The sequence below is a fragment of the Pseudomonas sp. PA1(2017) genome (assembly GCF_001945375.1).
Taxonomy (GTDB): Bacteria; Pseudomonadota; Gammaproteobacteria; order Pseudomonadales; family Pseudomonadaceae; genus Aquipseudomonas.
Window position 1 is genome coordinate 146,531 of record NZ_MSXU01000014.1, and the last position, 57,671, is coordinate 204,201.

At 63.1% G+C, this 57,671-nt stretch carries 49 protein-coding genes and 4 pseudogenes (1 of these 53 cut by a window edge); 23 read left to right on the forward strand and 30 right to left on the reverse strand.

Going from position 1 to position 57,671, the window contains the following annotated elements; all coding sequences use genetic code 11:
* From BVH01_RS25035 to BVH01_RS20045, 4 genes are all read left to right on the forward strand, one after another.
* On the forward strand, nt 1-535 hold a 535-nt coding region (locus BVH01_RS25035; RefSeq protein ID WP_256562808.1), incomplete at its 5' end, for a methyl-accepting chemotaxis protein.
* 416 nt (nt 536-951) lie between these two features.
* Nucleotides 952-2,091, forward strand: a complete 1,140-nt coding sequence (locus BVH01_RS20035) for a tyramine oxidase subunit B (RefSeq protein ID WP_075931990.1) — start codon at nt 952-954, stop codon at nt 2,089-2,091.
* A gap of 29 nt (nt 2,092-2,120) precedes the next feature.
* Entirely contained in the window at nt 2,121-2,543 is a 423-nt protein-coding gene (locus BVH01_RS20040) for a RidA family protein (protein WP_075931991.1), read from the forward strand.
* Nucleotides 2,544-2,589: 46 nt separating this feature from the next.
* Nucleotides 2,590-3,882, forward strand: coding sequence for an FAD-binding oxidoreductase (locus BVH01_RS20045; protein WP_075931992.1), 1,293 nt, complete (start codon nt 2,590-2,592; stop codon nt 3,880-3,882).
* A 64-nt stretch (nt 3,883-3,946) separates the two neighbouring features.
* On the opposite strand, the gene BVH01_RS20050 is transcribed toward BVH01_RS20045, so the two are convergent.
* Nucleotides 3,947-4,324, reverse strand: coding sequence for a DUF1090 domain-containing protein (locus tag BVH01_RS20050; RefSeq protein WP_075931993.1), 378 nt, complete (start codon nt 4,322-4,324; stop codon nt 3,947-3,949).
* Nucleotides 4,325-4,528: 204 nt separating this feature from the next.
* Between BVH01_RS20050 and BVH01_RS20055 the strand changes: the two genes are divergently transcribed.
* On the forward strand, nt 4,529-5,635 hold the full coding sequence (locus BVH01_RS20055; protein WP_075931994.1) for a Gfo/Idh/MocA family protein: 1,107 nt from the start codon (nt 4,529-4,531) through the stop codon (nt 5,633-5,635).
* Nucleotides 5,636-5,704: 69 nt separating this feature from the next.
* Here BVH01_RS20055 and fabV read toward each other — a convergent pair whose 3' ends face one another.
* Entirely contained in the window at nt 5,705-6,913 is a 1,209-nt protein-coding gene (gene fabV / locus BVH01_RS20060) for an enoyl-ACP reductase FabV (protein WP_075931996.1), read from the reverse strand.
* A 366-nt stretch (nt 6,914-7,279) separates the two neighbouring features.
* Here fabV and BVH01_RS20065 point away from each other — a divergent pair, with 366 nt between their 5' ends.
* Nucleotides 7,280-8,725: a SulP family inorganic anion transporter gene (locus tag BVH01_RS20065; protein WP_075931997.1), complete on the forward strand. Its 1,446-nt coding sequence runs from the start codon at nt 7,280-7,282 to the stop codon at nt 8,723-8,725.
* A 15-nt stretch (nt 8,726-8,740) separates the two neighbouring features.
* Here BVH01_RS20065 and BVH01_RS20070 read toward each other — a convergent pair whose 3' ends face one another.
* Nucleotides 8,741-9,283 carry a cysteine hydrolase family protein gene (locus tag BVH01_RS20070; protein WP_256562809.1) on the reverse strand — a complete coding sequence of 181 codons (543 nt, stop codon included), beginning with the start codon at nt 9,281-9,283 and terminating at the stop codon, nt 8,741-8,743.
* A gap of 175 nt (nt 9,284-9,458) precedes the next feature.
* Nucleotides 9,459-9,839 (reverse strand): helix-turn-helix domain-containing protein, encoded by a 381-nt coding sequence (locus BVH01_RS20075; protein ID WP_075931999.1) that lies wholly within the window; start codon nt 9,837-9,839, stop codon nt 9,459-9,461.
* Nucleotides 9,840-9,926: 87 nt separating this feature from the next.
* Here BVH01_RS20075 and BVH01_RS20080 point away from each other — a divergent pair, with 87 nt between their 5' ends.
* Together BVH01_RS20080 and BVH01_RS20085 are read left to right on the forward strand one after the other, a co-directional pair.
* A complete protein-coding gene (locus tag BVH01_RS20080; protein ID WP_075932001.1) occupies nt 9,927-10,988 on the forward strand; it encodes an SDR family oxidoreductase in 1,062 nt (353 codons plus the stop codon).
* A 260-nt stretch (nt 10,989-11,248) separates the two neighbouring features.
* Nucleotides 11,249-12,715, forward strand: coding sequence for a sodium:alanine symporter family protein (locus BVH01_RS20085; RefSeq protein WP_075932002.1), 1,467 nt, complete (start codon nt 11,249-11,251; stop codon nt 12,713-12,715).
* Nucleotides 12,716-12,797: 82 nt separating this feature from the next.
* Here the strand turns inward: BVH01_RS20085 and BVH01_RS20090 are convergent, their stop codons facing one another.
* The gene (locus BVH01_RS20090; protein WP_075932003.1) at nt 12,798-13,430 is read right to left on the reverse strand and encodes a LysE family translocator; all 633 of its coding nucleotides are present in this window, start codon (nt 13,428-13,430) and stop codon (nt 12,798-12,800) included.
* Nucleotides 13,431-13,512: 82 nt separating this feature from the next.
* A complete protein-coding gene (locus BVH01_RS20095; protein WP_075932004.1) occupies nt 13,513-15,315 on the reverse strand; it encodes a GGDEF domain-containing phosphodiesterase in 1,803 nt (600 codons plus the stop codon).
* Between the two features lie 238 nt (nt 15,316-15,553).
* Here BVH01_RS20095 and BVH01_RS20100 point away from each other — a divergent pair, with 238 nt between their 5' ends.
* On the forward strand, nt 15,554-16,339 hold the full coding sequence (locus tag BVH01_RS20100; protein WP_168177302.1) for an ABC transporter substrate-binding protein: 786 nt from the start codon (nt 15,554-15,556) through the stop codon (nt 16,337-16,339).
* A gap of 122 nt (nt 16,340-16,461) precedes the next feature.
* Nucleotides 16,462-18,969, forward strand: a complete 2,508-nt coding sequence (locus BVH01_RS20105; RefSeq protein WP_075932008.1) for a PAS domain-containing protein — start codon at nt 16,462-16,464, stop codon at nt 18,967-18,969.
* Between the two features lie 15 nt (nt 18,970-18,984).
* On the opposite strand, the gene BVH01_RS20110 is transcribed toward BVH01_RS20105, so the two are convergent.
* Nucleotides 18,985-19,266, reverse strand: coding sequence for a DUF1652 domain-containing protein (locus tag BVH01_RS20110; RefSeq protein ID WP_075932009.1), 282 nt, complete (start codon nt 19,264-19,266; stop codon nt 18,985-18,987).
* A 349-nt stretch (nt 19,267-19,615) separates the two neighbouring features.
* Here BVH01_RS20110 and BVH01_RS20115 point away from each other — a divergent pair.
* The 3 genes and pseudogenes from BVH01_RS20115 to BVH01_RS20125 all read left to right on the forward strand — a co-directional run.
* Nucleotides 19,616-19,777: pseudogene (locus BVH01_RS20115) on the forward strand (general stress protein); the annotation flags it as partial.
* 450 nt (nt 19,778-20,227) lie between these two features.
* Nucleotides 20,228-20,635, forward strand: a complete 408-nt coding sequence (locus tag BVH01_RS20120) for a DoxX family protein (protein WP_075932012.1) — start codon at nt 20,228-20,230, stop codon at nt 20,633-20,635.
* Between the two features lie 254 nt (nt 20,636-20,889).
* Nucleotides 20,890-21,276, forward strand: coding sequence for an NUDIX hydrolase (locus BVH01_RS20125; protein WP_075932013.1), 387 nt, complete (start codon nt 20,890-20,892; stop codon nt 21,274-21,276).
* An 18-nt stretch (nt 21,277-21,294) separates the two neighbouring features.
* Here BVH01_RS20125 and BVH01_RS20130 read toward each other — a convergent pair whose 3' ends face one another.
* The 9 genes and pseudogenes from BVH01_RS20130 to BVH01_RS20165 all read right to left on the reverse strand — a co-directional run bounded on the left by BVH01_RS20130 (nt 21,295) and on the right by BVH01_RS20165 (nt 31,668).
* Nucleotides 21,295-23,757, reverse strand: coding sequence for a PAS domain-containing protein (locus tag BVH01_RS20130; RefSeq protein ID WP_075932014.1), 2,463 nt, complete (start codon nt 23,755-23,757; stop codon nt 21,295-21,297).
* Between the two features lie 169 nt (nt 23,758-23,926).
* The gene (locus BVH01_RS25305) at nt 23,927-24,811 is read right to left on the reverse strand and encodes a methyl-accepting chemotaxis protein (RefSeq protein ID WP_371915304.1); all 885 of its coding nucleotides are present in this window, start codon (nt 24,809-24,811) and stop codon (nt 23,927-23,929) included.
* Nucleotides 24,785-26,002: pseudogene (locus tag BVH01_RS25310) on the reverse strand (HAMP domain-containing protein); the annotation flags it as partial. The gene BVH01_RS25305 and the pseudogene BVH01_RS25310, both read right to left, overlap by 27 nt.
* A 247-nt stretch (nt 26,003-26,249) precedes the next feature.
* Nucleotides 26,250-28,184, reverse strand: a complete 1,935-nt coding sequence (locus BVH01_RS20140) for a response regulator (RefSeq protein ID WP_075932017.1) — start codon at nt 28,182-28,184, stop codon at nt 26,250-26,252.
* Nucleotides 28,174-29,049 (reverse strand): sensor histidine kinase KdpD, encoded by an 876-nt coding sequence (locus BVH01_RS20145; protein WP_075932019.1) that lies wholly within the window; start codon nt 29,047-29,049, stop codon nt 28,174-28,176. The genes BVH01_RS20140 and BVH01_RS20145 overlap by 11 nt, the downstream gene beginning before the upstream one ends.
* Nucleotides 29,042-30,052 carry an ATP-binding protein gene (locus BVH01_RS20150; RefSeq protein ID WP_075932123.1) on the reverse strand — a complete coding sequence of 337 codons (1,011 nt, stop codon included), beginning with the start codon at nt 30,050-30,052 and terminating at the stop codon, nt 29,042-29,044. Before BVH01_RS20150 ends, BVH01_RS20145 begins: the two co-directional genes overlap by 8 nt.
* Entirely contained in the window at nt 30,049-30,453 is a 405-nt protein-coding gene (locus BVH01_RS20155) for an anti-sigma regulatory factor (protein WP_013790738.1), read from the reverse strand. The genes BVH01_RS20150 and BVH01_RS20155 overlap by 4 nt, the downstream gene beginning before the upstream one ends.
* On the reverse strand, nt 30,450-30,812 hold the full coding sequence (locus BVH01_RS20160; protein WP_013790737.1) for an STAS domain-containing protein: 363 nt from the start codon (nt 30,810-30,812) through the stop codon (nt 30,450-30,452). Before BVH01_RS20160 ends, BVH01_RS20155 begins: the two co-directional genes overlap by 4 nt.
* Before the next feature lie 4 nt (nt 30,813-30,816).
* Nucleotides 30,817-31,668, reverse strand: a complete 852-nt coding sequence (locus BVH01_RS20165) for an STAS domain-containing protein (RefSeq protein ID WP_075932020.1) — start codon at nt 31,666-31,668, stop codon at nt 30,817-30,819.
* A gap of 340 nt (nt 31,669-32,008) precedes the next feature.
* On the opposite strand from BVH01_RS20165, the pseudogene BVH01_RS25315 reads away from it, so the two are divergent.
* Nucleotides 32,009-32,797, forward strand: a pseudogene (locus BVH01_RS25315) (MCP four helix bundle domain-containing protein); the annotation flags it as partial.
* 57 nt (nt 32,798-32,854) lie between these two features.
* Entirely contained in the window at nt 32,855-33,655 is an 801-nt protein-coding gene (locus BVH01_RS25320) for a methyl-accepting chemotaxis protein (RefSeq protein WP_371915305.1), read from the forward strand.
* Nucleotides 33,656-33,697: 42 nt separating this feature from the next.
* Here BVH01_RS25320 and BVH01_RS20175 read toward each other — a convergent pair whose 3' ends face one another.
* The 6 genes from BVH01_RS20175 to BVH01_RS20200 form a co-directional block, all read right to left on the reverse strand.
* Nucleotides 33,698-34,348 (reverse strand): cytochrome c oxidase assembly protein, encoded by a 651-nt coding sequence (locus BVH01_RS20175; RefSeq protein ID WP_075932024.1) that lies wholly within the window; start codon nt 34,346-34,348, stop codon nt 33,698-33,700.
* Nucleotides 34,341-34,949 carry an SCO family protein gene (locus tag BVH01_RS20180; protein WP_075932025.1) on the reverse strand — a complete coding sequence of 203 codons (609 nt, stop codon included), beginning with the start codon at nt 34,947-34,949 and terminating at the stop codon, nt 34,341-34,343. Before BVH01_RS20180 ends, BVH01_RS20175 begins: the two co-directional genes overlap by 8 nt.
* Before the next feature lie 117 nt (nt 34,950-35,066).
* On the reverse strand, nt 35,067-35,615 hold the full coding sequence (locus BVH01_RS20185; RefSeq protein ID WP_075932027.1) for a hypothetical protein: 549 nt from the start codon (nt 35,613-35,615) through the stop codon (nt 35,067-35,069).
* A gap of 73 nt (nt 35,616-35,688) precedes the next feature.
* Nucleotides 35,689-36,198, reverse strand: a complete 510-nt coding sequence (locus tag BVH01_RS20190) for a ferritin-like domain-containing protein (protein WP_075932028.1) — start codon at nt 36,196-36,198, stop codon at nt 35,689-35,691.
* Nucleotides 36,199-36,463: 265 nt separating this feature from the next.
* Complete coding sequence (locus BVH01_RS20195) at nt 36,464-36,817, reverse strand: DUF3509 domain-containing protein (RefSeq protein ID WP_075932029.1); 354 nt, start codon at nt 36,815-36,817, stop codon at nt 36,464-36,466.
* 334 nt (nt 36,818-37,151) lie between these two features.
* Nucleotides 37,152-38,318 carry a zinc-dependent alcohol dehydrogenase gene (locus BVH01_RS20200; protein ID WP_075932030.1) on the reverse strand — a complete coding sequence of 389 codons (1,167 nt, stop codon included), beginning with the start codon at nt 38,316-38,318 and terminating at the stop codon, nt 37,152-37,154.
* Nucleotides 38,319-38,593: 275 nt separating this feature from the next.
* Between BVH01_RS20200 and BVH01_RS20205 the strand changes: the two genes are divergently transcribed.
* The 3 genes from BVH01_RS20205 (at nt 38,594) to BVH01_RS20215 (ending at nt 43,157) form a co-directional block, all read left to right on the forward strand.
* Nucleotides 38,594-39,631, forward strand: a complete 1,038-nt coding sequence (locus BVH01_RS20205; RefSeq protein ID WP_075932031.1) for a LacI family DNA-binding transcriptional regulator — start codon at nt 38,594-38,596, stop codon at nt 39,629-39,631.
* A gap of 311 nt (nt 39,632-39,942) precedes the next feature.
* Nucleotides 39,943-41,103 carry a mandelate racemase/muconate lactonizing enzyme family protein gene (locus BVH01_RS20210; protein ID WP_075932032.1) on the forward strand — a complete coding sequence of 387 codons (1,161 nt, stop codon included), beginning with the start codon at nt 39,943-39,945 and terminating at the stop codon, nt 41,101-41,103.
* Nucleotides 41,104-41,357: 254 nt separating this feature from the next.
* Nucleotides 41,358-43,157 carry a methyl-accepting chemotaxis protein gene (locus tag BVH01_RS20215; RefSeq protein ID WP_075932033.1) on the forward strand — a complete coding sequence of 600 codons (1,800 nt, stop codon included), beginning with the start codon at nt 41,358-41,360 and terminating at the stop codon, nt 43,155-43,157.
* Nucleotides 43,158-43,237: 80 nt separating this feature from the next.
* Here the strand turns inward: BVH01_RS20215 and BVH01_RS20220 are convergent, their stop codons facing one another.
* A complete protein-coding gene (locus BVH01_RS20220; protein WP_075932035.1) occupies nt 43,238-43,579 on the reverse strand; it encodes a hypothetical protein in 342 nt (113 codons plus the stop codon).
* 417 nt (nt 43,580-43,996) lie between these two features.
* Here BVH01_RS20220 and BVH01_RS20225 point away from each other — a divergent pair, with 417 nt between their 5' ends.
* Both BVH01_RS20225 and BVH01_RS20230 read left to right on the forward strand, forming a co-directional pair.
* Complete coding sequence (locus BVH01_RS20225) at nt 43,997-44,221, forward strand: PLD nuclease N-terminal domain-containing protein (RefSeq protein ID WP_075932036.1); 225 nt, start codon at nt 43,997-43,999, stop codon at nt 44,219-44,221.
* 79 nt (nt 44,222-44,300) lie between these two features.
* Nucleotides 44,301-44,567 carry a DUF1652 domain-containing protein gene (locus tag BVH01_RS20230; RefSeq protein ID WP_168177303.1) on the forward strand — a complete coding sequence of 89 codons (267 nt, stop codon included), beginning with the start codon at nt 44,301-44,303 and terminating at the stop codon, nt 44,565-44,567.
* A gap of 3 nt (nt 44,568-44,570) precedes the next feature.
* On the opposite strand, the gene BVH01_RS20235 is transcribed toward BVH01_RS20230, so the two are convergent.
* On the reverse strand, nt 44,571-45,008 hold the full coding sequence (locus BVH01_RS20235) for a hypothetical protein (protein ID WP_075932038.1): 438 nt from the start codon (nt 45,006-45,008) through the stop codon (nt 44,571-44,573).
* 217 nt (nt 45,009-45,225) lie between these two features.
* Here BVH01_RS20235 and BVH01_RS20240 point away from each other — a divergent pair, with 217 nt between their 5' ends.
* Nucleotides 45,226-45,444 (forward strand): hypothetical protein, encoded by a 219-nt coding sequence (locus BVH01_RS20240; RefSeq protein WP_075932039.1) that lies wholly within the window; start codon nt 45,226-45,228, stop codon nt 45,442-45,444.
* Nucleotides 45,445-45,788: 344 nt separating this feature from the next.
* Here BVH01_RS20240 and BVH01_RS20245 read toward each other — a convergent pair whose 3' ends face one another.
* The 3 genes and pseudogenes from BVH01_RS20245 to BVH01_RS20255 form a co-directional block, all read right to left on the reverse strand.
* A complete protein-coding gene (locus BVH01_RS20245) occupies nt 45,789-46,694 on the reverse strand; it encodes an SDR family oxidoreductase (protein WP_075932040.1) in 906 nt (301 codons plus the stop codon).
* Between the two features lie 191 nt (nt 46,695-46,885).
* Entirely contained in the window at nt 46,886-49,234 is a 2,349-nt protein-coding gene (locus BVH01_RS20250; RefSeq protein ID WP_075932041.1) for an FdhF/YdeP family oxidoreductase, read from the reverse strand.
* Nucleotides 49,235-49,493: 259 nt separating this feature from the next.
* Nucleotides 49,494-49,616, reverse strand: a pseudogene (locus BVH01_RS20255) (hydrolase); the annotation flags it as partial.
* Between the two features lie 121 nt (nt 49,617-49,737).
* Here BVH01_RS20255 and BVH01_RS20260 point away from each other — a divergent pair.
* Nucleotides 49,738-50,292, forward strand: a complete 555-nt coding sequence (locus tag BVH01_RS20260) for a nucleotidyltransferase family protein (protein ID WP_075932042.1) — start codon at nt 49,738-49,740, stop codon at nt 50,290-50,292.
* A gap of 135 nt (nt 50,293-50,427) precedes the next feature.
* Here the strand turns inward: BVH01_RS20260 and BVH01_RS20265 are convergent, their stop codons facing one another.
* Nucleotides 50,428-51,336: a serine hydrolase gene (locus BVH01_RS20265; RefSeq protein WP_075932043.1), complete on the reverse strand. Its 909-nt coding sequence runs from the start codon at nt 51,334-51,336 to the stop codon at nt 50,428-50,430.
* A gap of 274 nt (nt 51,337-51,610) precedes the next feature.
* Nucleotides 51,611-55,654 carry an ATP-dependent RNA helicase HrpA gene (gene hrpA, locus BVH01_RS20270; protein WP_075932044.1) on the reverse strand — a complete coding sequence of 1,348 codons (4,044 nt, stop codon included), beginning with the start codon at nt 55,652-55,654 and terminating at the stop codon, nt 51,611-51,613.
* 287 nt (nt 55,655-55,941) lie between these two features.
* Here hrpA and BVH01_RS20275 point away from each other — a divergent pair, with 287 nt between their 5' ends.
* Nucleotides 55,942-56,394, forward strand: coding sequence for a hypothetical protein (locus BVH01_RS20275; RefSeq protein WP_075932045.1), 453 nt, complete (start codon nt 55,942-55,944; stop codon nt 56,392-56,394).
* A gap of 78 nt (nt 56,395-56,472) precedes the next feature.
* Here BVH01_RS20275 and BVH01_RS20280 read toward each other — a convergent pair whose 3' ends face one another.
* A protein-coding gene (locus BVH01_RS20280) for an APC family permease (protein WP_256562810.1) crosses the window boundary here: on the reverse strand, nt 56,473-57,671 show its 3' portion. 148 nt of this gene lie beyond the right edge of the window; only the last 1,199 of its 1,347 coding nucleotides appear in the window; its start codon lies beyond the right edge, outside the window; it ends in the stop codon at nt 56,473-56,475.

Consider the following 57,671-nt stretch of genomic DNA (forward strand, 5'->3'; position numbering starts at 1 on the left):
CGAGCAGGACAGCAAGAACATCAACGCCATCCTCGACACCATTCGCTCGATCGCCGAGCAGACCAACCTGCTGGCCCTCAATGCGGCCATCGAGGCCGCCCGGGCCGGTGAGCAGGGGCGCGGCTTCGCGGTGGTCGCCGACGAAGTTCGCGCATTGGCCAAACGCACCGCGGATTCAACGGGAGAAATCGACGGCCTGCTCGGCGGCCTGGCCAAACGTACCCAGGACGTGACCAAGCAGATGCAGAGCAGCCTGAGCATGTCGCAGCAGAGCGTGGAGCGCATCCAGCAGGCGCGCGACAGCTTCGAGCAGATCCGCGCCTCGGTGGACGAGATCCGCGACCAGAACAACCAGATCGCCACCGCCGCCGAGGAGCAGCATCACGTGGCCGAGGACATCAACCGGCACATCGCACAGATCCACACCGACGCTCAACTGGTCGAAGAGTTGGCCCACTCGGCGCGCAGCGACTCGCAGCGCCTGGAGTCGCTTTCCGGCGAACTCAACGGCCTGGTGGGGCGTTTCAGAACCTGAACCTGCCGAGGCGCAAGCACCCTGCTTGCGCCTCGCGGCCAGCGCATCCACCCCGCTACGGCGCTCCGTAGGCAAGCCGCGCCGTTGCGCACCTCACCCAAGCTCCGCTTGCGGCGCTGGCCTCCCAGGCACTGGGGCTCGCGCCTTCATAATGGCCCTAGCCCCCGCGCCCCAAAAGTGTGCATCGCGAAACTGAGCACCTTCGCAACAGTGGCCGATTTGGGCTAACTGCGCCCCTTGCCACTTACCTACCATCGACTCGGCCCAACTGGTTCTGACCGCGACATTCGGATGCGAATGCCGTGACCGGCAACCGACTGCTGCCGCGCACGGCACGCCAAAGGCGCTCAGAAAAGCCAAGCGCCGCAGCGTATGCCCAACTGCGCCAGACCTGCACTTCCGACTCGAGAAATGCCATGACAATCAATACAAGAATCGATTTCCTCTACCTCTCCGAGCAGGACATGATCCGCGCCGGCGTGACCGACATGCTCGCTTGCGTCAATACCATGGAGGAGGTGTTCGACCTGCTCTACAAGGGCGACTATCGAATGGCCGGCGCCAACAACGATTCGCACGGCGCGCTGGTCTGTTTTCCAGAAGACTCACCGTTTCCCGACATGCCTCGCCATGCTGCCGACCGTCGCATGATGGCGATGCCCGCCTACCTGGGCGGCAGCTTCCGCACCGCTGGCGTGAAATGGTACGGCTCCAACGTCGAGAACCGCGAGAAGGGCCTGCCCCGCTCGATCCTGATGTTCACCCTCACTGACGTCGACACTGGCGCTCCGCTGGCGCACATGTCGGCCAACCTGCTGTCGGCCTATCGCACCGGCGCGATTCCAGGCGTGGGCGCACGTCACCTGGCCCGCAAGGATTCCAAGGTCGTCGGCCTGCTCGGCCCGGGCGTGATGGGCAAGACTACGCTGGCTGCCTTCATCGCCGTTTGCCCGCTGATCGACACCCTCAAACTCAAGGGTCGCAGCCAGAAGAGCCTCGAGGACTTCATCGACTGGGTGACGCAAACCTATCCGCAAATCACCACCATCGAAGTCGTCGACAGCAGCGAAGAGGTGGTGCGCGGCTCGGACCTGGTCACTTACTGCACCTCCGGCAGGACCGGCAACCCCAGCGAGTACCCGCTGGTCAAGCGCGAGTGGGTCAAGCCCGGCGCCTTCATGGCGATGCCAGCCGGCTGCAACATCGATGAAGGCATGGAGCAGCATGACGTACGCAAGGTGCTCGATAACATCGGCCTGTACCAGGCCTGGTACGAAGAGCTGCCCAAACCTGCCCACAACCATGTGCCGGTGATCGGCGTACGTTTCATGGACATGCTCGAGGAAGGAAAGCTGACCCTCGACCATCTCGAGGACATCGGCAAGATCATCGCCGGCGAAGCCCCGGGCCGACGCAGCGATGACGAAATCATCATCATGTCGGTTGGTGGCATGCCGGTCGAGGACGTGGCCTGGGGCACCGTGGTGTACCGCAAGGCGCTCGAACTGGGCATCGGCGTGAAGCTGAACCTCTGGGAAACCCCAGCCCTCCGCTAACCCTCTCACTCCTTCAAGGACGCTACGCCATGACCACCATCAGCAAAGTCAAAACCGGTTCCAAGTACGAAGAAATGGGCAGCTACTCCCGCGTGGTCGCGGTGGGCGACTGGATCTTCGTCTCCAACACCGCTGGTCGCAATCCACAGACCAAGGAAATCTCCGAGGACCTGGCCGAGCAGACCCATCAGGTGTTCGCCAACATCGAATCGGCACTCGCCGCCGTGGACGCCAGCCTGGCCGACGTCGTGTGTTCGCGCGTGTTCATCCAGAACCCGCAGGACGTGCCAGCGGTGATGACCATCGTCGGCGAGAAATTCCGCGGCATCGATCCGGCCTCGACGGTCACCTGCCCCCCCCTGGGATCGACCGTCTACAAGGTCGAGCTGGAGCTGACCGCCTTCCGTGGTGCCTCGCGCGCCGACGTGAAGAAGATCAACCTGGCTCAGTGAGCCAGGCTCGCGGCCACGTCATCCCCATTATTGTTGAGTGCTCTTTATGTCGCCTCGAATAGAGCCCGTACAAACCTCGACCGAGTTTCCCTCGAACAGCGCGGTGGTCATCATCGGTGGAGGCATCATAGGCCTCACCGCGGCCCTGACCCTGGCCGAGCGGAATATTCCGGTGGTGGTATTGGAAAAAGGTCGCATCGCGGCCGAGCAGTCTTCGCGCAACCTCGGTTGGGTGCGCAAGACCAACCGCCATATGCACGACATTCCCCTGGCCCTGGCCGCCGAACGGTTGTGGCAGCAGATGCCGGAACGGGTCGGCCAGGATGTCGGCTTTCGTCAGGCTGGAATCCTGTTCGTTGCCCGTAACGACGCTCAGATGGCCATGCACGACGGCTGGCTCAAATCCGTAGCCTCGCTGAACCTGGACTCGCGGCTGGTCAGCGCGGCGGAAATCGACAAGATGGCGCCTGGTGGGCAAGGCAAATGGGCCGGCGGCATCTACACGCCGTCCGACGCCCGCGCCGAGCCGACCCTGGCCTCCAGCGCCATCGCCAAGGCGGCAATGGCCAAGGGCGCGGTGATCATCGAGAACTGTGCCGTGCGCACCCTGGTCAACAGCGGCGGGCGCATCAGTGGCGTGCTCACCGAGCGCGGAGAAATTCGCTGCGAGCAGGTGCTGCTGGCCGGTGGCATGTGGTCGCGGCGTTTTCTCGGCAACCATGGCATCAACCTGCCGACCCTGCCGCTCACCTGCTCGGTGATGCGCACCAAACCCATGGGCGGGCCGACCGAGATCGCCCTGGGCGCGCCGGACTTCTCGTTCCGTCGCCACAAGGATGGCGGTTTCATCGTCACCCAGCGTGGCGCCCTGGATGCGCACCTGACCCTCGACCACCTGTTGATCGGTATGCGCTATCTGCCGCAGCTCAAGGCCCAGCGTGATTTCCTGCGGGTGTCCTTTGGCAAGGAGTTCTTCAAGGATCTGACCCTGGCGCGCAGCTGGAGCGGCAGCTCGGTCACCCCGTTCGAAAAGGTGCGTACCCTAGATCCGGCCGCCAACCCGTCACTCAATGACGAGGCGATGCGTAACCTGATCGCGGCCTGGCCGACGTTCGCGAACGCGCAGATCGAGCAGAGCTGGGCCGGTGTCATCGATATCACCCCGGACTCCAACCCGGTGATAGGCCCGGTCGCCAAGCTGCCCGGTCTGACCCTGGCCACCGGTTTCTCCGGTCATGGCTTCGGCACATCCCCGGCCGCCGGGCAACTGGCTGCCGACCTGTTGTGCGGCACTACCCCCCTGGTCGATCCGACACCCTATCGCTTCGAACGCCTCTGATAACAGCCGCGCGCAAGCAAAAAAGCCCTTCTATTTTGAAGGGCTTTTCATTGACGCAATCGCCTCAGCGATTGAACTCGGACTCGGCGGCCTTCAGCTCCTCCATCGCCTCATCGAGCTTGGCCTGGCGCTTGGCGATCTTTTGCGGGTCGCCCGCCAGCTCGGCTTCACGCAGGTCGGCCTCACGCTCGCGGATCTCCTCGCGGGCCTCGTTGACCTTGGCTTCGAATTCGCGCGCCAGCTTCTGGTCCGAGCAATTGTCGCGCACGCCTTCCAGGGCCGCACTGAGCCCCTTGGCTTTTTCGGTATGGCCCTCGGCCCAGGCCGCCTGGAGCTGCTTCTCGATGTTCGCCGCCTTCGCTTCGCACCGTGGGTTGGCAGCCGAGTCGGCCAATGCCGGCAGGGCGGCAGCGAGCAACAGGGTGGAAATCAGGGCTTTCATCACAACACTCCATTAACCGCGGAACAGCAACGCCGGACGGCGCGCCGGCATACAGACCACGGATTATCCCGATGATTTCATGGGCCAGGCAAACGTCGCGGCTAGGCAGACCGACAGGCGCTTAGCATGAACTTCACGCCACCCCGCCTGCCGATTGAATACAGGCCGGACAATGCGGTTCGGCGTTGCAGAGGAGTTGATGAAATGCCCGATGCTCAAGGCAAGATTCGTTACGCGGTCGTCGGCGGCGGCTGGATCTCCCAGGGTGCGTTCATGCCCGGCGTAGGCCAGACCGACAATTCGGTGATCACCGCACTGGTCACCGGCGACCCGATCAAGGCCGACAAGCTGGCTGAGCTCTATAACATCAAGAGCTACCGCTACGAGGAATTCCCCGCCCTACTCGCCTCGGGCGAGATCGACGCCATCTACCTGGCCACGCCCAACTTTCGCCACCGTGAATTCGCCGAGCCGGCCCTGGACGCCGGCATCCACGTGCTGCTGGAAAAGCCCATGGCCACCAGCGTGGAAGACTGCAAGGCCATCACCGCGGCGGCGGAACGCTCGGGCGCCAAGTTGATGATCGCCTATCGCCTGCATTTCGAGCCGGGCACCGTGGAGATGATCCACCGCATCCGCGCCGGCGATATCGGCGATCCGCGCTTGTTTACCGCCACCTTCACACAGACCGTCGACCCGGCCAACCACCGCATGCAGAGCGGCTACTGGGCCGGCCCGGTGACCGACATGGGCCCCTACCCGATCAACGCGGTGCGTAACCTGTTCGATGACGAGCCGCTGGAAGTGCGCGCCGTGGCCGTGCAGACCCCGGGCCGAGAGATCAACACCCCCGATACCGTGACCGTGACCATGCGCTTCGCCGAAGAACGCATGGCGGTGTTCACCGTGAGCTACAGCCTGCCGAGCACCGAGCGCCTGCAGGTGATCGGCAGCAAGGGTGAATTCGAGGCGTCACCCTGCTTCGGCTTCGGCGAGGGCACGGCGATCAGCTACCGCGCCACCATCGACGACGATACAACCGAGCACGCGCATCCGGTGGTCGACCAGTTCGCCGGGGAAACCCAGTACTTCTCTGACTGCATCCTGCAGAACCGCGAGCCGGAGCCCGATGGCGACGAGGGCTGGCGCGACGTGCGGGTACTGGAGGCCATCGAGCGCGCCTTGGAAAGCGGCCAGCCGCAGCGCCTCGATGCACTTCCCAAGCGCCCTGGCGTCAGCGTCGAGCAGGCACGCCGCCTGCCACTGGCCGAGGTGCCCGAGTACGTCAACACAAGCGAGCCGGTAAGCTGAGGTTCATCAGGCTGAAAACAAGAAGGGACGCCGAAGCGTCCCTTTTTGCATGCCGTTACTGGGCGCGAATTACAGCTGCACCACGTCGAACTGGACGTCGGTAGCCACGTCGGCGTCGTAGTCCACGTCGCTGCGTTCGAAGCCGAACAGGTTGAGGAACTGCTTCTTGTAACCGGCATAGTCAGTCATTTCGAACAGATTCTCGGTGGTCACCTGTGGCCACATGGCCTTGCAGGCATCCTGTACGTCGTCGCGAAGTTCCCAGTCGTCGAGGCGCAGGCGGGATTTTTCGTCGACTTCGGCAGGAGCGCCGTCGGCGCGGTACAAGCGGTCACGGAACATGCGGTCGAGCTGGTCCTGGGTGCCTTCGTGAACCCCCTTCTCCTGCATGATCTTGAAGACCATCGACAGGTACAGCGGCATCACCGGAATGGCCGAACTTGCCTGGGTTACCACCGACTTGAGCACTGCCACGTTGGCACCGCCTTTGACTTCACCGGCCAGTTTCTTGTCCAGGCGCAGGGCAGTTTCGTCCAAGTCCTGCTTGGCCTTACCCAGCGCGCCGTGCCAGTAGATCGGCCAGGTGATTTCCGTGCCGATGTAGCTGAACGCCACGGTACGTGCGCCTTCGGCCAGCACGTCGGCGCCAGCCAGGGCATCGATCCACAGCTGCCAGTCCTGGCCGCCCATGACGGTCACGGTGTCGGCAATTTCCTGCTCGCTGGCAGGTTCGATGGACGCTTCGATGATCACGTCCTTGTTGGTATCGATGGCAGTCGACTTGTAGGGCTGGCCGATGGGCTTGAGCGCCGAACGGATCACTTCACCGGTCTGCGGCAGCTTGCGCACCGGCGAGGCCAGGGAGTAGACGATCAGGTCGACCTTGCCGCCCATCTCGTTCTTGATCAGTTCGATGACCTTGGCTCGGGCTTCATCGGAAAACGCGTCGCCGTTGATCGACTTGCTGTAAAGGCCCTCGGCCTTGGCGAACTTGTCGAACGCTGCCGAGTTGTACCAGCCAGCGGTGCCGGCCTTGGTTTCGGTGCCCGGCTTCTCGAAGAACACGCCCAGGGTATCGGCGCCAAAGCCGAAGGCGGCAGTGATGCGCGCCGCCAGGCCGTAGCCACTGGAAGCACCGATCACCAGCACCTTTTTCGGACCGTCATTACGCACGCCCAGTTTGCGTGTCGCCTCGATCTGCTCGGCCACGTTGCGCTCGCAACCCAGCGGGTGGGTGGTGGTACAGATGAAGCCACGAACTTTAGGGTGAATAATCAACGCGTTTACCTCGTCATCGTTTTTTGGGCAGGCAACAGTTTACTGCCGATTTTGCGCCTGAGAAAAAGGCTAATTAGACCTATTGGTCGCTCCAAAAGCCAGCCAGGCCACATTTTGCCGGGCAGTTGTTTTGTCGCAGGGCTCTGACCACGCGCTGAGCAGGCGTCTGGCCAGCGGTACATCGCCTCGGCCAGTAGCCCGGGCAGAGCGCAGCGAAACCCTGTAGGCCAACGCCGGTCATATCCACGGCACTGGCCTTCGCGACGGCGATTCCTTACCATCGCAAGCCTTCCAACGCCAAGGCCGCACAGGCCGTATCGCGCCCCGCCTCCTGCCGGGCGTCCGTCTTGCTCGATCAGGTAACCCATGAAAATCGCTCGTCTGCGCGCCGATGTCCTGGCCGGTCTCACGTCCTCGTTCGCGCTGGTGCCCGAGTGCATCGCCTTCGCCCTGGTGGCCCAGGTCAACCCGCTGATGGGCCTGTACGGCGCGTTCTTCATCTGCCTGATCACCGCATTGTTCGGCGGTCGCCCCGGCATGATCTCCGGCGCGGCAGGCTCCATGGCGGTGGTGATCGTCGCGCTGGTGGTGCAGCACGGCGTCGAGTACCTGCTGGCTACCGTGCTGCTCGGCGGCCTGATCATGATGGCCTTCGGCTTGCTGAGGCTCGGCAAGCTGGTGCGTATGGTGCCGTATCCGGTGATGCTCGGTTTCGTCAATGGCCTGGCCATCGTCATCGCCACGGCGCAGTTGGAGCACTTCCAGCGCGATGGCCGCTGGATCGAAGGCAACGAGCTGTACCTGATGCTCGGCCTGGTGGCACTGACCATGGCCATCGTCTACATCCTACCGCGCCTGACCAAGGTGATCCCGCCGGCCCTCGCCGCGATCCTTACCGTCGGCCTGCTCACCTACTTCCTGCACCTGCCCACCCACACCCTGGGCGACATGGCGAAGATCGCCGGCAACCTGCCGGTGCCGGCACTGCCGCAGATTCCCTGGAGCCTGGAAACCCTGAAGATCATCCTGCCCTACGCGGTGCTGATGGCCATGGTCGGCCTGCTGGAAACCCTGCTGACCCTCAACCTCACCGACGAGATCACCGAGAGCCGCGGCCACCCGGACCGCGAATGCGTAGCCCTGGGCGCGGCCAACATCGCCTCGGGCATGTGCGGCGGCATGGGCGGTTGCGCGATGATCGGCCAGACCATGATCAACCTCAGCTCCGGCGGCCGCGGTCGGCTGTCCGGCATCGTCGCCGGGGTGATGATCCTGCTCTATATCCTGTTCCTGTCGCCGCTGATCGAGCTGATCCCGCTCGCCGCCCTGGTCGGCGTGATGTTCGTGGTCGCCCAGCAGACCTTTGCCTGGGCCTCGCTGCGGGTGCTCGGCAAGGTGCCGCTCAACGACGTACTGGTGATCATCGCGGTGACCATCATCACCGTGCTCACCGACCTCGCGGTGGCGGTGTCCTGCGGCATCGTCATCGCCGCGCTGAACTTCGCCTGGCAGCACGCCCGTGAGCTGCACGCCGAAAGCCGCCTGGAAGCCGACGGCAGCAAGCTCTACCTGCCCCGCGGCACGCTGTTCTTCGCCTCCACCACGCAGTTTCTCAACCAGTTCGACACCGCCAACGACCCCGAGCAGGTCACCGTGGATTGCCGCCTCCTGAGCTTCGTCGACTACTCGGCCATCGCTGCCCTGATGACCCTGCGCGAGCGCTACACCAAGGCGGGCAAGCACCTGCGCGTGGTACACCTGTCCGAACGCTGCAAGCAGTTGCTCAAGCGCGCGGGTATGCAGCCGGTTTGATGCGCTAGACGACAGTTAGAAAACCACTGCAGCGCTTTCCTGCGCCGAGATCTGCACACCAAAGCTTCTGATGTTAGCCAACGTGGCGGTGTGGTGGGTGATGATCTCGGCTGCACGCGCGTGTGGCTTGTCGTGGGTCGTGTGGGCGTCACTCACCATGATCACGTCGTAGCCCAGGCCAGCTGCGCTACGTACCGTGGTATCGACGCAGAACTCGGTGGCATAGCCGCAGACTACGATCTGCGAAACACCGGCCTGTTTCAGCAGCGCATCCAGATCCGTTCGCAGAAATGAATCGGGCGTGGTTTTACGCACAAAACTGTCGCGCTCATCCGTCACGAGACCAGAAGCGAGCTGCCACGCCGCACTCCCGTAGGTGAAGTACTCCCCGGTCGTGGCCTCGTGCTGAACCAAAATCACCGGAACGTCGTGCAGCCGGGCGCGCTGGGTCAGCTTATTGATCCGCGCGATGACGTCGCTGGAAAAGGCGGGCTTGGGTTCAGGGCCAAAGAGCCCCTCTTGTACGTCAATAACGATTAGCGCCTTCAAGCATTGCACTCCTGAGTTGGGCGCCGCTGGCGGCAGATGATGGGTTCGCAGAGCTATCGAAGCGGCAGTCCAGCGAATGTATCCAGCACGCGGATCATGCCAGCGCAGCCTTACCAATTAATACCCGTTAATCGCTATTGCGAGCCTCTTTCATCAGGCAGCGAGCGCCGTCTGCTAGGCGGTCTCAACGCCTACGCGAAGTCTGCCGCGGCTGCAATGCATCGAGCGCCGGTGCATTGTCGCGGGCCCAGCCGTAGATCATCTCGATAGGCTCGACCAACCGCTGGCCAAGCTCGGTCAGCGAGTAGTCGACCGTGGGCGGTACGCTGTCATGTACCTGGCGGTCGATCAGGCCGCTGGTTTCCAGTTCGCGCAGGGTTTGCACCAGCATTTTCTTGGAGATACCGGGCAGGCTGCGGTGCAGCACGCCGGTGCGGGCGATGCCGCCGTGGCGGGCATGCAGGGTGTGCAGGATCATGCTCGTCCACTTGGTGGCGAACAGTTCGAGTACGCGTCGCGGCGCGCAGTCTTCGCGCCATTGTTCATCGGGAGTGCCAGGTTGCATCGGGGTGGTTACCTTTTGGTGCCGTCTTGGTTTGAGTCTGCAGCGTCGCTATGGTGCCAATACTCGTTCTTGTGGAGGAATAGATTCATGGCACATCACGCACTGGTCGTCGGCGCCAGCGGTATCGTCGGCAGCGCCACATCGCGCCTGTTGGCCGAACAGGGCTGGCAGGTCACCGGCCTGGCTCGCAACCCGAACACCGCCGAAAACGTCACCCCGCTGGCCGCCGACCTGCTCGACCCGGCCTCGCTGGCAAGCGCGCTCGAAGGCATCGGGCCGACTCATGTGTTCCTGACCACCTGGGCGCGCCAGGCCACGGAGGCAGAGAATATCCGCGTCAATTCGGCGATGATCCGCAACCTGCTCGATGCCCTGCGCCCAGCCGGTAGCGTCAAGCACGTCGCCCTGGTCACCGGCCTCAAGCACTACCTCGGCCCGTTCGAGGCCTATGGCAAGGGCGTGCTGCCACAAACGCCGTTCCGTGAGGAACAGGGCCGCCTGGATGTGGAGAATTTCTATTACGCCCAGGAAGACGAAGTATTCGCTGCTGCCAAACGCGATGGCTTCACCTGGAGCGTACATCGCCCGCACACCGTTACCGGCGTGGCGGTTGGCAATGCCATGAACATGGCGACCACCCTCGCCGTCTACGCCTCGATCTGCCGGGAAACCGGCCGCCCGTTCCGCTTCCCCGGCTCGGCCGTACAGTGGAACAGCCTCACCGACATGACCGACGCCCGCCAACTGGCCAAGCAACTGCACTGGGCCGCGACCACCCCGGCAGCGGCCAACCAGGCATTCAACATCGTCAACGGTGACGTGTTTCGCTGGAAATGGATGTGGCAGCGCATCGCCGAATGGTTCGGCATCGAGGCCGCCCCTTTCGACGGACAGCCCGCTCCGCTGGAAGAACAGATGGCCGGTGACGCCGCAGCCTGGCTGGAACTGGTCGCCAAACACGACCTGGCCGAAGCCGACATAACCCGCCTGATCTCACCCTGGCACACCGACGCCGATCTGGGTCGCCCCATCGAAGTGGTCACCGACATGTCGAAAAGCCGCAAGTTGGGCTTTGTCGATTACCAAGCCACCGACGATGCCTTCTTCGCGGTATTCGAGCAGTTGCGCGCGGCCAGGCTGATTCCCTGAGCAACAGGTCGGCACGATCTGGAGGCCCGCAACGGGCTTCCCGCACCGAGGCGGCGCCCAGCCCAAACATTCCCAGCAAGCCCCCTCGCGCCGCTTCGTTAACCTGAACCAACCCGGCCCTTCCCGCCCTAACCAGTACCGCTGCAGGTAAAGGGAACCGGGCTGGCGTGGCCGGCTGGCAGCGTAATCGGGTTTGGGAATTTGGGCGTATTGCCCTATCCTCGCGCCCCTTCGAATAAGACGACCAAAGGAAGACGCCCGTGTCTGCGTTGCTCGATGCCTTCTCCGGCCTGCTCTGGACCTACCTTGCCATCCCCATGCTGCTGCTCAGCGGCATCTACCTGACCTACGTATGCCGCGGTGTGCAGTTGCGGATGATTCCGGAAATGTTCCGGGTGATCCTCGAGCGCAACCATGGTGACAAGGAGGCGATTTCCTCCTTCAAGGCCTTCACCATTTCCGCGGCGTCGCGGGTCGGTACCGGCAATATCGCAGGCGTCGCCACGGCCATTGCCCTGGGCGGGCCGGGTGCGGTGTTCTGGATGTGGATGGTGGCGCTGGTCGGTGGCGCCACCTCGTTCGTGGAGTCGACCCTGGGCCAGCTGTACAAATCGGACAAGCAGTACCGCTACCATGGCGGCCCCGCCTATTACATCCAGCGCGCCCTGGGCTGGCGCTGGCTGGCGGTGGTGTTCGCGGTGATGATCAGCATCACCTACGGGCTGGTGTTCAACTCGGTGCAGGCCAACTCCATCGTCGACGCCATGCAGACCTCCTTCGGCGGTGAAGGCGGCAGCCGCGAGCTGGCCTGGGGCGTGGGCATCGCGCTGACCGTGCTGACCGGCCTGATCATCTTCGGCGGCGTACAGACCATCTCCAAGGTGTCAGTAACCGTGGTCCCGGTGATGGCGGTCATGTACCTGGGCATCGGCCTGGTGGTGATCATCCTCAATATCGGCGACGTGCCGGCGGTGTTCGCCGACATCTTCGCCCACGCCTTCGGCCTGCGCGAGATCGCTGGCGGCGGCATCGGTGCGGCGATCATGATGGGCGTGCGCCGCGGCCTGTTTTCCAACGAAGCCGGGATGGGCTCGGTGCCCAACGCCAGCGCCACCGCGTCGGTGTCACACCCGGTCAAGCAGGGCCTGGTTCAGACCCTGGGCGTGTATTTCGATACCCTGATCATCTGCACCATGACGGCGCTGATCATCCTCCTCGCCGACCCGGGCCATGCTTACGGCGACGCCGCCCTGGGCGCCAGCCTGACCCAGTGGGCGCTGGCCGAGCAGCTAGGCAGCTGGGCGATCCATTACCTGACCTTCGCCATCCTGCTGTTCGCCTTCACCTCGGTGATCGGCAATTACTACTACGGCGAGTCGAATATCCAGTACATCTTCGGCAGCAAGCTGTACCTGAACCTGTTCCGCGTGCTGGTGATGGCCTTCGTGCTGATCGGCTCGGTGGTCAAGGTGTCGGTGGTCTGGGCCATGGCCGACGTATTCATGCCGCTGCTGGCATTGACCAACCTGGTCGCCATCCTGCCGCTGGCGGCAATCGCCGCGCGCCTGCTCAGCCACTACAACGCCCAACGGCGCAAGGGCGTGGAGCCGGTGTTCCACCGCGACGACATGCCGGACCTGAAAAACGTCGAGTGCTGGGACGGCAGCGACCATATCACCTGCGCAGAAACCTATAGCGAATCGGCCAGCAAGGCGCTGAAGAACTAGAGGCGAAGCAGCGCTGCTCGAACGAACGCCGACCCAACCCAGGTCGGCGTTCTGCCATCCGGCGCCACCAAGGAATGTCCGCCTAGGCGGCCCGCACTGCCAGCAGCCGCACGCCCAGGCCGATGAACAGCGCGCCAGTCAACCGCTTGATCAGCGAAATCCAGGAGGCTCCACCAAGGCGCTTGCTGAAGCGAAAGGCGGTGTAGCAATACAGCGCGTGCACGCTGATGACCACGGCAGCGATGGTCAGGTACATGATGATGAACTGCCCCGTCACCGAACGATCCGCCTGCAGGAACTGCGGCAGGAAGGCGCACAGGAAGATCATCGACTTGGGATTGCTGATCGACACTAGAAACGCCTCGCCGGCGATCCGCCAGCTCGCGACCGGGCTGGCCGCAGGCGCCACCACGCCCGTGCTGGCGCCTGGCTGGCGGCCGAGCAACTGGCGAATCCCCAAATAGATCAGGTAGCCGGCGCCGATGATTTTCAGGGCCAGGAACGCCGTGGGCATGGCAACCAGCAGCGCGCCGACGCCCAGTGCAACCCCGGTAACGACCAGAAGTTGAGCACTCAGGTTACCCAGCAAGGTAGCGCCCATGGCGGCCGGCCCGTGGCGCAACGCGTTGCGCACCACCAACAGCACGTTCGGCCCCGGAGTGAGGGTGGTAGCCAGGTAGGCCAGGAAGAAGGTGAACCAGAGATGCAGGGCCATGGCGGCGGCTCGTGGGGGCTGACGAGCCTGATGCTAGCAGTAACCAAATAGTTCAGGCAGTGCTGAATTCAACCGAGGCGCTTCATGCCCGTTCCGAGCTGCTGATGGCGAACGAGCAGCGGCTCAGCCAGGCCAGCAGGTCAACCGCCTCCAGCGGCCGCGAAATATAGAAGCCCTGGGCTTCCTGACAGCCCCAGTCGCGAATCACCCTGAGGGTGTGTTCGGTTTCGATGCCTTCGGCGACCACCCGCTGGCCCAGTTCCTTGGCCAGGCTGATCAACGCACGCACGATGTTCCAGTCCTTCTTGCCAGGCTGCAGGTCGTCCATGAACGAGCGGTCGAGCTTGACCGTATCGGCGGGGATGTCACGCAGGTACGACCAGTTGCTGTAGCCGCTGCCGAAGTCGTCGATGGCGATTTCCACGCCCATGGCCTTGAGCCGCTCGATCTGGGTGATCACCACGGAAAAATCGCCGACCAGCGCGCTTTCGGTGAACTCCACTTCCAGGCACGAGCCGTTCAGCTCGTTGCGCGCCAGCAGGCGGACGATCTCGTCGGTCAGGTGGTCGTTGTTCAGGTCTTCGGCAGAGACGTTGATCGCCACCTTGAGATCCACACCCTCGCGGCGCCAGGCGTCGATCTGGCTGATCGCACTGTTGACCACCCAGAAGCTCACCGCGTGGATCAGCGGCGTTTTCTCGGCCAGGGGAATGAATTCGGCGGGGCTGATCTCGCCCAGGGTCGGATGCGTCCAGCGTAGCAGCGCCTCGACGGACAAGCAGACGCCGGTGTGCAGGTCGACGCGCGGCTGATACACCAGGCGCAGTTGGTCGTCGGCGCGCACCGCGTCGGCCAGGTCGTTGAGCAGACGGTTACTGCGTTGCTGCGCGGCGTCCATCTGTTCGTCGTAGTAGGCCCACCCCAGGCCCGAGATGCGCGCCTCATCGGCGGCGCAGACGATCAGGCGCATCCAGTCCCCGGGCACCGCACCGGCCTCCAGGCGCAGCACGCCGATGCCGATCTGCGGCAACACCGGCAACTCCTGGCAATGAATGGGCTTGCCGAACGCTTCGATCAGGGTGGCGAATACCGCTTTGGCCTGCTCCAGCTGGTCACCGGGCACGGCGCAGGCGAAGCGCAGCGCACTGATCTTGTATAGCTCCCAGCTGGCTGGCAGCAGGCTACGCAGGGTGTTTCTCACCGACAGGGTGAAATCGGTCAGGAACTGGAAGCCCAACGACTTGAGCATGTCATTGAGTTGCGCCGGCGACACCAGTTCGATCGCCACCGCCAATGGGTTGTCGCCCTTGTCGATCGACTCACTGATGTCTTCGTCCAGCTTGGCGTGGTTGTACAGCCCGGTAGTGCCGTCGATGAAGGCCGCGGTGCGCATCTCGTCCAGTCGTGTGACAGCCAGGCGAGCGATCTGCTGCAGCATCGCCATATCGGCGGCGGACATCGGCGGGCGCGGCTGGGTATCGATCACGCACAGGTTGCCGAGCACCAGCCCGCCCTCGAGCACCAGCGGCACGCCGGCGTAGTAACGAATGCCCGGCTCACCGGTAACCAGCGGGTTGCAGCGAAAGCGATCGTCCTGCTGAGCATCGCAGACCTCGACGCTTTCACCGATGGCCACGCTGTAGGCGCAGAAGGAGTCGGCACGCGGGGTTTCCTGCAGGTCGGTGCCTACCCGCGCACGGAACCACTGGCGCTTGCGGTCGAGAATGGTGATCAGGCAGATGGGGGTGTTGAAGTACAACGCAGCGATCTTCACCACCTCGTCGAGGAACGAATCGCTGTTGCCTTCGGTGAGGCACGGGTGTGCGTCGATTAGGCGCTGGCGGTTGAGTTCGTTCAACGGCAAGGGTGGGTAAGGAGCCTGCATGGTCGTTCTCTCGGTTCTTGCGTACGGAAGCGGGTGCCGGAATCCCTTTCGCAGACCTTCCCGCAGATGATAACTAAATGACATCACAGCCAGTAGAGAGTTGCGCAAATCTTTGCAACCGTTCGGCCGATGAGAAACCGACACATTGGCCGGCCTGCGGATATCAGACATCAGTCAAGGTATGGAGTGCGGTGAATGCGTAAACTGGCCACTCGACATGGATGTTCACGAGGTTCACATGGCACGTCGCCGCTTGCTTTACGGCTGCGTAGTGATGGCCGCTCTGTGGTGCAACATCGGCCAGGCGCAGAGCCTGTCGGGCGGCACCGCGCAGTGGCCGCCCTACAGCTACCAGGATGAAAATGGCCGCGCCACGGGCATCGCCGTGGATGTGATGCGCCAGGTCATGGCGCAAAGCGACAACCAGATGGCGATCGTCTTCCTTCCGGTCAAGCGCCTCAACGCCCTGCTCGAGCAGGGCCGGCTGGATCTCAACTACGCCGACTCGCCGGCCTGGAACGCCCCGGGTGCCGCCCAGCGCTTCGTCTATTCGCAGCCTTATCTGCAGGTGCGCGAGTACCTGTACTTTCTCGACGATCATCCGGCCCGTCACCTGCCCATCGAGCAATTGCGCGGGCTGCGTATCGGCATGGTTCGTGGCTACACCTATCGCAGACTGGACGCTGCCCTGAGAAGTGGCCAGCTGAGCAAGCTGGAAACCTCGCGCGACCGCGCCCTGCTCGACCTGCTGCTGCGCCGCCGGGTCGATGCCATCGCCCAGATCGACGACGTGTTCGATGATCAACTCGCTGCACGCGGGCTCAGCAGCAAAGGCTTCGTCCGTGGCGCCCAGCTCAGCGACGCGCCGCTGGTGATCAAGCTGCAGCGCCAGCACGCCGAGCAGTTGCCACGCCTCGATGCAGCGCTGCAGGCGCTGGTGCGTAGCGGCGAGGTCGAACGCATCCGCCGCAGCTATCTGCGTACGGCGCCCATCCAGCCTGGCAGAGCTACCGCTGAACGTTGAAAGCGGCGCGACAGGCGAAGCGGCGTGTGCACAGGTCGTCGAAAACGCCCAAATATGGCGGAACGCCGCAGCGTTTTGGCCGCTCTTAGCTAGTGCCTCGATTACTGCGCTCGCCTTATGATATGGATCAGTTGACCAAGCCAGCCCCCAAGCAAACCGTTGCCGAACCCCTGGCGTTCACCGCCAGCGGTGGAAAGATCGGCGACCTGCTGCGTCGGTTCGACGAAAGCACCTCGCCGCTGGGCGCCCCCGCAGATTGGTCGACGGCCCTGAAAACCCTGATGAGCACCGTGCTGCCGGTGAAGGCGCAGATCGTCCTGTTCTGGGGCCCGCAATACATCGCCCTGTACAACGACGCCTATGCCCCGAGCATTGGCAACAAGCACCCCCGTGCCCTGGGCCGGCCGGCGGTGGAGAACTGGACCGAGCTGTGGGACGACCTCGAGCCGTTGCTGCGCGGCGTGCGTGAAACCGGCGAAACTTTTTCGGCCAAGGACCGACCCTTCTACATCGAACGCCATGGCCGTGGCGAAGCGGTGTATTTCGATGTTTCCTATTCACCCGTGCATGAGGCAGACGGCTCGGTCGAAGGCGTGCTGTGCGTGGTCAATGAAACCACCCAGCGCGTGCAATTCGAGCGCCGCCAGGCGTTCCTGCTGGAATTGGGCCAGGCACTGCCATCGATCAGCGAACCGGCTCAGGTCGAAGCGCTGGTATTGCGCAAGCTGACCGAAGAGCTGAACGCCTCGCAAGTATTCTTCGCCGAAAACCCGGGAACCGAAACACCACGTGCCACACCCGAGCAGCTCCTGCCGCGCTATGACCACGTGCAGAATCAGGTGCTGCTCGCCGGACACCCGCTCGTGCTGGAGCGAACCGCCAGCTCACCCGCCGCACTGCACGTGCCGGTGGTGCGCCATGGCGCGCTCGATGCGGTGCTGGTGATCGAGCATGACGACAGCCACATCTTTTCCGACTATGAGGCCCATCTCGCTGAAGAGACCGCCAAGCTTGCCTGGGCGTGGATCACCCATGCGCGCGGCGAAGTCGCGCTGCGCCTGAGTTCCACGCAGTTGTCGGCGATGTTCGACCAGGCCGGTGCCGGTATCGCCGTGTGCGACGCCAGCATGACCCTGGTGCGTGTCAACGACCACTATTGCGAGATCGTCGGGCGCAGCCGCGCGCAACTGCTTGGTCAGAGCCTGCACGAGCTGGCTGAATCGGGCGAATGCGCGCCAGTCACCTCGGCCTGCGAATACAGCCTGCGCCACGGCCGCTCCTTCGAGAACACCCGCTGCTACAGCCGCGCCGATGGCAGCGTGGTGTGGGTGCAGAATCATGTCTCGCCGCTGCTCGATGAACAACAGCGCGTCGCCGGCACCATCTGTGTGTGCGTCGATATCAGCGAACGGGTACGCGCCGAAGCGCAACTGCGCGAGCTGAACGAGTCCCTCGAAGATCGCGTCGCCACCATGGTGGCGCAGCGCGAGGCGGCCGTGGCGCAACTGCACGAAGCGCACAAGATGGAGATGGTCGGCCAACTCACCGGCGGCATCGCCCACGATTTCAACAACCTGCTGACGCCGATCATGGCCTCGCTGGAACTGATTCGCCGACGCCTGCCGGACGAACGCTGCACCAAGCTGGCCGACGGCGCGCTGCAGGCTGCTGACCGCGCGCGGATTCTGGTGGGCAGGCTGCTGACCTTCGCCCGCCGGCAAACCCTCAAGCCACAGCCCGTGGCCCTGTGTACGCTGATTCGCAACATGCGTGACCTGATCCAGCGTTCCCTCGGGCCGATGATCGAATTGCGCATCGATATTCCCGAGCGCATGCCCACCGTGTTCATCGACCCTCATCAGCTGGAGCTTGCGGTGCTCAACCTGGCCGTCAACGCCCGTGATGCCATGGGCGAAAGTGGCCGACTGAGCATCGCTGCCGAACTCGATGAAATGCTCGATGAGAACGCCGCGGGATTGAGCGGCGGCCAATACGCCCGTCTGGTGCTCAGCGATTCGGGCTGCGGCATGGATGAAGAAACCCTGCGGCGCTGCGCCGAGCCCTTCTACTCGACCAAGGGCGTCGGCAAGGGCACCGGGCTGGGCCTGTCCATGGTGCAAGGGCTGCTGGTGCAATCGGGTGGTGGTTTCGCCATCGACTCAGCGCCCGGGCACGGCACTCGGGTCAACCTGTGGCTGCCGACCACCGATGCGCCGGTCGTCTGCGAGAAGCCCGAACGCGATGAGGAGGTGCCGCGTGCGTCACGGCCCACTCATATCCTGCTGGTCGATGACGAAACGCTGGTGCGCGATACCACCAGCCTGCAACTGCATGACCTGGGTTATGAAGTGACCGAAGTGGAGTCGGCTGCCGCGGCCCTCAAGCTGATCGACGAGGGCTTGCGCCCGGATGCGCTGGTCACCGACCACATCATGGAAAACAAGACCGGCGCCCAACTCGCCCAGGAACTGCGCCAACGCATTCCGGAGCTGCCGGTGCTGATCATCACTGGCTACGCCAACCTGACGCCGACCCAGATCAGCAGTTTCGACGTGCTGGCCAAGCCCTTCCGTCGCCGGGATCTGGCTGATCGGCTGGCGCAGCTGCTGCAAACGACCGGCTCAGGCTAAGCCAGCGCACCTTTTTCAGGCGCGAATGCCGCTTTGCAGGGCACTACGCTCACGGCTCGGCACATGCGTGGACTCCAGTACGGTCACCTGCTGGCGCAGGCGCAGCACGAGTTGCGATATGGAACGAGAGCTGGACAGTTCGCTGCGCTGAATGCCCTTGACGCCAAGCAACATCTGATCGCCACCGACAGCGCGGATTTGTACGGTCAAGGTGTCGTCGGCCTCGACAAGGCAGCGGCAGTTGAGCGGCAGAAAGGCAGATTCGATGATCTGCCGTTGTTCGAGAATTGACATCATCACAGATCACCTTTGGAGACTGGTGGCAGATTGGTCGCGCAAGCGTGCGATAGCACGGTTCGGATCGACAAAAACCATGCATTGGTGATGCCAGAAGTTTTCCCAACGGAAACAAGGGTGTTCGAAATAATCGTCATGCACAATGCAATGAACGGCTCCTAGAACCCGGCATTTTGCATGCTCGCCCATCGCCATTGCGCGTAGCCATGCAAGCACTTCAATAGCAAAATGTGCCACTCGTCCTTTATTCAATTATTAACTTCGAACAAAAACCTTCGCCGCTAATTCGTATTTCCTGAGGTTTGCGTTATTCCCGAACAACAAGGAGACGAAAATGGCTCACCGCAATCCAGGTAACTTTGCAAACGATCCAACCAAAGCGGCGGAAGCTGGCCGCAAGGGCGGAAAGAAAAGCGGTGGCAACTTTGCCAACGACCGAGAGAAAGCTGCCGAGGCAGGCCGCAAGGGTGGCCAGAACAGCCATGGCGGTGGCGGAAAAAAATCGTCTTGAGTAAGAACAGCCAGGCTTGATAGCGGGCCTGGCATTTACCAGTGTTATGGTTGGAGATGATTATCGAGTCGTCCCACTCGAGAACTTATACAAAAGAGAACATTGCATAATTATCGAGTTAAATGACACGCATGTTTTTCCGAACTCAAATAAACCAGCTACCCGCCATTGCACAACGCTAATCAATCAACCACCCTGTACAGCCATCATAAATGTACAGCTTTATAATAAACTGCATTTTTCTGTCGTATGAGCAGGCGCGCTCGCCGTAGAACTTCGGCGATGAAAAAACAGTAATCCAAACCCTTCCTTTTGTTGCATAACCCGCCACTCAGTTATCGCCATGCGTCGCGGCGCAGCGGGTTATTGGCCTGGCTGATCATCGAGCACAGCCATGCAAGACGGCGCTCTGCCACTTGCGCACAGTGAAGCCCCCACACAGGAGGCTCCATGAATACCGCAACCGCACTTCCCGCCCCTACCAACGATTGGGCGTTGCTGTTCCTGCGCGTGACCGGCAGCCTGTTGCTGATGCTCGTGCATGGCGTGCCCAAGGTGATCAACTTCCAGGCCGAGCTGGGTCTGATCGAGGATCCGTTCGGCCTCGGCCCGCACCTGACACTGAGCCTGGCGATCTTCGCCGAGGTACTGTGCCCGCTGCTGATCATCACCGGCCCGTTCGCCCGGCTGGCCACGCTGCCGGTACTGGCGGTGATGCTGGTGTCCCTGGTGTTCGTGCATCCCGAGTGGAGCCTGGGTGAAGGGCAATTCGCCTGGCTGCTGGCGATCATCTTCACCACGCTGCTGATCGCAGGGCCCGGCAGGTTCTCCCTCGGCAAACGGCTGTCGTGGCAATGAGGTGCTTCGCGCTGATGTCGACGGCTGAAAAGCGACCCTTTGCGGTCGGCACCCGTGCACCAAACAGTAAATTGACGGGCCAAAGCCGTGATCGATTCGACACACGGCCGGCGCGGTGACTGAAATCCCTGGCGCAAGCGTCTACAGTGCGATTATCGGGGTATGAAAGTGGCGGCTGAATCAGAAAAAACAGTCCGAACTTTTTACCGCTCCAACACCCTGTATGAACACTGCAAACGACGTCCGGGAACACCATGCTCAAATCCGCCAAACACCGCGCCACCGTCATCTGCCACCAGCAGGGCAAAGTCCTGTTGGTGCGCAAGGCCGACGCGAAGTGGACACTGCCCGGCGGCAAGATCGAAGCCCATGAAGGGCCGGCCGAGGCTGCGCTGCGCGAGCTGAGCGAAGAAACCGGGCTGGACAGCCAGGCGCTGGAGTTTCTCGCCCTGCACGAGTTCGACAGCCGCCCCCATCACGTCTTCCGCGTGTCGGTACCAGAAACCCTGGCCGCGCGGCCGCTGAACGAAATCGCCGATTGCCGCTGGTTCTCGACCGTCGACCTGGACAAGGCGATCAAGAAATCCGCACGCAAGCTGCTGGAACTCTACTTCCCCGCCAACTCCAGCGAACCGGCCTGATCGATTGCAACCCCGGGCTCAGACCTGGCGGTCACCCTCGATCATCTCGTGAATGCGGTTGGCGATCGCCTGCATGGTGAAGGGCTTGGTCAACAGGCGCATACCCGGCTCCAGATGGCCGTTGCCGATCACCGAGTTCTCCGCATAGCCGGTGATGAACAGCACCTTCAGATCCGGCCGCTCCAGACGAGCCAGATCGGCCAGCTGCCGGCCGTTCATGCCGCCGGGCAGGCCGACATCGGTGACCAGCAGATCGATGCGGGCATCCGACTGCAGAATTCGCAAACCTGACGCACCGTCACCGGCTTCCAGGGTGGTGTAACCCAAGCCCTCGAGCACTTCCATGACCAGCATGCGAATGGCCGGCTCGTCGTCGACGACCATCACCGTTTCACGGCCGGCACTCTGCTCGTCGGCTTCCGGCTCGGCGGGCTCGGCGTCCACCTCGTCACTGCCGTAGAGGCGCGGCAGGTACAGGCACATGGTGGTGCCCTGGCCCACCTCGGAATAGATGCACACCTGGCCCCCGGACTGGCGTACGAAGCCGTAGACCATCGACAGCCCCAGGCCGGTGCCCTCGCCTATCGGCTTGGTGGTGAAGAACGGCTCGAAGGCGTGCTCGATCACTTCCTCGCTCATGCCGGTGCCGGTGTCCGTCACGCACAGCGACACGTACTGGCCCGGCGGCACGTTGCGGCCGCGCGCCGCGTAGTCGTCGATCCACTTGTTGGCGGTCTCGATGGTCAGCCGACCGCCCTGGGGCATGGCATCGCGAGCGTTGAGGCACAGATTGAGCAAGGCGTTTTCCAGCTGCGGGCCGTCGATGAAGCTCGACCATAGCCCCGCAGCCAACACCACTTCAGTGGTGATGTGCGGGCCGACGCTGCGGCGCACCAGCTCTTCCATGCCGGTGACCAGGCGATTGACGTTGGTCGGCTTGGGGTCCAGGGTCTGCCGGCGCGAGAACGCCAATAGTCGATGGGTCAGCGATGCGGCACGCCGCGCCGCGCTCTGCGCCGCACTGACATAGCGATCGAGATCGCCCAGGCGCCCCTGGCCGAGGCGCATCTGCAGCAGCTCCAGCGAACCACTGATGCTGGTCAACAGGTTGTTGAAGTCGTGAGCGATGCCACCGGTCAGCTGGCCTACCGCTTCCATTTTCTGCGACTGACGCAGGGCGTCCTCGACCACCCGCAGGCGCTCCTGCTCCTGCAGCCGCTCGGTGATGTCGTAGACGAACTGGTAGGCGCCGATCTGCCGGCCTTCGGTATCGTTCAAGCGGCTGAAATGCATCTCGAAATGGCGGGTTCCCTGCTCGTTGTCCAACGGCACCACCACCTCGAACTCTTCACCGGCCAGCGCACGTTGCCAGGGGCCGAGCACGGCTTCGAGGTGTTCGGGCTGATCCTTGAGGGCCTCCTGAAAGTTCTCGCCGATCTGCGGGCGGGCGCCGAACACCCGCTCGTATTCGCGCATGCCCGAGCCATTGATGGCGATCCAGCGGTAGTCGAAGCCCATGATGAAGATCAGCGCGTCGGCACTGTCCACCACGCCGGCCAGCACGCGACGCGCCTCGTTGGCATCGCGTACCCGCGCTTCCAGGGTTTCGTTGAGCTGGCGCAGCGACTCCTCGGCCTGCTTGCGCTGGGTGATGTCCTGAAACAGCACCGCTACCTGCTTACGGCTGGCGGGGCCGACGCGAAAGGCACTGATTTCCAGGTGCCGGCCGGTGGCGACCAGTTCCTGCTCGAAGCGAATCGACTCGCCGGTGTGCAGCACATGGGCATAGCGTTCGACCCAGCTGTCGGCTTCCTCGCCGACCATCTCGCGCAGTTTCTGCCCGACCACGTTACGGATGCCGGCGTGCTCGGCGTAAGCCGGATTGGCTTCGATATGCACGTAATCGCTGAGCGGGCCGTGAGGGCCGTCGAAGAATTCGATGACGCAGAACCCTTCATCCATGGTATTGAACAGGAATTCGTAGCGCTCACGTTCCTGGGCGAAGGCGTGCTCGACGCGACGCTGCTCGGCGACGTCAATTTCCTGAATGAACAGACCTTCGACCCGCCCCTGGGCATCGAACTGCGGCTGGTAGCTGAAATCCAGCTGCTGCCCAGGCCGGCCCGGCACCTCGAAATTGCGGGCACGCACCGCACGGCCGCGTCGATAGGCCTCTTCGAGCAGATCGATGAATCGCCGCGCCATACGCCCGCCCAGCACCTCCCGCGCCGGTTGACCGATCACCTCGCCGAGGCCCAGCAGACGCTGGTAAGCCGGGTTGATCGACTCGAACCGCAAGTCGGCGCCGCGCAACACGGCCATGGCGGCCGGCGCCTGCTCGAAGATCTGCCGGAAGTGTTCTACGCCAGCCGTGCCCAGGCCGGTGCCGGCAGCAGCAGCCAGACGGGCCATGAGATCGGCATTCTCTACCTCGAGCGTCTGCAACCGCTGCCGAAGCGCTTCGGCGTCATCAGATATCACGATAGATCCCAAGCTGGCAGAGAAAGGAGGCGGAGCGAGGCGCCATTGAAGCCTGTCTGGTGGTTTTTTGCTACCGGCCCGCCATTTAAATTCACAGCTGGCCGCAGTGCTCCGTGGCTGGGGTGACGCGCGGTTGCCCGCGCGCCAATGCCCGCTCAGCGGTGGTGTTTCACGCCAGTTTGAAGCGGTTGACCTGGGCTTGCAGGTCGGCGCCCAGGCGCGCCAGATCGATGCTGGCAGCCGAAGTTTCCTCGGTAGCCGCCGACGACTGCTCGGCCACGTCGCGGATGCTCGACACGCTGCGATTGATCTCCTCGGCCACCGAACTCTGCTGCTCGGCGGCAGTGGCGATCTGCTGGTTCATCTGCTGGATTTCCGAGACTGCCGCATTGATCGCGCTCAGGGCACCATTGGCCTGCTTGGCCGCGTGCACGGTGGTTTCTGCCTGGGCGCAGCTCTGCCCCATCATGGCCACGGCTTTCTCAGCGCCGCTCTGCAGATTGCTGATCAAGCCCTCGATCTGCTCGGTGGACTCCTGGGTACGCCGCGCCAGGGCGCGAACCTCATCGGCCACCACGGCGAAACCGCGACCCGACTCACCAGCCCGCGCTGCCTCGATGGCCGCGTTGAGGGCCAGCAGGTTGGTCTGTTCGGCGATACCCTTGATCACGTCGAGCACGGTGCCGATGTTGCCGCTGTCATGTTTGAGCGACTCGATGGCGTGGGCCGAATCCTCGATGGACACGGCCAGTTTCTCGATACGCGCCACCGCCTGCTGCACGGTCTGCTGGCCTTCCTGGGTCTGCTCGTCGGCGTTGCGGGCGTATTCGGCGGCCGATTCGGCGTTGCGCGCCACGTCCAGCACGGTAGCGGTCATCTCGTTCATGGCGGTGGCCACCTGCTCGGTTTCCATGCGTTGCTGAGCCACCCCGGCGCTGGTCTGTTCCGTCACCGCAGACAACTCCTCGGCCGCCGTGGCCAATTGCGCAACGCCGTTGCCCAGGCGCCCCAGTAGATCGCGCAGGCTCTGGGTCATGTCCTGCATGGCCTGCATTAGTTGGCCCAGTTCGTCATGGCGATCCGGCACGATATCGGCGGACAAGTCGCCATTGGCCACCTGCTTGGCCACACCGACCACACGCTGCAGCGGGCCGACGATCAGGCGGGTGATCAACAGCGCGCACAGCACACCAAGGACGAAGGCGATGGCGGCGGCACTGAATAGCAGTGTCTTGGCATTGCTGGCGTCGCTGTTGAGCAAACCGAACTGAAGCGCCAGGGCCTGGTTCGAGGAGTCCGCAACCTGACGGGCGCGCTGGGTCATGTCGTTTTCGGTGGTGGCGTAATCGGCAACTGCCTTGCGCATGTTGCCGAACTGTTCGTTGTACTGCTGCAACTGGACCAGCGCGGCTTCGACATCCGCCTGGTCATCGGGGTTGCCTAGCGAGCGAGTGAGGATCAGGCCCTTTTGTTCCAGCGACGCGAAATGCTGCTGCAGCAACGTGGCGTATTGCTCGTCCTTGCGCAGCAGAAAGTCTTTTTCCCGACGGCGTGCCTCGAGCAGCTCCACGGCCAGTGCATTGGCCTGGTTGGCTTGATCGAGCACATCGATACTGGCCTGATCCCCCGTCAGACGAATTTGCTCGACGGCCGCCTTGCGCAGACGCTCTTCCAGGGATGAGAACTTCTCAAGGGCGGCCCGCGCCGCGTTTTCCATGGCCGCCTGCGCCGAATGACTGTTCGCGGTGGCCTGTTTGAGGCTCAGCAGCTCATCTCGGTAGCCCTGCACATCGCCCTGAATCTTGCGCATCAGCTCCTTGTTCTGCGGGCGCTGCATCTGGTCTTCGCTGGCTTTGGCCTGTTGCTGGATCTCGTCGGTCATGGCAAGTGCCTGCTGCATGTACTTGTCGTCGTCACGCAGGATGAAGTTCTTCTCCTGCTGACGCGCCTGGGTCAGCTTGGCATCGATGCTGCTGACCCCCAACAGCACGTCGAAACGCCGCAAGGTGGTCTGCAAGGCCGACTGCCCCACCCAGACGATGACCAGAGTAATGGCCAGAATCAGACCAAAACCGACGAACAGCTTCTTTCTGACGCTCATGTCGAGCAGCAAGTTAGAGAAGGACATATGCAGACTCCCTGGATATTGCGATAAGGCCAAAGCCCTTTGGTCACGCGCCCTCCGGCGCATGCAGCAAGCGCAGTGGAAGCCGGCCGTGCGGAGGCGGCGGTTTTCCTGCGGCATGTCCAACACTATCGGCGGGCAGATATGAAACTGTAAGTTTTGTAACCATCCATAACCAGAGCACACGGCTCCAGCGGCTTCCAGGGCCAGCACAAAGGTGCTCCGGGACAGGGAATCGCGCGCTGTATCCGCCTGGCGACGGATTGCAGCAAAGCAGTGGCGCGGCGAACCGGGCGACGCCGGCCAGCGTGGTAGACACCCGGAGCCATCGACGACGGCCCCGCGCTCGCCAGGCAGCGAGCGTCGATCAGTGCTCGGGAAGCGAGGCCCGCACCTTCTCCAGCAGCTCGTTCATCTTGAACGGCTTGGCCAGCAGTTCCATACCGCTGCTCAGAAACACCTCGCGGTTGATGGCCTTTTCGGCATAACCGGTCATGAACAGGATCGGCAAGCCCTTGTGCAGGGCGCGCGCCCGCTCGGCCAGTTCGCGGCCGTTCATGCGCGGCAGGCCCACATCAGTGAGCAACAGGTCGATCTGCGCAGCGCTCTGCAGGTGCACCAGTGCAGTTTCCACATCACCGGCCTGAGTGCAGCGGTAACCCGCCTCTTCAAGCACTTCAGCGACGAAAGCGCGCACCGAGGGCACGTCCTCGACGATCAGCACATGCTCGCCGGCACCACGGTAATCCGACTGTTCGGCGCTGCCCTGCTCCAGCAGCGGCTCGCTGCTGACCGGCAGCATAACGGTCACTTCCGTGCCTCGCCCTGGCGCACTGCGGATGCCCGCGTGCCCACCGGACTGACGGGCGAAACCGTAGATGGTCGACAACCCCAGGCCGGTGCCCTGGCCCACCGGTTTGGTGGTGAAGAACGGGTCGAATACCTTGTCGATCAACGCGTGCTCGATGCCGGTACCGTCGTCGCGCACCGACAGGGCGATATAGGCGCCGTCGGCCAGATTGGGATCACCACTGAAATGGGCGGTGTAGGTGGCCACCCAGATGTGGCCGCCCTGGGGCAGCGCATCGCGGGCGTTGATCACGAGATTGAGCACCGCACTTTCCAACTGGCTCGGGTCGACCAGAGCGATCGATGGCTTGCCGTTGAGCTCCAGAGTCAGGGAAATCTGCTCGCCGATGGTACGCACCAGCATTTCTTCCAGCGAACGGATACGCTCGTTGACGTCCACCGCACGATTATCCAGAGGCTGCTTGCGGGCGAAGGCCAGCAGGCGATGGGTCAGCGCCGCCGCACTCATCGCCGAGTTGAGTGCCGCATCGGTATACAGCTGCACGCGATCCAGGCGGTGCTCGCCGACCCGCTTCTGAATCAACTCCAGGCTGGTGATGATGCCGGTGAGCATGTTGTTGAAGTCGTGGGCGATACCGCCGGTGAGGTTGCCCAGGGCTTCCATCTTCTGCATCTGCAACAGCTGCGCTTCGGTACGCGCGCGCTCGGCCACTTCGTAGGCCAGCTGGTTGGTGGCATCGTCCAGCTGGGCCTTGTGCAGGCGCTCACGGCGGCGATGTTCGGTGACGTCCTCGACGAACACCAGGCTCAGGGCCGAGTCCCGATAGGGCGACACCTGCCACTCGGTTTCCCGCGCCTCGCCGTGTACCTGCATGGTCAGCGAGCCCTTCCAGCGCTCGCCAGCCGCGAGCCGCGCGCGCAGCTCGTCGAGCATGCTCGCCTGGTCGTCGGCGAAGCACCGGCGCAGGCCATCCTCGTCATCGATCAGTTGGGCGAAGGCGTGGTTGCACTCGTGCACCGCCAGGTCGGCATCCAGCACGGCGATGGGCGCGCTGACGTTGACGAATATCTCCCGAAAGCGCGCCTCGCTGGCGCGCAGGGCGTCTTCGGTGATGCGCACGCGCAGCAGCGTGCGCAGCGTGGCCAGCAGTACGTCCGGGTCGACCGGATGCACCAGGTAGGCGTCGGCTCCCGCTTCGAGGCCGGTGACGATGTCGCCGGTCTGGATCGACGCGGCGGACACGTGGATCACCGGCAGCAGCGCGGTACGCGGCTCAGCCCGTAGAGTGCGGACGATATCGAAGCCGCTCATGTCCGGCAGGTTGACGTCGAGGATCAGCGCGTCGATGGCCTCGCTGCGGATCAGCGCCAGGCCGTCGCTGCCGGTTCCAGCTTCGAGCACCTGGTAACCGTGACGCTCCAGGCGCCGACGCAGGGCATAGCGGGTGGCTGCATTGTCGTCGACGATCAGGACACGGCTGTCAGTGCTCATCGGCGACCTCGGCGGCGATGGCCAGCGGGATGGTCACCGAGAACACCGAACCCACGCCCGGCTCGCTCTGCACAGCCACCTCACCGCCGAGCAGCGCCGCGAAGCGCTTGCACAGCGACAGCCCCAGGCCGGTGCCGCGCAGGCGCTTCTGCAGCGGCGAGTCGATCTGCGAGAAGTCCTCGAACAGGGCGTCGTGCAACTCGGGGGCAATGCCGATGCCGGTGTCGCTGACCGCGAACCGTATCCGGTCATTGCCTTCCAGGCGCGCCGACACCCGCACTTCACCGCGGGTGGTGAACTTCAGCGAATTGGAGATGAAGTTGCGCAGGATCTGCGCGAGCTTCTTGTCATCGGTGTAGAGGCGCGGCAGGCCGACCGGTTCTTCGAAGATCAGGTCCACCGCGCGGGCATCGACTATGGGCCGAAACATACCGCGCAGGGCCGAGAACAGGTCGAGCATGTCGAACCAGGCCGGCGAAATGCTGATGCGCCCCGCTTCGATCTTGGCCAGGTCGAGCAGGTCGTCGACCATGTCGCTTAGCTCGCGCGCCGCCGTGCTGACGAAGGCGACCTGACGGTGCTGCTCGTCGCTCAGCGGGCCATCGAGTTCGTCGCTGAGCAGGCTGGTGATGCTCAGGATCGAGCCCAGCGGGGTGCGGAACTCATGGCTCATGTAGGACAGGAAGCGGCTCTTGAGGTCAGACGCCTGGCGCAGCTCATCGGCCTGGTTGTCGAGCTCGGCGTACAGGGCTAGCACGCCCTGGTTGGTTTCCTCGAGCTCTTCGCGCAGTGCGGCGCTTTCGCTGCGCAACTGGGCGATCAGCGCGACCTGCTCGGTGTGGCTGAGGTTTTCGGGTTCAGCCATGGATGGCCTCCAACGCGATGACTACGACCGTGACATCGTCACGGCCGCGGCAGAAATCTCGGTGCAGCACGGCGGCGATCACCGCCGGGTGACGATAGGCCAGGCCCGGGTAATCGTTCAGATTCCAGCGCGACTGCAGGCCGTCGCTGTGCAGAATCAGCAGTTGCCCGGTCACCTGCTCGAAGTCGAACGGCTGCGCCTTGCGGTACTGGCCGCCGACGATGCCGGGATGCGATGCCAGGCCACGCGACTTGCCGGCGCTGATAAGGTTGGCGGCGATGTTGCCGATCCCGACGAAGCGCAAATGGCCGCTGTCGAACTGGGCCTGGGCGACGGCCACGGCGCCGCCGCGGGTGCCGTGCATGGCGCGGTGCAGGTCATCGATCAACAGCAATGGGTCATTGAACGGCCCCTGGGCGAAGGTTTGCGTACAGACCTCTGCCGCCTGCTGCGCTTCTTCACCATGGCCCAGCCCGTCGACCACCAGCGCGCTGACGGCGTTTTCGCCGAGCACCAGGTACCAGCCGTCGCCGCAGGCCGGGTCGCCGTTGAGCGCATGCTGGCTGACGCCGAACGGCAGGTCGGGCTTCTTGGCCGAACGTGGATAGAAGCGCGCCAGCAGCACGGCGCCGCGGGCATCGGCGTAGGCGTCGAAGACCTCGGCCTGACGGCTGATCGCGCCGAGGCCGATGCCCTGGGTGCCGCCTGTGGAATAGCCGTCGGTCAGGCAGGCATCGAGGTCGAAGCCGGCGGCGCGGTCCACGGCGACGATCTCCACCCCGGCGCCATTGCTGCGCGGCAATACGCGCAGATGCAGCTCGCCACGCCCGGCATGCTTGAGCAGGTTGCTGGCCAGCTCCGTGGCCACCAGCGCCACCCGCCCGGCATCGGACGCGTCGAAGCCCTGCCCCTCGGCCAACTTCTGCGTGGTGCGTCGGGCGTGGCCGACCTGGCTGTCGTCGTCGATGGGCAGCACCTGGGTGACGCTGCCGCTGATGTTCATGTCCATCGGGTAATCGTGATCCTGGTGCCTTTGCCCGGCTCGGTGTCCAGTTCGAATTCGTCGACCAGGCGCTTGGCGCCGGTAAGGCCGAGGCCCAGGCCGTTGCCCGAGGTCCAGCCGTCGGTCATCGCCAGCTTGAGGTCGGCAATGCCCGGCCCTTCGTCGCGGAAGACCAGGCGCAGGCCGACGCGGGTACTGTCGTCGAGCACCTGCCAGTCCATGTCGCCACCGCCGCCATAGACCATGGTGTTGCGTGCCAGCTCGCTGACCGCGGTGACCAGCTTGGTCAGATCGATCAACCGCATGCCGCACTCGGTGGCCAGTTTGCGGGTGGTCTGGCGGGCCAGCACCACGTCCTGCTCGATGGCGATCGGCTGAGTACCACTGCTGCGTACGATCATCGCCGCGCCACCCGCTCACGCAGGCGCTGCATGCCGCGCTCGACATCCAGCGCGGTGCTGACGCCCGGCAGGGTCATGCCCAGTTCCACCAGGGTGATGGCCACGGCCGGCTGCATGCCGACCAGCATGGTCTCGGCATCCATGATTCGCGAGAGGCCGGAGATGGTGCCGATCATCCGGCCGATGAACGAATCGACCATGTCCAGCGCGGAGATGTCGATCAACACGCCGCGAGCCGACGTCTTGCTGATCAGTTCAGCGAGATCCTCTTGCAGGGTCAGGGCCAGTTGGTCGTGCATGTCGACCTGGATGGTCACCAGCAGGAACTCACCCATTCGCAAAATCGGAATGCGCTCCATGGGCTTACACCATTTTGTCGAGGCTGACGCCCTGGCGGCTCAGCGCCAACTTCAAGGCATCGGCCAGGTTGGCCTTGGTGCTAACACCCTGCAGGTCCAGGCCCAGGTGCACGATGGTCTGGGCGATCTGCGGGCGGATGCCGCTGATGATGCAGTCGGCGCCCATCAGGCGAATGGCGGTCACGGTCTTGAGCAGGTGCTGGGCGACCAGGGTGTCGACGGTCGGCACGCCGGTAATGTCGATGATGGCGATTTCCGAACCGGTGTCGACGATGCGCTGCAACAGCGACTCCATCACCACCTGGGTGCGCTGGGAGTCCAGGGTGCCGATCATCGGCAGTGCCAGGATACCGTCCCACAGCTTGACCACCGGGGTGGACAGCTCCAGCAGCTCTTCCTGCTGACGCTTTATCACCGCCTCGCGGGATTTCTGAAAGGTGCGGATGGTGTGCATGCCCAGGTTGTCGAACAGCTCGGACACGTCCAGCAGTTGCTGGGCCTGCTCTTCCGGCCGGTCGCGGTAATGACGCTGCAGCAGGGTGAACAGCGGGCCCTTGAGGGCGAAGATGAAATTGGCGGTCTGGTGCGAGTCATGGCCCAGCAGTGCGCGGCTGGCCGACAGACGCTCGAGGAACTGGCGTACCTTCTCCCACTCCGGTGTGGCGATGTTCGAACCACCCTCGCCCTCCAGAGCAGCCAGGGTCAGCTGCAGAAACTCGGCGGTCTGCTGATGCAGCTCCTGCTCCTTGATATTGCGGGACGCGCCACTGGCCTCCAGGCCCTTGCTCCACTCATCCAGCAATTGCGCCTGGTTGTTCTTGATCGCCTGGACGGTGCCGGTCTGCAGTGCTGCCATGAGTCAAAACTCCTAAACGGATACAGGCCGACTTTTCTGATCGGCGTGAGAAAGTGACAGTGAGGGGTGGCAATAGTTGGAGCAGGTTTTGGCCGCGAATAGTACGGGTAAACAGGTGGCGTGCAGAAGCGCAAAACACCGTTAAAGTGACATCATCCGCAACGCCGCGGACCGGCGGTCTGACGGCTCATTCAAACGTAGTTGGAAAATTTCCTACAGCCTGCTCTGCGGTGCTGTTTTCCGGGCGTCCGTACAACTTTCCGAGCGGTCAGAAATGATGGCGCAGCAATCTTTAAGTGACCGTATACTGGCGCCACTCCAATGACATGGAACTAGACCCATGCGCCTCGACACGCTGACACTCAAGACCCGACTGATCATCGCAGTGGCCATCCCCTGCATCGCCCTGGTTCTGGTCGCGGTGACCAGCCTCAACAGCATGTCGAACATGCAGAAAGAGGCCAGCGCGCTCTACCTCAATACCTCCGCCCCAATGCGGGCGATGGCCGAAGCCGCCTCGCGCATCCCGCGCATGCGTGTCGGCATCGACATGATGCTGCTGCAGGAGACCGCTCTGCGCGACGAACGCGGCGTCAAGACCCGTGTGCAGGAAGCGCTCAACGAAGACATTCCCGGCATGCGCGAAGCCATGCGCAATGCTGTCGAGGCCCAGGTCAACCCCGAGCGCCGCGCCCAGGCGCAGCGCTTGCTCGACCAGTTCGAAAGCATGGTCAGTGGTGAGCTAACGCCGATGCTGCAGGCGCTCGACACCGGCGACATGGCCCGCGCCCAGCAGATTTACCGTGATCAGTACGCCAAAAGCTACGGCGTGATGCGCGGCGGCGCCAACGAGCTGCTCGACGCCCTGCTGCAACAGGCCGAACAGCAGAACCAGCGCAGCACCGACAATTATGAAGAAGGCCGTATGCGGCAGTTGGCGATCATCGCCCTGGGCCTGCTGGTATCGTTCGTCGCCTCCTGGCTGATCGTTGCCAACCTGCGTCGTCGCGTCTCCACGCTGCAGAGCAGCCTGGGCAACGCCGCCGACAACCTGGCGCTCAATGCCCGCATCGAGCTCAGCGGCAGTGACGAGCTGAGCGACATCGCCCAGAGCTTCAACCGCTTCCTGGAACGGGTGCACGGCATCATGCAACAGTTGGCCGGCAATTCCCGCCAGCTCTCAGCCATGGCCAGCGATGTAGCCGAGCGCGCACGCCTGACCCAGAGCAACTGCGTGGCCCAGAGTGACCGCACCGTGCAGGTGGCCACCGCCATCCACGAGTTGGGTTCGACGGTCAACGAAATTGCCGGCAATGCCGAGAACGCCGCCCAGGTAGCCCGCGAGGCGACCGGCTACGCCAATGGTGGTCGCGAAGTGGTGGACCAGGCCAACCGGCAGATCGACGCGCTCAGTGGCGAGCTGGAGCAGACCGCCAAGGTGGTCGGCGAACTGGCCGGGCAGATCGAGGCGATCAGCGCGACCCTGGGCACCATCCGTAGCATTTCCGAGCAGACCAATCTGCTGGCCCTCAACGCTGCCATCGAAGCGGCCCGTGCCGGTGAGCAAGGCCGCGGTTTCGCCGTAGTGGCCGACGAGGTACGCACGCTTGCCAGCCGCTCGGGCGCTTCCACCGAAGAGATTCAGAAGGTCATCGACCGCCTGCAGGCCGAGTCACGCTCGGCAGTCGAAGCCATGGCCAAGGGCCGCCAGCAGAGTGAACGAGTGGTCGAATACGCCGGCAAGGCCTCCGAGGCACTGGAGCAGATCAACGGCCATATCGGCCAGATCAGCGACCAGAACATCCAGGTCGCCACCGCCACCGAGGAGCAGTCCGCCGTGGTCGAGGAAATCAACCGCAACGTCGAGCAGATCAACCAGTTCACCCAGGAGACCACGCAGATCGCCGACCAACTGAACGACGCCAGCAGCAACCTGCAAGACCTGTCGCGCCAGCTCGACGAACTGGTCGGCAACTTCAAGCTCTGAGCCCGTTGCCACCGCCGGCGCGATGCCGGCGGTGGTGCTTCGCTATCCCTTCGCCTCGCGCTCCGGCGCCAGCAGGCGCGCCCCCAGCACCACCGCCCCGCCCAGGTAAGCCACGGCGCTCCACGCCGCCATCAGAATGCCGCCGAAGCGCTGGTCATCGAGTTGTTCGAAGCCGAACGCACCCAGGCACAGCTCAGCGGGATAGATCAGTTTCGGCGCCATGATCAGCACCACACCCAGCATGGTCATGTGCACGAACGTCAGGAAAAAGCCGAACATGGCCGCCGCCAGGCCACGGCGCGAATCGCTGGCGAACCCGAGCAGCCAGACGCCGAGCCCCACGGCAAGAAAACTGGCCTGCTGGGCGACGAAAGCCCAGACGTTGAGCGCCGCCGCTTCGTGCAAGGGCGGTGCATGCCAGCCCCACACCACCGCCATTTCGGCGGCGAATATCAGAGAGATCGCCGCACTGCTGTGGCGCAGCCGATCCACCCGCAGCCCGGCTCGGGCCAGGCCGATGGCCAGCAGCGGCGCAGCCAGCGCAATTACCCCCAAATGCAGCAGCATATGGGCGGAAAACGCCGTGCGACTCATCGCCGGCAACGGGCCCAACCAGCAGGTGGCCAGCACCACGAAGCCAAGAATCAACGGCCAGTTGCGCCCTGCAGTGCCTTTTCCGCGTCGCTCAGCCATCGCCTGAACGCCCCATCGCACTGGTGATTTCCCGGACCGCATCGGCTGGCGCCATTTGCAGCGAAATCAGGCTGGCCAGCTCCCCGTCCGGGCTCATCAGGTAAACCGAGCCGGTGTGATCGAGCATGTAGGTATCGCCCATCGGCACCTTGCGAAAATATACGCCGTAGGCGTCCGCCACCTGCCGGACCTGCTCCAGGCTGCCGGTCAGCCCGACGATGCGGGGATCGAAAAAGCTCGTGTAGGCGGCCAGCACCTCGGGCGTGTCGCGCTCAGGATCCAAGCTGATGAACAGCGGCTGGATGGCCGCACTTCGCTCGCCAAGGCCATCGAGCACCTTGGCGATCTGCAACAACGTGGTCGGGCAGATATCGGCGCAGCGCGTAAAGCCGAAGAACACCAATAGCCAGCGGCCTTCGAAACTCCGCTGGGTAACGTCGCGCCCCTGTTGATCATGCAGCTCGAATGGCCCGCCGATGCGCTGGCCGGCATCGACGGCGGCCGCCACCGGGATGCGTGCCGGCCACAGCTGATACGACAGCGGTAACGCGGCGAGCAGTAGCAACGCCAGGCCTGCGCTGGCGGCCAGGGTGCGGTTCACGTGGGCGGCCTCCTCGTCATGGTCGGCAGCGCCAGGTGGCTGCCTGCAGGTAGTGACCACGCCCGCCCAGGCAGAGTGCAACCTGTTGAAGGTAACCGCGCCTCTGCGCCCAGCGCGTCACACCTTGGCCGACGACGACAGTTGCAGCCAGACCGAGAACGCACCCAGCCCGGCCCAGAAGATGGTGAACATCCAGGGAGAGCGCAGTGAGAAACGCAAGGACTTCAAATAGCGCTCCTTGCTGGACTCGTGCTCGCTGAACAGCGGCGATTCGTCATACGCATGGCCGAACTTCGGCTCGCTCTGCAGCAACTGCTCCTGCTTGAAATGCCAGTGCGAGATGATCGCCGCCGAGGCACGAATGCCCGGCCAGGCATTGAGCGAGCTGACGATGCCCAGCAGCGCCAGCAAGGTCGGTACCACCAGGGTGAACATGTCGCCCCAATCGGGATTGGCGTTGGCCATCGAAGAGGCATAGGCGATGACCAGAAACGACTGCGCCGCCAGGTAGGCGTTGGTACGGTCGGCCATCAGGTTGGTTTCGTACTGGATTTCCCGACGGTAGAAATCCAGGCGTTCCTTGGGCGTACCGAACATCAGCGAGTCGGACACTTCGCTGCTTTCGGCGGGGGGGTCGGGGTCGGCGGAAACGATGATTCGGGACAATTGGAGATTACTCGTACGGCGGTGATCGGGGTCGAGCGCGGCGCTTGCAGCGGGCTGCAGGCGCCGTCACGCATTAACGCTTGGCTTGGGTGTCCGGCGCTTCCGAGCGGGTCAGGAAAGCATCGGTAAGTTCCGGCAGGTGATCCTTGATCCACTCGGCCATTGCCTCTTCCTGGGGCAGGATGGTTTCGCAGACTCGTTGAGTCTCCCGATCCCCCGCCGCCTTGGCCGCAGCGATCAGCACGGTGTAGGACGCGATCTCGAGGTTTTCGAACACGTAGCCGCTCATGGCGCCCTTGATCACTTCATCGCTCATCACCGAGCCACCGACAGCCTGGCCGAAGGCAGTCAGCTTGCCGGCGATATCCTTGAGCATCGACGGCTTCTCGCCGAGACGCTCCAGGCAGCCTTCCAGCAATTCGCGCTGGCCCTGGGTTTCCTCGATGTGTCGTTCGATACGGGTCTTGAGCTTTGGATAATGCTCGAGGCGCGAAGCCTGCGCCTTCAACATCTGTTCGGCCTGCTGTTCCATAGCATGGGCATCACGCAGCCAGCTCAACAGGTTTTCAGTCTTGGTCGCCATGATCGTTCGCTCCTGGGATATTCGAAGATTCATTATTGGGAACGGGGCCATGAGCGATACGTTCGCAATTAGGGACGAGCGGTTATTGAATGAATCAATATTCAACAGAGCCTGATCATTCATTTGATATAAAAACCATACAACTCAAAAAAAACCTATACAGCAGAGCTTTATATATAATTACCCGTATAAAAAATAACGGCCAGCTACTTCATTGGCGCAAATAAAAAGCCCCGCGAAGTGCGGGGCTCGGCAGCGGTATCGCTCAGGCGGTTGGGCGCTGGCGACGATCCAGGTTGCGGCGCGTCCACATCAATTTGGCGGCAGTCGGGCTCACCGGTGCTCCCGTGAAGGTAGGCAGCTTGCGGCGCACCCAGCGGGCGCCAGTGCCCTTCCACGAAATCTCGCCGCTGACCAGCTTCTGATCGCGCTCGAGCTCGTGCGCCAGGGCATGCAGCTCACTATGGTCGACCACGGTACGGCGATCTATGGCACGGCAAAGTTGAGTAGCGCCACCCTTGGCAACTGTCAGCAGAAATTTTCCATCCGGGCGCGGCGTCAGAGTGATTTCGTGATCGGGCAACGCAGACGCAAGCACTTCAATGGCAACAGCAGTCATCGGAAAACTCCCTTGGTGAATGACGATTTAACGTCACTCGGTAGTGCACACTGCATGCCAATACGACAACGTTAGCGAACACCTGTAAACAGGGCACTTTTCCGAACTTTAACAAGAGCCGATAGTGCAAAGTGCAAGATGCAACGTTAAACGCACCGCATTTTGCACGCCATCAAAATACAACTATGCCGAATTGATTTACCGCCATATATGACCAACCATCTCCAGCTAATTTACAAAGCTTACGAAATTAACGAAGTGCTTTCTTATATAGACAACAAGAACTATCTATCGGGTGCGAAGACCGCCCTCAGGCGATCCTCGCTACTACCACTCAAGGCCGCAGGATGACCTTGCGGCAATCGTCTTCCTGCTTGTCGAACAGGCGATAGCCTTCTGCGGCATCGGACAGGTTCATTCGGTGGCTGATGATGACCTCCGGCTGCAGCGCACCGTTCTGGATGCGCTCCAGCAGGTCCGGCAGCAGGCCGTGCACATGGGTCTGGCCCATCTTGAAGGTCAGGCCCTTGTCGAAGGCGTCACCGAACAGGAAGCCATGGATGAAGCCCGCATATACCCCGGGCACGCTCACCGTACCGCCCCGCCGAACCGCAGCGATGCACTGGCGCAGCGCCTTGCCGCTGCTGCCCTCGAGCTTGAGCTGGGTGAGCAGGGTTTCCGTGGCACTGCCCTTGGCCTCGAAGCCAACCGCGTCGATAGCGGCGTCCACGCCACGGTAGCCTTCGGTCTGCTCGATGATCGCCTCGGCCGGGTCATCGACCTTGTCGAAATTGATCGGCACCACGCCATAGGTCGCCCAGGCGTATTCGAGGCGGTACGGCTGGTTGTCGACCATGAAGATCTGCCTGGCCCCGAGCATCCGGGCGCAGGCGGCGGCCATCAGCCCTACCGGGCCGGCGCCATAGATGGCCACGCTGCTGCCCTCCTTCACCCCACCGTTGATCACCGCCTGATAGCCGGTCGGCAGGATGTCGGTGAGAAACAGCACGCGCTCGTCGTCGAGCTCATCGGGAATCTTGAATGGGCCAGCGTTGGCCTTCGGCACCCGCACCAATTCCGCCTGGCCGCCGGGCATGCCGCCATACAGGTGGCTGTAGCCGAACAGCGCGGCGCCGGACGGAATCTGCTTCTTGTTGAGGATGGCGCCGCGGCCGTCGTTGGTGGTTTCGCAGGCGGCATGCAGGTTCATGTCGCAGAAGAAGCAACTGCCGCAGGCGATCACGAACGGCACGATCACCCGGTCGCCCTTGCTGACCGCCGTCACGGCGCTGCCGACCTCCTCGACGATGCCCATGAACTCATGGCCGAACACGTCGCCGTGCTTCACCTGAGGAATCTTGCCGCGGTACAGGTGCAGATCCGAGCCACAGATCGCAGTGGCGGTCACCCGCAGAATGATGTCATCCGCTTCCTGAATGACGGGGTCGGGTACGTTGTCGACGCGAACGTCGTGGCTGCCGTGGTAGGTCAATGCGCGCATGCTGCTCTCCAGAACGAGGGTTTGGGGTGCCTGTTCTAAAGTCCGAGGAAGCGCCGAATCCTTTAGTTCAGCCGCCAGGATGAGTGGCCTGCACCCGCCGCTTACGCTTGTGGGGCGGGGCTTTTCGGCATTTTGAAGGGTTCAGGCGAGCGGCCCCTGCCCGTGTCAGGCACTACAGCCGACGGTGCGGGTGACGGCCAGGCCTGCACGCCATTGCGCGCCGCCGACGCCCGGCTTGCTACTATCGCCAGTTGCATCCATCGCGCGAGCCCCCCATGAGTGATGACCGACCAACCCGCAAGCGCGCGAGCCTACCCGCTGGCAAGGCGCCGACCCTGGCAGACGTCGCCAAGCTTGCCGGGGTCTCGCCGATCACCGTATCGCGCACCCTCAACCAGCCGGAGATCGTGCGCACGGCACTGCGCGAGAAAGTCTTTCGCGCCGTACAGCAGACCGGCTACGTACCGGCCATGCTCGCCGGCGCTGCCGAGCAGCGCAGCCGCCTGATTTCGCTGCTGGTGCCGACGGTAGCCAATTCGATCTTCGCGGACACCGTACAGGCGCTGATCGATACCCTGACCGAAGCCGGCCACGAAACCCTGATTGGCCTGACCAACTACAGCGCCGAGCGCGAAGAGCAACTGCTCGACACCATCCTGCGCCGGCGCCCAGACGGCATCGTGCTCACCGGTACCCTGCACACCGAGGCCAGCCGCATGCGCCTGTCGCATTCGGGCATCCCCATCGTCGAGTCCTGGGACCTGGCGCCGCGGCCGCTAGACATGCTGGTGGGCTTTTCCCATGAAGCGGTCGGCGCGGCCATCGCCCGCTACCTGACAGCCAAAGGCTATCGGCGTTTCGCCGTGGTGACATTGGATGACCCGCGCGGCCTGCGGCGCTGCGACAGCCTGGCCGAGGAGTTGGCCAGCCTGGGCATCGACGCCGTGCCCCGCGTCGTACTGCCACCACCGGCAACGGCCAACCTCGGTCGCGAGGGCCTGCAACGCTTGCTGGCCGCCGGTGAGCGCCCGGAAGTACTGGTGTGCAGCTCAGATACCCTGGCCCACGGCGTGCTGGTCGAGGCGGCCGAACGGGGCATCCGCGTGCCGGATGATCTGGCGGTTATGGGCTTTGGCGACCTGAACATCGCTGCGCACTTGCAGCCTTCCCTGTCCACGGTTCGCATCAACGGCGCCGAGATCGGCCTGCAGGCCGCCCGCGCCCTGCTCCAGCGCCTCGACCATCCCCATGAGGAACCGGTGAAAGTGCGCGTCGATACGGGCTTCAGCATCGTCGAGCGGCAGAGCGCCTGAGGCGCCGAAATCCACGGCTTTGCTGTTTGGCCGGTTGGTGGCGGGAGCGGTCGTTATTCGATCCACTGTAGGAGCCGCGACCTCGCGGCGATTCGCTCAGGCACAGCCGAAATAGGCAGTCAGGCTGCAATCGTTTCGCCCCGAGGTCGGGGCTCCCACAGGTTGGTTTGAGTGGTCGCCTCTGCCTTGAAGCAGCCCTCAGCCCTGTTCAATCCCTTGAATGATTACCTAATCAGCTTAACGTCCGGATTCACGCCAGTGTTTTCAACCACCTGGCGGCCCCAACAAGAACGTCAAGCGAGGTAATCCGCGTGAGTGAACAAACCCTTTCCCATGGCTGCGCAGACCAGGACCAGATCGCCTGGGTGCGCATCGCCTCGGTCTTTCTGCCCCTGGCCAACCCGATCAGCGATGCCAAGGTGCTGACCGGCCGGCAAAAGCCGATGACCGAAATCGCCATGCTGTTCGTGGAAATCGAAAGCAAGGACGGCCATCGCGGCCTGGGCTTCAGCTACTCGAAACGCGCTGGCGGCCCTGGCCAGTTCGCCCATGCTCAGGAGATCGCCCCGGCGCTGCTCGGCGAAAACCCCAGCGATATCCAGAAGCTGTGGACCAAGTTGTGCTGGGCCGGCGCCTCGGTGGGCCGCAGCGGTCTGTCGACCCAGGCCATCGGCGCCTTCGACGTAGCCCTGTGGGACATGAAAGCCAAGCGCGCGAACCTGTCCCTGGCCCGCCTGCTCGGCGCTCAGCGCGATTCGGTGCGCTGCTACAACACCTCCGGCGGTTTCCTGCACACGCCGCTGGAGCAACTGATGACCAACACCGACCTGTCTCGGGAAAAGGGCATCGGTGGCATCAAGCTGAAAGTCGGCCAGCCCGATTCGGCCCTGGACCTGCACCGCGTCGGTACCATCCGCAAGCACCTGGGTGACGAATTTCCGCTGATGGTCGACGCCAACCAGCAGTGGGATCGCCCCACCGCACAGCGCATGTGCCGACGCTTCGAAGACTTCAACCTGGTGTGGATCGAGGAGCCGCTCGACTGCTACGACGCCGAAGGCCACGCCGCCCTGGCCGCTGCGTTCGACACGCCAATCGCCACCGGTGAGATGCTCACCAGCGTGGCCGAGCATGCCGAGTTCATCAAAACCCGCGGCGCCGACTACCTGATGCCCGATGCGCCGCGGGTTGGCGGTATCACCCCGTTCCTGAAGATCGCCGCCATGGCCGAGCAGGCCGGCCTGATGCTCGCGCCACACTTCGCCATGGAGCTGCACGTGCACCTGGCCGCTACTTACCCGACCGAGCCCTGGGTGGAACATTTCGAGTGGCTGGAGCCACTGTTCAACGAACGCCTGGAAACCCGAGACGGCCGCATGCTGGTGCCGAACCGGCCGGGCCTGGGCCTATCCCTCAGTGAGCGGGTGGCCGGATGGACCGCCCAGCAGGCGGAATTCGGCCAGCGCGGCTAAGCTTCCCACAACGCGAAAACGCTACCGGCCCAGTGCCGGTAGCATCGTTTGCGCAAGAAACGATTGACGCCATTTTTTTGTGCAATGGCCCTTTAACAGCAAACGTCGAGGTACTACACTTCGCGCCCCTCGCGGTGGAACATCCTATAAATCGCGTGGAACGTCGGCGAACAGAGCGCCTGGTATTAAAGGTTCCGCGGCTCTGGTCGAAGTAATGGAAACCCAAGGATCTTTTCTCTGTCAGGAGCTGCGGCATGCAGTCGTTAAAGTCGCTGTACGATTCCATCGAGATGCACTTTTTCGATACCTTGACCAAGAAATTATCCAGCCTCTTCCTGTTGGTCCTGGTCAGCGGCCTGCTGGTCTGGGTAGCCCTCAGCCTGCGTGACGACATCGTACAGTTGCTGCACGGCGCGCAAATCGACCCGGCCCTGCTCAAGCAGGTGGAAGGCAAGCTCGACACCCTCGGCACTGCCCTGGCGCTCAGCGCGCTGTTCACCTTGGGCATGGTCAGCTTCATGGTCTGGTATTTCCGCCACCTGATCGTGCGCCCCGTGGACAACATGACCCGCGCTCTGGAAGAGATCGCCAGCGGTGAGGGCGACCTGTCACGCGACCTGCCGCTGCTCACCCACGACGAAATCCGCACCCTGGCCAGCACCTGCAACCGCTTTCTGGCCAAGCAGCGCGAAATCATCAGCAACGTGCAGGCGCTGACCGTGCAGATCGCCGTCGAATCGGCACGATCACTGAAGAACATCAGCGACTCCAGCGACAGCGCCACCCACCAGGCACGTTTCGCCAACGAGGTGATGAGCGAGAGCAACAGCGCGGTCGGCCGCATCGAAGAGGTCTCGCAGCAGACCCAGGCCATCTCCACCACCACCGCGCACAACCTGGGCATGGCCCAGGATTCCTACGCGGAACTGCTGGAAGTGACCGGCAACATCAGCGCCATTTCCAACAGCCTCAACGAGTTCAGCACCCTGGTCTCGGCGCTAAACGAGCGTTCGTCGAACATCAAGTCGGTGGTCGGCCTGATCCAGCAGATCTCCTCGCAGACCAACCTGCTGGCCCTCAACGCGGCCATCGAGGCGGCCCGCGCCGGCGAAAGCGGCCGAGGTTTCGCAGTGGTTGCCGATGAGGTGCGCACCTTGGCGCAAAACGTCAGCCAGGCGACCGGCGACATCTCGCAGAACATCGACGCCATGCTCAAGGAAGTCAGCACCACCCACGAGCAGACCGCACGTATCAGCCAGAGCGCCCGGGAAACCCAGGTGGTGGTCGAGCGCGCCACTGGCCACTTCGAGGTCATGATCAGCGATTTCGAATCCACCAACGGCAAGCTGGCGGAGATCGCCGAGCACATCCAGCAGGTGGCAGATGCCAATACCGGCATCAATGATCGCGTGACCCAGATCCATGCCGACAGCCAGGCCATCGACCAGCGTATGCAGCGTTCGGCCACTGCCACCCGGGACCTGTCCGCCGTTGCCGAGCGGGTGCAGGAATTGCTCGGCCGCTTCGTGCTCGGCGAGGGCGAACTCGATGCCGCCATCACCCGCGCCACCGGGTGCCGCGATGCCTTGCAGACTCGCCTGGCGACTTTGCAGCGCGAAGGCGTGAACCTGTTCGACCAGAACTACAAGCTGATCGCCAACACCGATCCCAAGCAGTACATGACCGGCTACACCGAGCGCTTCGCGCAGATCTGCCAGGAAGAGATCGACCGCCTCACCAAGGGCACGCCTGGCGGCATCGTCACATTCATCGTCGACACCAAGGGCTATTGCCCGGTGAACAACAGCTGGGTATCCAAAGCGCCGACAGGCAACCGTGCCGTCGACCTGCCGGTATGCCGCAACAAGCGCATGTTCTCCGACCCGGTGGGCCTGCGCGCGGCGAGCAACACCCAGCGCTTCCTGCTACAGACCTACCTGCGCGACACCGGCGAGATCATGACCGAGATCGACGTGCCGTTCTTCTTCGAAGGCCGCCACTGGGGCAACATGCGCATGGGCTTCGACGCCTCACGCCTGCTGGGAAAATCCTGATGTGCGCGAGTTGATCGGCCCTCACCCGGGCCAAAGAAAGCCCCGAATCATCGGGGCTTTTTCATGGGCGCATGATGCGCTCAATGCAGGGAATCCAGGTTGCGCCGCGACCACATCGTCTTGGCTGCGGTCGGGTTGACCGGCGCACCGGTGAAGGTCGGCAGCTTGCGCGACACCCACTGCGCCCCGATGCCCTTCCAGTTCACCTCGCCGCTGAGCAATTTGCGATCACGCAGAATCTCGCGCTCGAGGGCACGGGCGCCGTCCTCACTGTCCACGGCCAGCTTGTCGACGGCCTTGAGGAATACAGCTTCGCCTCCCTTGCTGATGCTCAGCAGGTACATGCCATCCGGGCGCGGTTTGATGGAAATATCGTGATCGGGCAGTGCAGTGCAAAGTTGTTCGATAACGGCAGTATTCATTTGGATGACCCTTCAGTGGTGGCAGGCGACTGCTTACAAGTACCAACAGACAGGTGCATCACATATGCCAACTTTATCGCTCAAGGAGTTCGCTGATTTCATTGATCATCGAGCCGCTTACGCTTGTGCCGCGCTCTTGCACTTTGCATGAATCGGTTTTATTGCACGGGCATCATGCATGCTCCAGCAAACGCCATTAAAAAGCGGTTTTAAAAGGCCATCATGGCCGAGCATCTTTTCAGGCGAACTTAATCAACTAAAGGCATTGCGTAATGGAACAGGGCTATGGCCCCGCCACACGCCGCAACGTTCGATCAAGCAATGGAGAACATCTCGGCAAGGCGCTTGCGACGTACTGTCCCAACCCGCGAACACCCCGACTTCACGGGCCTTCGCTGTAACGAAAGGAGATCCACCATGGGCGATCCTTCTGTGCTTTTCTGGCTCGGCGCATTCGTCGTAATCGGTTTCGTTGATCTTGTCACTGTCATGAATCTGTGGCGCAGTGAAAAGAGCTTCAATACGCGACTTATGTGGGCACTCATTATCGTGTTGCTGCCAGTAATTGGTTTGATCATCTGGGGCTATGCCGGCCCGCGCGGCATGCCAAAGCCCCCCACTTCACCGGAGCAAAGTAAGTAATCTCGATTGACAATAACGAACCGCCCTGCATTATTGCCTTAATAAAGGAGCAATGCCGAGAGCAATAATTGTGGCAAAGATGAAATTTCTGGACGCTGCTACGTTGCTGTACAACTATTTCCAGCCACTTATTGTACACGTGTCATTGGAGTCGCCAACGAGTATGGTCGTGCGGCTTTCGGAAATGGATTCGACGACCTCCCTCGAAGTGCGCGATATCCCTTACAGGACATCGCTCACTCCAACGGAGGTTTTCGCTATCATCGAGCAGATCGAGGAACGCATCCGCCGTGAAAAGCCCGAGCTGTTCAACCGCCATTGCGTGAACAAGCTGCGTCTGCCCTGAGACTCAAGCCTGAGGCTCGCGCTGGCGATCCTGGTAAATGGCATCGAGCAAGACCACCAGCTCGGCTGCCGTGGGTACGGTACGCCCGCCCAACTCATCCTGCACCGAAGCGCGCACACTCTTGGTAGCGAGCCCGAAGCGGCTCAGTGCGTCACTCATCGCCTGGTCATCCAACCCTTGTTGTTCGAGCAGGCGCATCAGGCTGTCCCACACGTCACGAAGGTCCGGCTGGTGATCACGGCCATCGGGCCATGGGTGGCCTACTCGCGGTTCGGGATGCATTTCCGCCACGGTCACTTCACCTTCGTAGGCGCGCACCGAACCACCCTTTTCGGCGATGCGCGCATCCCGTGAGGCACGGTTCCAGGCAGCCTGCGCCAGTGCCGGCGAGGTGGTCGCGCATTGCAGTTCCTCGTCGAGATAAATCCTGAATTCGCCCATGTCGTTCTCCCATCGATTGATTGTCGACTGTCCTCAGATTCGATTCGGTCGACGCCCAGGGATTCAGGTTTTCTGCCGCCCGGAGGCTGCGAAATCAGCGTGCTTGAAGCATCCGGATACATACGTCGATTGTCCGAACTCAAAGTGCAGTCGAGGCCTCGTAACTATCAGGGGCTGCCTGACCAGCCCTTCGATCATCAACCAGGAGGAAGTACCCATGAGCCAGACGCCAATCGACCCGACTCCGCCGAACAGCCCTGCCAAGGACGTGGAAGGCGACAACGTCAACGTGGTGAAAAAGGAAAACCAGCGTCCTGGAGAGAAGACCGAGACAGTGGATCGGGCCATTACCCCGACCACCATCAAGACCAAGGAGCAGGAGGCGGAAAAGATCAAACAAGCGTCTGAAGAAGCGCGTCGCAAGCTCGAGGAATAAGCCCAGGGCAGCCTTCGATCATCGTGAGAGCCGAGCCCCCCGGCGAATGGTGGTTACGGCGCCGTTACCGCAGCAAGGCCGCTATCGGTTCGCGCCGGGTCGGCGCTCCTACACGGACGGTGGGCTGCCTGCGATAACTGTGGGAGACGCGACCCGCGGCGAATGGTGGTCAAGACGCCGGTCCTGCAGCAAGGCCGCTATCGCGTTCGCGCCGGGTCGGCGCTCCTACACGGACGGTGGGCTGCTTGCGATAACTGTGGGAGACGCGAGCCGCGGCGAATGGCGCAGGCAACGATACTCTTTCGGAAACGGGCCCGCAGCGGACGTACTGCGGGCCCCGGGCCTTACGGCAGCGGATTGCCGCCGGTCACCCCAAAGGTTTCACCGGTGATGTAGCTCGACTCCTGTGAAGCCAACAGCACGTACAGCGGCGCGCACTCGGCCGGCTGGCCTGGGCGCTTCATCGGCACCTGGGAGCCGAAGGTGGGAATTTTCTCCTGGGGCTGGCCGTCGCTGGGTTGCAGCACGGTCCAGATCGGACCCGGTGCGACCGCGTTGACACGGATGCCCTGCCCGATCACCTGGCTCGACAGTGCCTTGGTGAACGCGACGATGGCCGCCTTGGTGGAGGCGTAGTCGAGCAACGTGCCGGATGGGTCGTAGGACTGGATCGACGCCGTGTTGATGATCGCCGCACCCGGCGGCATCTGCGCAACCGCCGCCTTGCACAACCAGAACATGGCGTAGACGTTGGTCTTGAAGGTGTGGTCGAACTGCTCGGTGGTGATCTCGGCAATATGCTTCTGGGTGATCTGCTTGCCGGCCACATTGACCAGAATGTCCAGGCCGCCGAGGGCGCCGACCGCATCGCGCACCAGCGACACGCAGAAGGCCTCGTCCTTGAGGTCGCCGGGAATGGACACTGCACGACGGCCCTCGGCCTCGATCAGTTTGATGACTTCCTGGGCGTCTGGCTCTTCCTCGGACAGGTAGTTGAGCACGATGTCCGCGCCTTCACGGGCGTAGGCGATGGCTGCCGCACGGCCGATCCCGGAATCGGCGCCAGTGATCAGCGCCTTGCGTCCGGCCAGGCGGCCGAAACCGATATAGCTTTCTTCGCCGTGATCGGGCTCGGGAGTCATTTCCAGATCCAGGCCCGGCTCGGACTGATGCTGCGCCGGAAATTCCGGCTGCGGGTACTGGGTCAGCGGGTTCTGCATGGCAAATTGGTTGGAAGTGTTGCGGGTCATCGGACTCTCCTGCCATCTGGGTGAATGCACGGTTGCCGCCACGTCTGAAGCGCAATCGCTGCAGGCGAAATCACCTGCGTTCCAGATTGGGAGAAAAGCCCGCCGCTTGAAGTTCCACCCTTCCGAGCAGCGGGCATGAGCCGCTCTAGCACGGCCGCTTCGCTTGTTCCTACGACGAAACGGTGTGCTAATCAGCGCTGAGTGACGATCAGCGTCGGTCGTGCATCGCCAGGCGCCACCGCAGTACTCGGGCTGAGTGTCACAGGGATGGATTTGGCGGCCGGCACCTTGCTGCGTTCGGCGTGGTGCCAGAGCGGCACCAGCGGATTGCACTCGGGGTAGTACGCCGCGCAGCAGCCCTGGGGGATGTCGTAAGCGAGAATCTGCAGCGGCCCGACCTGGCGCTCGACCTCCGGTTCCACGGCGGTGGTCACGTCCACCCAATCGCCGCCGGCCAGGCCAAGGCGCACGATATCGTCGGCGTTCATGAAGATCACCGAACGGGTGCCATGCACACCGCGAAAGCGATCTTCGTAGCCGTAGATGGTGGTGTTGAATTGGTCGTTACTGCGGATCGTCATCAGTTGCAGCACATCGCGCCGCTCATAGGCGGCGCTCACGACATTATCGGCGACGAGCGGCTGCGGCACCGCGAACTGCGCCTTGCCGCTTTCGGTCGCCCACTCGCGCTGCGCCGCGGCCACCGGACGACGAAAACCGTCCACCTGCCACATACGCTGCTCGAAGTCGTGGAAGATCTCAGGATAAATGGCCGTGATGGCCTTACGAATGCGTCCGTAATCTCGTCGCCACGCTTCCCAGTCGATATCGACCTCGTCTGGTAGCGTGGCACGCGCCAGCCCAGCGATGATTGCCGGCTCCGACCGTAAATGCTCACTCGCCGGCTCGCTCCTGCCGCGCCAACCACGTATGTAGCCAGTGCTGTCCTCGACGCTGTGGCTCTGCTCGACGCCGTCCTGACGGTCAATCTCGATACGCCCCAGGCAGGGCAACAGCCAGGCCTGCTCACCGGGCAGCAGGTGCGAGTGATTGAGCTTGGTGGCCACCTGCACGTTGAGCGCCAGGCGCTGCCAGGCCGGCTCGATCTGCCCGGTATCCGGAACCGCGCGCAAGAAGTTGCCACCCAGACTGACGAAGCCGCGCACCCGGCCATCGAGCATGGCGGTGCAGGCATCGACGGTGTTCAGCCCCATGCGCTCGGGCACCTTGAACTTGAAGTGCCGCTCGATCAACTCGCCCGGCACCTTGGCGGGATCCTCGGTGATGCCCACGGTACGCTGGCCCTGCACGTTGGAGTGGCCGCGCACCGGACAAATGCCGGCGCCCGGCTTGCCAATATTGCCGCGCAGTAACAGCAGGTTGACCAGCATCTGCACGTTCTGCACGCCCAGACGATGCTGGGTCATGCCCATGCCATAGACGATCATCACCCGTTGCGACTGCGCATAGACCAGCGCCGTCGCCTCCATGGCCGCGCGCTTGAGGCCGGTGATGCCCTCGATCTGCGCCCACTCCTGGCCCCGTACATAGGCAATGAAATCGTCGGCACCGCTGGTGTGCTCGGCGATGAATGCCATGTCCAGCACGCCGGGCTCGCCACGCTGCCGGGCGGCATCGTGCAGATCGAGCAGTGCCTTGCTGACACCTACGATGGCTGCGGTATCGCCACCGATGGCGACCTGGTGATACTGGGTGCTGATCTGCGTGGAATTAGGCCCGAGCATCTCGATTGGCGACTGCGGGTTGACGAATTCCTGCAGGCCCCGCTCCTTGAGCGGGTTGAAGGTGATGATCGGCACGTCACGCTGCCGCGCCTCCTGCAATTGGTGAAGCATGCGCGGGGCGTTGCTGCCGACGTTCTGGCCGAAGAACAGCAAGCAGTCGGTCTGCTCGAAATCGTTCAGGGTCACGGTGCCGACCGGCACGCCTATGCTCTCCTGCAGGCCCACCGACGTGCTCTCGTGGCACATGTTGGAACTGTCCGGCAGGTTGTTGGTGCCATAGGCGCGAGCCAGCAACTGGTACATGAACGAGGCCTCCAGCGAGGCGCGGCCGGAAGCGTAGAACACCACCTCGTCCGGCTGCAGCGCACGCAGGCCCGCACCAATTTCCTGGTAGGCGGCCTCCCAGCTGGTTTCCTCATAGCGGTCGGTGCCCGGGTTGTAGCGCATCGGATGGGTCAGGCGGCCGTGCTTTTCCAGAGCATGGGCCGACCAGCCGCGCAATTCGCTGACGCTGTGCTCGGCGAAGAACTGCGGGCTGCTGCGTTTGGTCGTCAGCTCCCATGCCGTGGCTTTGGCGCCATTCTCACAGAACTCCACCAGGTGGGTATCGCCAGGTTTGGCCCAGGCGCAACTCACGCACGCGAAACCTTCGGGCTTGTTCTGCTTGAGCAGCGCAACGCCGATCTTTGCCACCGCTCGTTCACGCAGCAAGATACCCGTCACCGACTTGGCCGACCCCCAGCCCCCGGCGGCGTTTGTATAGGGTCGAAATCGAGTTTTTGGATCAGTCAACATATCCCTCTCCCACGCGTGGCTCGTTCTGGTACGACGAAGCCATCTCGCGAAAGGTTCGGCTAAAGGCCAGGCTGGCGGGCATGCGATTAGTGAGGGCATATGTCGAACAAGCGAAACGGCGCACCGACGGGATTCTGGCAACGCAAAAAGGCACCTGCATGAGGTGCCTTTGCGGATGCGCCGGGCTTACTTGTTGGCGGTCAGCACCGCGCAGCTGGTCATCAGGTTGCGGTAGTCCGGGATGTGATCCGAGCAGATCGATGTACGGCGCGTCCGGGAACAGCTCCTTCAGCTCTAAAACCAGCGGGCCGTTGGGGCTGGTTTCGAAGCGGGTGGTGAGGATGGTCGGCAGATTGAAGAACTTGGCGATGTCGGCCAGAGCTTGAGAGCCTACTCTAGGCTCGGTGCGGTCGCGTCGCAGTCAGTTTGGGCTGCGAGAAAAGGCCCAAGGTGCGCACACTGATCGACTTTCTGGCGGAAGAGCTTGGGCGGAGTGATATGGCGTGAGGCATTTCGAAAGCCTGCGGGCACTGTTAAGAACCGACTCGCTGCGCTGGCAGGTACTGCAGCACGTGCGAGCGCTGCATCTGCCTGATTGCTGGGTGGCCGCAGGCTTCGTACGCAGTGCCGTCTGGGATCACCTGCATGGCCGCATTGCATGCTCTCTGCCGCCCGATATCGATGTGATCTGGTTCGATCCCGACAGTGCTTTGCCGGAGCAAGACGCCGAGCTCGAAGCCCAACTGCTGCAGGTCGATAACCGGCTCAACTGGTCGGTGAAGAACCAGGCACGCATGCACCTGCGCAACGGCGATGAACCTTATGCATCAGCAACGGATGCGATGACTCACTGGCCCGAAACCGCAACGGCAGTCGCCGTAAGGCTGGCTGCAGATAACGAATTGGAGATCGCCGCGCCCTTTGGTTTGGATGATCTCTTCAACCTCGTCCTGCGCCCAGCCGGAGCGTTTCAGAGAGAGAAGCGGCATCTGTTCGTCGAGCGGCTGCAGAACAAAAATTGGCTCCAGAAATGGCCCGGCCTAACTGTGCTCGACTAGGCCGGTAGGGTGGATCACGCTTCTCCGATCCACCGCCCTACGGTGCGCCACCCTGTAGCCTGGGTCGAGCGCAGCGATAAAGAAGGCATCGATCTACCGGGTATCGCTACGCTCGACCCGGGCTAGGAAAGCCCATCACATAACTACATGCTGAACAGACGCAAGTGCATGACGGATCGATGCAACCATCGCAGCCCCCACTTCGCCCTCGCTAACATCCTTCCCGAATACCGCGCAGGTCACCGTGCCGGCGTCGGTGACGCAACGGTAGACCGCAATCACACTACCCGGACCGCAGCCGGTATGACCGCATAGGGTTAGACCACCTTCCACATCGCCCTGCATCAAGCCCAGGGCATAACCCGCTACGACCCAGGGCCGGCCTGCAAGTGGACCTCCCAATACGCGGCGTGTCTGCATTTCAACCAATAGTGCCTCGGGTAACAGACCCGTACCGAATAGTCGGTCCAGCAGCAACGCGGCATCGGACACGCGGCCAGCCAGCAGCCCGTGGTAAACCCAGCCAGGGTGATAAGCGGCAGCGCTTCCCATATCGACGTCGTGCAAATCTGCCGGCGCCTCAACCAGGCGAACGTTTGACACACCAAGAGGCCGCAACACCCGCTGCGCAATGACACTCTGCAGCGCTTTTCCAGTGACGGCCTCGATCAACTGGCGGATGTACAGGTAGCCGACATTGGAATAGCCCCAGCCGACACCTGTTTGATAACGCAGTCGTGTTGCATCGAGGCGCTTGAGCATTTCATCCGCAGACCAAGGCTCATCACCACGGGCAACGGCGGCATGGTAGTCGGCCAACTCGCCATAATCAGCCAATCCTGCCTCATGCCTGAGCAGTTGCCGCAAGGTGAAGGGGCCAGCGGGCAACACCTCATCCAACACCAGCATCCCATCACGCACCAGGGTCAGCGCTGTGGCGGCGAGCACGGTCTTGCCAAAGCTCCACCATGGCACTATCTGCTCCGACGGGGCCCCGGCGAGAAATTGGCCATTGATGACCAGTGAATTGGAAAGTGCTGACATCACCTGTCTCCGTGGGTTGGCGAAGCGTCCTGAGCAAAGCGGCGCAAGGTGCAGCAGTGAGTTTTATCGGCCTGAAACCTGGCAGGAAGAAGGTAGAAGCAGCCTTCACTGTTTTATTGTGGGAACGGGCCATGCCCGTGATTTTTCGCGGGCATGGCCCGCTCCCACGGGATAAAGGAACGGCTAATGCCACCACTTTTCCGTCAGATCGATTGAAGCAAACACACTAAGCCGGTCCTGAACAGTGCATGTCCACGACCGGCCAACGCCTGCATCATCCCTCCACCTGACTCCACTGCTTGCTCAGGCGCTTGTCCGAGACAGCCATCTTGGTTCCCAGCTGCTGGGCCCAGAGGGATACGCGGTACTCCTCGAGCATCCAGCGATACAGGGTCAGGTTGGGGTCGCGCTTGCCTTCCTGCAGGTGCTTGCCCAGGCGCGCCTGGTATTGCTCCCAGTAGCCGGCCAACTCGCCGCTCCACACGCGGTCGCGCTGCAGTTGCGCGGCGATCTTGTCGAAGCGTTGTTCGATGGCCTTGAGGTAGCGCGGCAGTTCCTTGAGCCATTCGGCCGGGGTTTCGCGCACGAAGCCGGGATACACGAGATTGCCCAGCTGCGCCTTGATGTCGTTGAGCGCCACGGCCTGGGCCAGGTCGATCTTGCCCTTGAAGCGCTTCTGCAGGCCGTGCCACAGCTTGAGAATCTCCAGAGTCAGGCGAGCCAGCTTCTCGGCGTGCTCGGCCCAGACGCCACGCCTCTTCTCGGCCAGGGCGGCCAGGGCTGCGCCGTCACGGGGCAGCGACGGCTCGCCTTCGAGGATGCAGCTGTCGAGGCTGGCCAGGAGGATGTCCTCGACGAGCGCCTCGACGCGGCCCAGCTCGCGGTGCAGCAGGCCCAGCTCGGTCAGCCCCGGCAACTTGCCACGCAGGAATTTGGCCGGCTCGGCCAGCTGTTGCAGCAGCAGGCGCTGCAAGGCACGACGATGCTGGAACTCGGCCTCGGCCTGGGTCGGGAAACGCCCTTCCCTGACCACGCCACCGTCCTCGACCAGCGCCGGGAACACGGTCATGGATAGCCCGGCCACCTTCTGCTGGGTCTTCTCGGCAACCTGGGCAAAGCCTTTGGCTTCCACCGGCTTCTGCACCTTGTCGGCCTGCGGAATGGCCAATGCAGCCTGGCTGGCCTCGGCGAAGCGGGCGGTCAGCTCGGCCAGGTCGCGGCCTTCACCGAGCAGCTTGCCATGGGTGTCGACCACTTCGATGTTCATCTTCAGGTGGTCTTCGAGCTGGCGGGTGGCCTCGATCCACGCCTCGGCGTCGATCCGCGCACCAGTCATGCGCTGCAGCTCGCGGCCCAGGCTTTCCGGCAGGCTGCCCTGGCCGAAGGTGAGCTTGCTCAGGGCCGCGCCGACGAAATCCGGCACCGGCACGAAGTTCTTGCGCAGCGCCTTGGGTAGGCCGCGCACCAGATCGATGGCCTTGGCTTCGATCAGCCCCGGCACCAGCCATTCCAGACGCTCGCCCGGCAGTTGTGGCAACAGCGGCGCCGGCACACGCAGGGTGACGCCGTCACGGGGGTGGTTGGGCTCGAAATGATAGGTGAGCGGCAATTGCAGCTCGCCGATATGCAGGGTGTCCGGATACTGCGCGGCGGTGACTTCCAGGGCCTCCCGGGCCAGCACGTCCTCCTCGCGCATCATCAGCAGTTGCGGGTCCTTGGCGCTCTCGCGCTTGTACCAGCTCTCGAAGGTGGCAGCCTGATAGATGTCCTCTGGAATCCGCGCCTCGTAGTAGGCGAACAGGGTTTCCTCGTCGGCGAGAATGTCGCGGCGGCGCGCCTTGGCTTCCAGTTCGTCGAGCTTTTCCAGCAGTTGGCGGTTGGCGTTCAGGCACTTGGCGCGGCTGTTGATTTCACCGCGTACCAGGCCTTCGCGGATGAACAGTTCGCGCGAAGCCTGCGGATCGATGGGCCCGTAATGCACCGGGCGGCGCCCCACCACGATCAAGCCGTACAGGGTGACCTGCTCGTACGCCACCACCTGGCCGCGCTTCTTCTCCCAGTGGGGCTCGAAGTGGTTCTTCTTGATCAGGTGCCCGGCCAGGGGCTCGATCCAGTCCGGCTCGATCTTGGCGACCTGGCGGGCGAACAGCTTGGTGGTCTCGACCAGTTCGGCGGCCATGATCCAGTTGGGTTTCTTACGACCGATCACCGACGACGGATGCACCCAGAAACGCCGCTGCCGCGCACCCTGGTAATCGCCCTCCTCGGTCTTCTGGCCGATCTGGCTGAGCAGGCCGCTGAGGATCGCCTTATGCACTGCGGCATAGCTCTTGGCGCGCTGCGCCGCCTCGCTGGCCTCGGCCTGCTCGCGCAGGATCACGTTGACCTTGGTATCGGTGGTCGCCTGCACCGGTTTCGCCGCGGGCTTGCCGCCCTCGGCGGTTTGCGCCGCGGCCCTGGCGGGCGCCAGTTGCAGATCCTTGGCGAGCAGCACCAGTTGGCGGTGAGCATCGCGCCATTCGCGCAAGCGCATGTAGTTGAGGAAGTTCTTCTTGCACCAGGTGCGCAGCGGATTGCTGCCCAGTTCCTGGCGTTTTTCCTCGAAGCCGCGCCACAGGTTGATCAGCGCGGCGAAATCCGAATCCACGTCCTTCCACTGCGCGTGGGCCTGGTCGGCGGCCTGCTGGCGATCCATCGGTCGCTCACGCGGATCCTGCACGGACAGCGCACTGGCGACGATCAGCAACTCCTGCAGGCTGCCGAGCTTGGCCGCTTCGAGCACCATGCGGCCCAGGCGCGGGTCGATGGGCAGGCGCGCCAGCTGGCGGCCCAGGGGCGTCAACTGGCTCTCGCGGTTGACCGCCGAGAGTTCCTGCAAGAGGTTGAAACCGTCGCTGATGGCCTTGCCATCCGGCGGCTCGATAAAGGGGAAAGCCTCGATGCTGCCCAGGCGCAGATGGAGCATCTGCAGGATTACCGCCGCCAGGTTGGTGCGCAGGATTTCCGGATCGGTGAAGGTCGGCCGGCCGAGGAAATCCTCCTCGCTGTACAGCCGCACGCAGATGCCCGGCTCGACCCGCCCACAACGACCCTTGCGCTGGTTGGCGCTGGCCTGGGAAATCGCCTCGATGGGCAACCGCTGCACCTTGGCGCGGTAGCTGTAGCGGCTGATGCGCGCGGTGCCGCTGTCGATCACGTAGCGAATGCCCGGCACCGTCAGCGAGGTTTCCGCCACGTTGGTGGCCAGCACGATCTTGCGCCCGGCCATGGGCGCGAAAATCTTCTGCTGCTCGGCGGGCGTGAGCCGCGCATACAGCGGCAGCACTTCGGTGAAGCGCAGGTTGGCCTTGCGCAGCACCTCGGCGGCATCACGGATCTCGCGCTCGCCGGGCAGGAAGATCAGCACATCGCCGGGGCGCTGGCCGACGCTTTTCTCGTGGGCGGCGATCTCGTCCAGCGCGGCAAGAATGCCCTGGTCGACGGTCAGGTCGTCGAGCAGGCTTTCGCCCTCCTCGTCCACCTCGGCAGCCAGCGGGCGATACCAGGTTTCCACCGGGTAGGTGCGCCCGGAGACTTCGACGATGGGCGCATCCGGCCGCCCATCACCACCGAAGTGCTTGGAGAAGCGCTCCAGATCGATGGTCGCCGAGGTGATGATCACCTTGAGGTCGGGCCGGCGCGGCAGCAGGGTTTTCAGGTAGCCGAGCAGGAAGTCGATGTTGAGGCTGCGTTCGTGGGCCTCGTCGACGATGATGGTGTCGTACTTTTCCAGAAAGCGGTCGTGCTGGGTTTCGGCGAGCAGAATGCCGTCGGTCATCAGCTTGATCAGCGTGGTGTCCTTGCTCTGATCCTCGAAGCGCACCTGGTAGCCGACCAGCTCGCCGAGCGGCGTACCGATCTCCTCGGCCACCCGCGTGGCCACACTGCGCGCCGCCAAACGCCGTGGTTGGGTGTGGCCGATCAGGCCATGCTGGCCGCGGCCGATCTCCAGGCAGATTTTCGGCAACTGAGTGGTCTTGCCCGAACCGGTTTCGCCAGCGATCACCAGCACCTGATGTTTTTCCAGCACCGCCTTGATCTCGTCGCGCTTGGCGGCGATCGGCAAGGCATCGTCATAACGCATCACCGGCACGCTCAGCCGCCGCGCTTCGACCTTGGCGCACGACGCCTGAAAACGCTCCAGCCACTGCGCCTGCTTGGCCGCATCGGGCTTTTTCTGCAGCTCGTGCAACTGCCGGCGCAGACGATGGCGGTCGGCGATCATGGCGTGGTCGAGTTTTTTCTGCAGGGCGGCGATATCGAAGGGGGCGTCGGTCATCAGGCTCGGGGCGGTTCGCGGAAAAGCGGCGATTGTCGCAGATTACGGACTGGTGCGCGCTACCGCCGCCCTGCACTGGTCAAGGCAGTCGCTGCCTGGCAGAGCCCAGCGCCTGACGCCTGCAGCGCACCTTTAACCAACTCGCAGAAGAGGCATGCCGACCGAGAAAATCTCCGGCGGTTGATCAACCAGACCTTGCAACCGACGAGCCAGGTCGCCCATCCTAGGCTCGGTGGCGCCATACCCGGCAATGCCATGAATATTGAAACGCCCTTACCAGGTCATACATGACGTCCCTCATCATAAAGCTGTGGGAACACGATCTATTACCGATCAAAGACGGTATCTACTTCAGTGACGGCCGCGCCTATTCGTGCACGATCCGTCAGCACCCCAGGCTAAGCCTCGAAAATGGTCCTTGCTTCGACCTCGACGCCTTTCACACGAACAACAGCGACGACCTCACCGCCATCGATGGCCTCAAGCAAATAAGACTGTCGAATCATGGCTACTGCCGAGTCGGTGAAGGTAGCCATGGCTCCGAGGGTTTTGTCGCGTATCTGGATAGTGAGCAGCGGCTAATCTGGGTGATCTACGCGCAGCAGTCCAACCCCTTCACGCAAGTCGGCGAAAACCCGAATGGCCTGATCACGGCCATATCAACCGCTGATATCAAGCTCGAAATCGACGTCGACGAGCCACTTGGGCTGCGCTTGTCGGCAAGCAGCGAACGCAGATAAGGCAGCGCCGTGGGGCGCTGCCCTGCAAGCACATCGCTGGGGCCGTTTACCGTGCCAACCGTAGCGCCTACAGCTCTGCTACTGCTCCTCGAACTGCAACTGCGGCGGCTGGCGGCGCAAGCCGCCGGTCAGCCAGAGCAGGTAGAAGCCGCCGATCATCAGCCAGGCGCAGCCGAGCATGATCGCCAGGCGGTCGAGGCTGGCCATCAGCCACAGCGTGGCCAGCAGGCCGATCAGTGGGCATAGCACATAGAGCAATAGCTGCAGCGGGCCGCGCGCCTGGGGTTGGCGGGCGAAGTGGACGATCACCGAGAGGTTGACCAGGCTGAACGCCAGGAAGGCGCCGAAGTTGATGAACGAGGTCGAGGTGGTTACGTCCAGCTTCAGGGCCAGCAGCGCCACCACGGCGCACACCAGGATAGCGCCCACCGGCGTGCCGAAACGCGGGCTAAGGGTGCCGAGCAGCGCGCGGGGCAGCACACCGTCACGGCCCATGGCGAACATCAGCCGCGAGGCACTGGCCTGGGCCGACAGGCCGGAGGTGAAATGGCCGACGATCAGGCCGATCAGGAACACCGACACGAACACATCGCCGCCGATATTGCTGGCGATTTCGTAGGCTGCCGAGTCGCTGCTCTGGAACACCACCGAAGGATGAGCCAGTTGCACGAAGTAGGCGGTGGCCACGAAGATCAACCCGCCGATCAGGGTGATCAGCAGGATCGCCCGCGGGATGGTGCGCTCGGGGTCGTGGGTTTCCTCGGTCAGGGTGCTGACCGCATCGAAACCCAGAAACGAGTAGCAGGCCACCGCCGCCCCGGCCATCACCAAAGACAGGTTCATGCCCTCACCGAAAAATGGCTGCAGCGACCACAAGGGTTTGCTGGAATCGCCCAGCACGTAGTGCACGCACAGCGCCACGAAGGCCAGCAGCACCAGGAACTGCACCAGCATCAGCACACCGTTGATGCCTTTGGCCAGGCGCAGCCCCACCACGTTGATCACGTTGGTGACCACGATGAAGGTCAGTACCCACAGCGCCTGGGGCAACTGCGGGAACGCCGAGTGCAGGTAGGCCGCGCCGATCAGCCAGATGGCCATGGGCAGGAACAGGTAGTCGAGCAGCACCGCCCAGCCGGCGATGAAGCCCAGGTGATCGCTGATGCTGCGGCGCACGTAGCTGTAGGCCGACCCGGCAACCGGGAACAACCGGGCCATGCGGGCATAGCTGAGCGCGGTGAAGAACATCGCCACCGAGGCAGCCACGTAAGCAGCCG

Coding starts and splice junctions, on each gene's coding strand:
- BVH01_RS20035 (WP_075931990.1), top strand. CDS start 952: ATGACAATCAATACAAGAATCGATTTCCTCTACCTCTCCGAGCAGGAC.
- BVH01_RS20040 (WP_075931991.1), top strand. CDS start 2,121: ATGACCACCATCAGCAAAGTCAAAACCGGTTCCAAGTACGAAGAAATG.
- BVH01_RS20045 (WP_075931992.1), top strand. CDS start 2,590: ATGTCGCCTCGAATAGAGCCCGTACAAACCTCGACCGAGTTTCCCTCG.
- BVH01_RS20050 (WP_075931993.1), bottom strand. CDS start 4,324: ATGAAAGCCCTGATTTCCACCCTGTTGCTCGCTGCCGCCCTGCCGGCA.
- BVH01_RS20055 (WP_075931994.1), top strand. CDS start 4,529: ATGCCCGATGCTCAAGGCAAGATTCGTTACGCGGTCGTCGGCGGCGGC.
- BVH01_RS20065 (WP_075931997.1), top strand. CDS start 7,280: ATGAAAATCGCTCGTCTGCGCGCCGATGTCCTGGCCGGTCTCACGTCC.
- BVH01_RS20075 (WP_075931999.1), bottom strand. CDS start 9,839: ATGCAACCTGGCACTCCCGATGAACAATGGCGCGAAGACTGCGCGCCG.
- BVH01_RS20080 (WP_075932001.1), top strand. CDS start 9,927: ATGGCACATCACGCACTGGTCGTCGGCGCCAGCGGTATCGTCGGCAGC.
- BVH01_RS20090 (WP_075932003.1), bottom strand. CDS start 13,430: ATGGCCCTGCATCTCTGGTTCACCTTCTTCCTGGCCTACCTGGCTACC.
- BVH01_RS20095 (WP_075932004.1), bottom strand. CDS start 15,315: ATGCAGGCTCCTTACCCACCCTTGCCGTTGAACGAACTCAACCGCCAG.
- BVH01_RS20100 (WP_168177302.1), top strand. CDS start 15,554: ATGGCACGTCGCCGCTTGCTTTACGGCTGCGTAGTGATGGCCGCTCTG.
- BVH01_RS20105 (WP_075932008.1), top strand. CDS start 16,462: ATGGATCAGTTGACCAAGCCAGCCCCCAAGCAAACCGTTGCCGAACCC.
- BVH01_RS20110 (WP_075932009.1), bottom strand. CDS start 19,266: ATGATGTCAATTCTCGAACAACGGCAGATCATCGAATCTGCCTTTCTG.
- BVH01_RS20120 (WP_075932012.1), top strand. CDS start 20,228: ATGAATACCGCAACCGCACTTCCCGCCCCTACCAACGATTGGGCGTTG.
- BVH01_RS20125 (WP_075932013.1), top strand. CDS start 20,890: ATGCTCAAATCCGCCAAACACCGCGCCACCGTCATCTGCCACCAGCAG.
- BVH01_RS25305 (WP_371915304.1), bottom strand. CDS start 24,811: ATGCAGGCCATGCAGGACATGACCCAGAGCCTGCGCGATCTACTGGGG.
- BVH01_RS20140 (WP_075932017.1), bottom strand. CDS start 28,184: ATGAGCACTGACAGCCGTGTCCTGATCGTCGACGACAATGCAGCCACC.
- BVH01_RS20145 (WP_075932019.1), bottom strand. CDS start 29,049: ATGGCTGAACCCGAAAACCTCAGCCACACCGAGCAGGTCGCGCTGATC.
- BVH01_RS20150 (WP_075932123.1), bottom strand. CDS start 30,052: ATGAACATCAGCGGCAGCGTCACCCAGGTGCTGCCCATCGACGACGAC.
- BVH01_RS20155 (WP_013790738.1), bottom strand. CDS start 30,453: ATGATCGTACGCAGCAGTGGTACTCAGCCGATCGCCATCGAGCAGGAC.
- BVH01_RS20160 (WP_013790737.1), bottom strand. CDS start 30,812: ATGGAGCGCATTCCGATTTTGCGAATGGGTGAGTTCCTGCTGGTGACC.
- BVH01_RS20165 (WP_075932020.1), bottom strand. CDS start 31,668: ATGGCAGCACTGCAGACCGGCACCGTCCAGGCGATCAAGAACAACCAG.
- BVH01_RS25320 (WP_371915305.1), top strand. CDS start 32,855: ATGGCCAGCGATGTAGCCGAGCGCGCACGCCTGACCCAGAGCAACTGC.
- BVH01_RS20175 (WP_075932024.1), bottom strand. CDS start 34,348: ATGGCTGAGCGACGCGGAAAAGGCACTGCAGGGCGCAACTGGCCGTTG.
- BVH01_RS20190 (WP_075932028.1), bottom strand. CDS start 36,198: ATGGCGACCAAGACTGAAAACCTGTTGAGCTGGCTGCGTGATGCCCAT.
- BVH01_RS20195 (WP_075932029.1), bottom strand. CDS start 36,817: ATGACTGCTGTTGCCATTGAAGTGCTTGCGTCTGCGTTGCCCGATCAC.
- BVH01_RS20200 (WP_075932030.1), bottom strand. CDS start 38,318: ATGCGCGCATTGACCTACCACGGCAGCCACGACGTTCGCGTCGACAAC.
- BVH01_RS20205 (WP_075932031.1), top strand. CDS start 38,594: ATGAGTGATGACCGACCAACCCGCAAGCGCGCGAGCCTACCCGCTGGC.
- BVH01_RS20215 (WP_075932033.1), top strand. CDS start 41,358: ATGCAGTCGTTAAAGTCGCTGTACGATTCCATCGAGATGCACTTTTTC.
- BVH01_RS20220 (WP_075932035.1), bottom strand. CDS start 43,579: ATGAATACTGCCGTTATCGAACAACTTTGCACTGCACTGCCCGATCAC.
- BVH01_RS20225 (WP_075932036.1), top strand. CDS start 43,997: ATGGGCGATCCTTCTGTGCTTTTCTGGCTCGGCGCATTCGTCGTAATC.
- BVH01_RS20230 (WP_168177303.1), top strand. CDS start 44,301: ATGAAATTTCTGGACGCTGCTACGTTGCTGTACAACTATTTCCAGCCA.
- BVH01_RS20235 (WP_075932038.1), bottom strand. CDS start 45,008: ATGGGCGAATTCAGGATTTATCTCGACGAGGAACTGCAATGCGCGACC.
- BVH01_RS20240 (WP_075932039.1), top strand. CDS start 45,226: ATGAGCCAGACGCCAATCGACCCGACTCCGCCGAACAGCCCTGCCAAG.
- BVH01_RS20245 (WP_075932040.1), bottom strand. CDS start 46,694: ATGACCCGCAACACTTCCAACCAATTTGCCATGCAGAACCCGCTGACC.
- BVH01_RS20250 (WP_075932041.1), bottom strand. CDS start 49,234: ATGTTGACTGATCCAAAAACTCGATTTCGACCCTATACAAACGCCGCC.
- BVH01_RS20265 (WP_075932043.1), bottom strand. CDS start 51,336: ATGTCAGCACTTTCCAATTCACTGGTCATCAATGGCCAATTTCTCGCC.
- hrpA (WP_075932044.1), bottom strand. CDS start 55,654: ATGACCGACGCCCCCTTCGATATCGCCGCCCTGCAGAAAAAACTCGAC.
- BVH01_RS20275 (WP_075932045.1), top strand. CDS start 55,942: ATGACGTCCCTCATCATAAAGCTGTGGGAACACGATCTATTACCGATC.